The 57,671-nt window shown below is 65.2% G+C and carries 47 protein-coding genes (1 of these 47 running past the window's edge); 25 read left to right on the top strand and 22 right to left on the bottom strand.

From position 1 onward, the window contains the following. Positions 1-53 precede the first annotated feature (53 nt). Complete coding sequence (locus QPK27_RS01705) at positions 54-575, top strand: hypothetical protein (protein ID WP_290416461.1); 522 nt, start codon at positions 54-56, stop codon at positions 573-575. Positions 576-599: 24 nt separating this feature from the next. Here QPK27_RS01705 and QPK27_RS01700 read toward each other — a convergent pair whose 3' ends face one another. After that, positions 600-3,245 (bottom strand): EAL domain-containing protein, encoded by a 2,646-nt coding sequence (locus QPK27_RS01700; RefSeq protein ID WP_290416460.1) that lies wholly within the window; start codon positions 3,243-3,245, stop codon positions 600-602. Positions 3,246-3,483: 238 nt separating this feature from the next. Here QPK27_RS01700 and QPK27_RS01695 point away from each other — a divergent pair, with 238 nt between their 5' ends. After that, entirely contained in the window at positions 3,484-4,569 is a 1,086-nt protein-coding gene (locus tag QPK27_RS01695; RefSeq protein WP_290416459.1) for a M35 family metallo-endopeptidase, read from the top strand. 68 nt (positions 4,570-4,637) lie between these two features. Here the strand turns inward: QPK27_RS01695 and QPK27_RS01690 are convergent, their stop codons facing one another. From QPK27_RS01690 to QPK27_RS01650, 9 genes are all read right to left on the bottom strand, one after another. Then, a complete protein-coding gene (locus QPK27_RS01690) occupies positions 4,638-5,153 on the bottom strand; it encodes a hypothetical protein (RefSeq protein WP_290416458.1) in 516 nt (171 codons plus the stop codon). Positions 5,154-5,234: 81 nt separating this feature from the next. Beyond that, the gene (gene motD / locus QPK27_RS01685) at positions 5,235-5,990 is read right to left on the bottom strand and encodes a flagellar motor protein MotD (RefSeq protein ID WP_290416457.1); all 756 of its coding nucleotides are present in this window, start codon (positions 5,988-5,990) and stop codon (positions 5,235-5,237) included. Positions 5,991-5,998: 8 nt separating this feature from the next. Then, positions 5,999-6,742 carry a flagellar motor protein gene (locus QPK27_RS01680; protein ID WP_290416456.1) on the bottom strand — a complete coding sequence of 248 codons (744 nt, stop codon included), beginning with the start codon at positions 6,740-6,742 and terminating at the stop codon, positions 5,999-6,001. Next, the gene (locus QPK27_RS01675) at positions 6,724-7,452 is read right to left on the bottom strand and encodes an RNA polymerase sigma factor FliA (protein ID WP_290416455.1); all 729 of its coding nucleotides are present in this window, start codon (positions 7,450-7,452) and stop codon (positions 6,724-6,726) included. The genes QPK27_RS01680 and QPK27_RS01675 overlap by 19 nt, the downstream gene beginning before the upstream one ends. Positions 7,453-7,535: 83 nt before the next feature. Continuing rightward, the gene (locus QPK27_RS01670) at positions 7,536-8,357 is read right to left on the bottom strand and encodes an antiactivator of flagellar biosynthesis FleN protein (protein WP_290416454.1); all 822 of its coding nucleotides are present in this window, start codon (positions 8,355-8,357) and stop codon (positions 7,536-7,538) included. Positions 8,358-8,365: 8 nt separating this feature from the next. Continuing rightward, entirely contained in the window at positions 8,366-9,763 is a 1,398-nt protein-coding gene (gene flhF / locus QPK27_RS01665; protein ID WP_290416453.1) for a flagellar biosynthesis protein FlhF, read from the bottom strand. A 268-nt stretch (positions 9,764-10,031) separates the two neighbouring features. Continuing rightward, positions 10,032-12,143 (bottom strand): flagellar biosynthesis protein FlhA, encoded by a 2,112-nt coding sequence (gene flhA, locus QPK27_RS01660; protein WP_290416452.1) that lies wholly within the window; start codon positions 12,141-12,143, stop codon positions 10,032-10,034. A 26-nt stretch (positions 12,144-12,169) separates the two neighbouring features. Further along, positions 12,170-13,348, bottom strand: coding sequence for a flagellar biosynthesis protein FlhB (flhB, locus tag QPK27_RS01655; protein ID WP_290416451.1), 1,179 nt, complete (start codon positions 13,346-13,348; stop codon positions 12,170-12,172). A gap of 182 nt (positions 13,349-13,530) precedes the next feature. Then, the gene (locus QPK27_RS01650; RefSeq protein WP_290416450.1) at positions 13,531-14,844 is read right to left on the bottom strand and encodes a glycosyltransferase; all 1,314 of its coding nucleotides are present in this window, start codon (positions 14,842-14,844) and stop codon (positions 13,531-13,533) included. A gap of 326 nt (positions 14,845-15,170) precedes the next feature. Between QPK27_RS01650 and QPK27_RS01645 the strand changes: the two genes are divergently transcribed. Next, positions 15,171-15,917: a hypothetical protein gene (locus QPK27_RS01645; RefSeq protein ID WP_290416449.1), complete on the top strand. Its 747-nt coding sequence runs from the start codon at positions 15,171-15,173 to the stop codon at positions 15,915-15,917. Positions 15,918-16,310: 393 nt separating this feature from the next. Here the strand turns inward: QPK27_RS01645 and QPK27_RS01640 are convergent, their stop codons facing one another. The 3 genes from QPK27_RS01640 to QPK27_RS01630 form a co-directional block, all read right to left on the bottom strand. Next, positions 16,311-17,318: a fumarylacetoacetate hydrolase family protein gene (locus QPK27_RS01640; protein ID WP_290416448.1), complete on the bottom strand. Its 1,008-nt coding sequence runs from the start codon at positions 17,316-17,318 to the stop codon at positions 16,311-16,313. Positions 17,319-17,360: 42 nt separating this feature from the next. Next, positions 17,361-18,527 (bottom strand): phospholipase A, encoded by a 1,167-nt coding sequence (locus tag QPK27_RS01635; protein ID WP_290416447.1) that lies wholly within the window; start codon positions 18,525-18,527, stop codon positions 17,361-17,363. Positions 18,528-18,700: 173 nt separating this feature from the next. Then, on the bottom strand, positions 18,701-19,417 hold the full coding sequence (locus tag QPK27_RS01630) for a pseudouridine synthase (protein ID WP_290416446.1): 717 nt from the start codon (positions 19,415-19,417) through the stop codon (positions 18,701-18,703). Between the two features lie 249 nt (positions 19,418-19,666). Between QPK27_RS01630 and QPK27_RS01625 the strand changes: the two genes are divergently transcribed. Then, entirely contained in the window at positions 19,667-20,062 is a 396-nt protein-coding gene (locus tag QPK27_RS01625) for a hypothetical protein (RefSeq protein ID WP_290416445.1), read from the top strand. 338 nt (positions 20,063-20,400) lie between these two features. On the opposite strand, the gene QPK27_RS01620 is transcribed toward QPK27_RS01625, so the two are convergent. The 4 genes from QPK27_RS01620 to QPK27_RS01605 form a co-directional block, all read right to left on the bottom strand. Then, positions 20,401-21,414, bottom strand: coding sequence for a S49 family peptidase (locus QPK27_RS01620; RefSeq protein ID WP_290416444.1), 1,014 nt, complete (start codon positions 21,412-21,414; stop codon positions 20,401-20,403). A 32-nt stretch (positions 21,415-21,446) separates the two neighbouring features. After that, positions 21,447-21,824 (bottom strand): Rieske 2Fe-2S domain-containing protein, encoded by a 378-nt coding sequence (locus QPK27_RS01615; protein ID WP_290416443.1) that lies wholly within the window; start codon positions 21,822-21,824, stop codon positions 21,447-21,449. 13 nt (positions 21,825-21,837) lie between these two features. After that, complete coding sequence (locus tag QPK27_RS01610; protein WP_290416442.1) at positions 21,838-22,497, bottom strand: HAD-IIIA family hydrolase; 660 nt, start codon at positions 22,495-22,497, stop codon at positions 21,838-21,840. 105 nt (positions 22,498-22,602) lie between these two features. Next, a complete protein-coding gene (locus QPK27_RS01605) occupies positions 22,603-23,583 on the bottom strand; it encodes an RluA family pseudouridine synthase (protein ID WP_290416441.1) in 981 nt (326 codons plus the stop codon). A 666-nt stretch (positions 23,584-24,249) separates the two neighbouring features. Between QPK27_RS01605 and QPK27_RS01600 the strand changes: the two genes are divergently transcribed. The 4 genes from QPK27_RS01600 to QPK27_RS01585 all read left to right on the top strand — a co-directional run bounded on the left by QPK27_RS01600 (position 24,250) and on the right by QPK27_RS01585 (position 31,218). Next, the gene (locus QPK27_RS01600) at positions 24,250-27,417 is read left to right on the top strand and encodes an Rne/Rng family ribonuclease (protein WP_290416440.1); all 3,168 of its coding nucleotides are present in this window, start codon (positions 24,250-24,252) and stop codon (positions 27,415-27,417) included. Between the two features lie 126 nt (positions 27,418-27,543). Next, entirely contained in the window at positions 27,544-28,653 is a 1,110-nt protein-coding gene (gene moaA, locus QPK27_RS01595; protein WP_290416439.1) for a GTP 3',8-cyclase MoaA, read from the top strand. A gap of 6 nt (positions 28,654-28,659) precedes the next feature. Continuing rightward, positions 28,660-30,552 carry a gephyrin-like molybdotransferase Glp gene (gene glp / locus QPK27_RS01590; protein WP_290416438.1) on the top strand — a complete coding sequence of 631 codons (1,893 nt, stop codon included), beginning with the start codon at positions 28,660-28,662 and terminating at the stop codon, positions 30,550-30,552. Positions 30,553-30,681: 129 nt separating this feature from the next. Continuing rightward, positions 30,682-31,218 carry a transposase gene (locus tag QPK27_RS01585; RefSeq protein WP_290416437.1) on the top strand — a complete coding sequence of 179 codons (537 nt, stop codon included), beginning with the start codon at positions 30,682-30,684 and terminating at the stop codon, positions 31,216-31,218. Positions 31,219-31,245: 27 nt separating this feature from the next. Here QPK27_RS01585 and QPK27_RS01580 read toward each other — a convergent pair whose 3' ends face one another. From QPK27_RS01580 to QPK27_RS01565, 4 genes are all read right to left on the bottom strand, one after another. Then, positions 31,246-32,565: a DNA recombination protein RmuC gene (locus QPK27_RS01580; protein ID WP_290416436.1), complete on the bottom strand. Its 1,320-nt coding sequence runs from the start codon at positions 32,563-32,565 to the stop codon at positions 31,246-31,248. Between the two features lie 3 nt (positions 32,566-32,568). Further along, entirely contained in the window at positions 32,569-33,003 is a 435-nt protein-coding gene (locus tag QPK27_RS01575) for a group II truncated hemoglobin (protein ID WP_290416435.1), read from the bottom strand. 115 nt (positions 33,004-33,118) lie between these two features. Next, positions 33,119-35,650 (bottom strand): ABC transporter permease, encoded by a 2,532-nt coding sequence (locus tag QPK27_RS01570; RefSeq protein WP_290416434.1) that lies wholly within the window; start codon positions 35,648-35,650, stop codon positions 33,119-33,121. A gap of 21 nt (positions 35,651-35,671) precedes the next feature. After that, a complete protein-coding gene (locus tag QPK27_RS01565; RefSeq protein ID WP_290416433.1) occupies positions 35,672-36,679 on the bottom strand; it encodes an adenosine deaminase in 1,008 nt (335 codons plus the stop codon). Positions 36,680-37,344: 665 nt separating this feature from the next. On the opposite strand from QPK27_RS01565, the gene QPK27_RS01560 reads away from it, so the two are divergent. From QPK27_RS01560 to QPK27_RS01490, 15 genes are all read left to right on the top strand, one after another. Further along, a complete protein-coding gene (locus QPK27_RS01560) occupies positions 37,345-39,267 on the top strand; it encodes a PrkA family serine protein kinase (RefSeq protein WP_290416432.1) in 1,923 nt (640 codons plus the stop codon). Positions 39,268-39,525: 258 nt separating this feature from the next. Next, positions 39,526-40,797, top strand: a complete 1,272-nt coding sequence (locus QPK27_RS01555; RefSeq protein WP_290416431.1) for a YeaH/YhbH family protein — start codon at positions 39,526-39,528, stop codon at positions 40,795-40,797. A 56-nt stretch (positions 40,798-40,853) separates the two neighbouring features. Continuing rightward, positions 40,854-42,380 (top strand): SpoVR family protein, encoded by a 1,527-nt coding sequence (locus tag QPK27_RS01550; RefSeq protein WP_290416430.1) that lies wholly within the window; start codon positions 40,854-40,856, stop codon positions 42,378-42,380. Between the two features lie 906 nt (positions 42,381-43,286). Further along, positions 43,287-43,949 (top strand): energy transducer TonB, encoded by a 663-nt coding sequence (locus tag QPK27_RS01545; protein ID WP_290416429.1) that lies wholly within the window; start codon positions 43,287-43,289, stop codon positions 43,947-43,949. An 85-nt stretch (positions 43,950-44,034) separates the two neighbouring features. Further along, positions 44,035-44,976 (top strand): MotA/TolQ/ExbB proton channel family protein, encoded by a 942-nt coding sequence (locus tag QPK27_RS01540; RefSeq protein ID WP_290416428.1) that lies wholly within the window; start codon positions 44,035-44,037, stop codon positions 44,974-44,976. 3 nt (positions 44,977-44,979) lie between these two features. Then, a complete protein-coding gene (locus QPK27_RS01535; protein ID WP_290416427.1) occupies positions 44,980-45,402 on the top strand; it encodes a biopolymer transporter ExbD in 423 nt (140 codons plus the stop codon). Positions 45,403-45,472: 70 nt separating this feature from the next. Further along, a complete protein-coding gene (locus QPK27_RS01530) occupies positions 45,473-45,904 on the top strand; it encodes a biopolymer transporter ExbD (protein ID WP_290416426.1) in 432 nt (143 codons plus the stop codon). A gap of 69 nt (positions 45,905-45,973) precedes the next feature. Continuing rightward, the gene (locus QPK27_RS01525) at positions 45,974-47,203 is read left to right on the top strand and encodes a lipopolysaccharide assembly protein LapB (RefSeq protein WP_290416425.1); all 1,230 of its coding nucleotides are present in this window, start codon (positions 45,974-45,976) and stop codon (positions 47,201-47,203) included. A 182-nt stretch (positions 47,204-47,385) separates the two neighbouring features. Continuing rightward, on the top strand, positions 47,386-48,357 hold the full coding sequence (locus QPK27_RS01520; RefSeq protein WP_290416424.1) for a bifunctional riboflavin kinase/FAD synthetase: 972 nt from the start codon (positions 47,386-47,388) through the stop codon (positions 48,355-48,357). A 102-nt stretch (positions 48,358-48,459) separates the two neighbouring features. Beyond that, positions 48,460-51,345: an isoleucine--tRNA ligase gene (ileS, locus tag QPK27_RS01515; protein ID WP_290416423.1), complete on the top strand. Its 2,886-nt coding sequence runs from the start codon at positions 48,460-48,462 to the stop codon at positions 51,343-51,345. 94 nt (positions 51,346-51,439) lie between these two features. Next, positions 51,440-51,967 (top strand): signal peptidase II, encoded by a 528-nt coding sequence (lspA, locus tag QPK27_RS01510; protein ID WP_290416422.1) that lies wholly within the window; start codon positions 51,440-51,442, stop codon positions 51,965-51,967. Between the two features lie 18 nt (positions 51,968-51,985). Next, positions 51,986-53,206 carry a bifunctional phosphopantothenoylcysteine decarboxylase/phosphopantothenate--cysteine ligase CoaBC gene (gene coaBC / locus QPK27_RS01505; protein WP_290416606.1) on the top strand — a complete coding sequence of 407 codons (1,221 nt, stop codon included), beginning with the start codon at positions 51,986-51,988 and terminating at the stop codon, positions 53,204-53,206. A 25-nt stretch (positions 53,207-53,231) separates the two neighbouring features. Beyond that, on the top strand, positions 53,232-53,681 hold the full coding sequence (gene dut, locus QPK27_RS01500) for a dUTP diphosphatase (RefSeq protein WP_290416421.1): 450 nt from the start codon (positions 53,232-53,234) through the stop codon (positions 53,679-53,681). A 25-nt stretch (positions 53,682-53,706) separates the two neighbouring features. After that, the gene (locus QPK27_RS01495; RefSeq protein WP_290416420.1) at positions 53,707-54,801 is read left to right on the top strand and encodes a M48 family metallopeptidase; all 1,095 of its coding nucleotides are present in this window, start codon (positions 53,707-53,709) and stop codon (positions 54,799-54,801) included. A gap of 196 nt (positions 54,802-54,997) precedes the next feature. Further along, on the top strand, positions 54,998-55,993 hold the full coding sequence (locus tag QPK27_RS01490; protein ID WP_290416419.1) for an XdhC family protein: 996 nt from the start codon (positions 54,998-55,000) through the stop codon (positions 55,991-55,993). A gap of 32 nt (positions 55,994-56,025) precedes the next feature. On the opposite strand, the gene QPK27_RS01485 is transcribed toward QPK27_RS01490, so the two are convergent. Then, on the bottom strand, positions 56,026-56,277 hold the full coding sequence (locus tag QPK27_RS01485; protein ID WP_290416418.1) for a hypothetical protein: 252 nt from the start codon (positions 56,275-56,277) through the stop codon (positions 56,026-56,028). Here QPK27_RS01485 and QPK27_RS01480 point away from each other — a divergent pair. Continuing rightward, positions 56,261-57,169, top strand: coding sequence for a DMT family transporter (locus QPK27_RS01480; protein WP_290416417.1), 909 nt, complete (start codon positions 56,261-56,263; stop codon positions 57,167-57,169). The two genes, QPK27_RS01485 and QPK27_RS01480, sit on opposite strands and share 17 nt — an antisense overlap. 13 nt (positions 57,170-57,182) lie before the next feature. Continuing rightward, positions 57,183-57,671: the start of a DNA-3-methyladenine glycosylase 2 gene (locus QPK27_RS01475; RefSeq protein ID WP_290416416.1), read on the top strand. 504 nt of this gene lie beyond the right edge of the window; the window shows 489 of its 993 coding nt (coding positions 1-489); the start codon lies at positions 57,183-57,185; its stop codon lies off the right edge, out of view.

Genomic DNA, 57,671 nt, shown 5'->3' with positions numbered 1-57,671 from the left:
AGCGGCAAGCACGCCGCACATGATTTCATCGAACACATGCAACGAAGGAGATCATGATGAGCAAGCAGGATTCGAAGGACATCCGCGACGACGACCTTGACGACAAACGCGACGATACGCAAGCCGGCAACCGCCAGGGCGCCGACCAGGAAAGCGGCAACCAGCAGGGCCTGCGCGCCAGCGGTCCTGATTCCCTGTCCGGCTTCGTCGCCGACGACGACGCCGGCGACTCGAGCATCGGTGCCGCCAACGCCGACGGATCGCGCCAGTCCGGCATCCAGAGCAACTTCGCCAAGGCTTCGCCGGAAAGCAATGTCGGCCCGGCCGGCGCCGCGCAGACCAGCCACGGCAACGCCGGCGGCCCGATCACGGGTGGCGTGCTGGGCAAATCCGAAGCGCAGAATAGCCAGTCGGCGATCGGTGGCGCGGCGAATGGCGGCGCGGGCGGCACGAGCGCCGGCGGCGCGAAAGACGGTTACGTCGGCCGCGCCAGCGACGACAAGATCAGCGAGCGACTGGCCGACGGCGCCGAGAGCTCGGGCACGCCGGGCGACGGTCCGCACCGCACTTCCTGAGCGCTTCTTCGCGGCAGGGAAAACTCAGGCCGCTTCGGCCGCCCGCAGCAGCGCCTCGATCCCTTGCGGCGCCACCGGACGGCTGAAGCAATAGCCCTGCATCTGGTCACAGCCGCGCGCCGACAGGAAGACCAGCTGTTCGGTGGTCTCGACGCCTTCGGCGATCACGTTCAGGCGCATCGAGTGCGCCAGCGCGATCACGGCATTCACGATCGCGGCGTCGTCGGCGTCGCGCGTCAGGTCGCTGACGAACGAGCGGTCGATCTTGAGACTGTGGATCGGGAAGCGCTTCAGGCTGGCCAGGCTCGAATAGCCGGTGCCGAAATCGTCGATCGCCAGCTGCACGCCCATCGCCGCCAGCCGCTCCATGGTGGCGGCGGCCGCCACCGGGTTCTGCATCAGCACGCTCTCGGTGATTTCCAGCGTCAGCCAGGCCGGATCGCACCCGCTGGCCTCGATCAGCGCGCCCACCTGGCGCGCCACGTCCTGGCCCAGGAACTGGCGCGCCGACAGGTTGACGCTGATCCGCAGCGGCGGCAAGCCCATGCGGCGCCACGCCACCTGCTGCGCCATCGCGGTGGCCAGCACCCATTCGCCGACCGGCACGATCAGGCCGGTCTCTTCCAGCAGCGGAATGAAGTCGGACGGCGGCACCAAAGCCTGAGGTTGTCCCTGCCCCTGCGGCTGCCAGCGCAGCAGCGCTTCGACCCCGCTCACCGCGCCGCTGGCGATGTCGACCACCGGCTGGTAATGCAGCAAAAATTCCTGGCGCTGCAGGGCGCGCTGTAGCGCCGCTTCCATGCGCAGGTGCTCGCTCGCCTGCTTGCCGAGCGCTGCCGCATAAAAACTGTAGTGGTTTCCGCCCTGCCCTTTTGACTGATACATGGCGCTATCGGCGCTCTTGAGCAGAGTGGCGGCGTCCAGGCCGTCGCGCGGATACATGGCGATGCCGATCGAGCCGGTCGGGAACACTTCCTGGCCGCACAGCAGCAGCGGCTGAAACAGGTTGTCGAGCAGCTTTTGCGCCACGACGCCGGCATCGCCCTCGCCCGCCAGTTCCGGCAGCACCACCACGAATTCGTCGCCGCCCTGGCGTGCCACGGTGTCGCTTTCGCGCAGCGCGCTCGACAGGCGACGCGCGATCTCGACGATCATGCTGTCGCCGGCATCGTGCCCGAGGCTGTCGTTGACGTGCTTGAAGCGGTCCAGGTCGATGAACAGCACCGCCACCTGGGCGCCGCTGCGTCCGGCGTGCACGATGGCCTGGGCCAATCGGTCCTGCAGCAGAAGGCGGTTCGGCAGGCCGGTCAGGGTGTCGTGGCTGGCCAGGCGCGTCAGCGCTTCCTCGGCCAGCTTGCGGCGCGAGATGTCCTCGACCACCGAGATGAAGCGCTCGCTGCCGTTGGCGTCGCGCATCATCGAGACGCTGACGTTGACCCACACCGGACTGCCGTCGCGCCGCACCAGGCGCTTTTCGCGCTGGAAGTCGCCGATCTCGCCCGCCTTCAGGCGCCGCACCAGCAGCAGCTCGTCGGGCAGGTCGTCTTCCAGCGTCAGCTGCTGGAAGAAGCGCTGCAGCAGCTCGACCTCGGTATAGCCCAGGATTTGCGCCATCTTGCGGTTGACCCGCAGCAGCCGTCCGTCCGGTCCCATCAGCACGATGCCGACCGCCGCCTGGTTGAAGGTGAGGCGGAAGAATTCCTCGCTTTCCTGCAGGCGCAGGCGCGCCTTGCGCCGGAACGTCACGTCCTGGCCGATCAGCAACAACATGTGGCCGTCGTCCTGGCGCGTGCGGCGAATATTGAATTCGAGGTGGCGCACGCCGTCGGCTCGGCCGTCCAGCGTCACCAAGACATTGTCTTGCGGCGCGCCGGACTGCAGCGCGGCGTCGATGCGCAGCGCCAGCTCCGGGTCCGGCAGCACGCTCTCGACCGGATGGCCGGCGGCAATTGCTTCATCCGGCATACCCAGCAGGGTCGCCATGCTGCGGTTCATCGAGCGTACCCGGCGCGCAGCATCGATCACCACCAGGCCGGCCGGCATGGCCTCGATCACCTGCTCCAGGTAATTGCGGCTCTGGCGCAGGCAGCGCCCGTCGGCGTGGGCATAGGTGTCCAGCGCCAGGCCCATGTCGAAGCAGACGATCTTGAGCACGGCATCGCAGCCGGCAATGAAGCGCTCCGGTTCGTGCTGCAGCTTGTGCCACAGCATGCCGAACAGTTCGGACAGGTATTTGCGGTAGGCGCCGATGTACCACTTGGGGTCGAGCCCGATGCGCTGGTGGGTGGCGCCCACCCGCAGCCGGTCGCGCACGTAAGCCTCGCCGTACTCGCCGGCGGTGAGGCTGCTGAAATAGCGCGCCTGCGCCTGGCGCAGGCGCGCCATGGCGGCGCTGTCGCCAAGCAGTTCGCGCATGTGCGGAAACGCCAGCAGGTGCTCGTAGAAATGGTCCGAGAAAGTATCGCGCTGCGCGTGCAGCAACCGGTGCACGTCGCGCAATGCGGCGATGTCGCGTTCGTCGAACTGCAGGAAGCGGCGGCGCGCGGCGAGTTCGTCGCCATCCAGGCCAATCTCGCGGGCGATGGCGTCGATCATCTCCGCCGTTTCACGCACCGGCATTGCAGCACTTCCCTGCGCGCGATCCGATGCCTGGTTGATCTGGGAAATCATAAAACCGCCTCTGGCCATCAATAGGACCAAAAATTAATATCTTCGTGGATATGTTAGTTGCATCATAGCAAACAGACATGGTGAGGATCGAGTATTTATGGTCAGTTATTCCATACCTGTTGTTTATTTGTCGCCGTGACTGGAAGGTTGTCCTCGCTATGCAGACCATTGAAGCCGCGCAATACATTTCGCATACGTGGGCAGAAAGTGGTTGATGGACATATTTCCAGGAGAAGCCATGAACCCCTGCCCTGCTTTGCCACAACCCGGCATGGCGCTGACCGCGGCCGCGCTGGTCGCCGCCTGCGTCTACGCCAACCCGGCTTCGGCCACCGTGACTGTCGCGCTGACGCCGCTGCAAACCACTGTCAAGCGCGGCGAAGACGTGCTGGTGCGCGTTACCCTGACCAATACCGCAGCCAGCGCCCAGTACGTGTTGCGCTGGCGCACGCCACTGGACGGTATCGACGACGCCCTGTTCGACGTGCGGCGCGATGGCCAGCCGGTGACCTATCTGGGTCGCCACATCAAGCGCGCCGCGCCGGGCCCGGCCGACTTCTTGCGCCTGGAGCCAGGTGCGTCGCTGACGCAGACGGTCGAGCTATCGAGGCTGTACGAAATGACCGTCACCGGCGCCTACACCGTGCGCTACCGCGCGCCTGCTGTGCCGGCGACCGCCGCCAGCTCCAAGAGCCCGGCCACGCCACAGCCGCTGGCCGGCGAGCTGGTCTCGAATCCGGTCAACCTGTGGATCGACGGCCGCCTGCCGCGCGGCAGCAAGGGCGCCGTGCTGGCCCCGGAAGCCAGCGGCGCCGGCCTCTCATACAGCAGCTGCTCGAACGCCCAGCAAGAACAGCTGGTGACGGCAATGGAGGCTGGCCGTGCGATGGCGGTCGACGGCCACGCCTACCTGGGCGCGGGCAAGGAAGACGGCGCGCGCTACACGGCGTGGTTCGGCGCGCCCGACGCCGCCCGCGGCGCCAGAGTGACCGCCAATTTCACGGCGATCAGGGACGCGTTCGAGACCAAGCCGGTCAAGGTCGATTGCGATTGCGACGAACCGTATTTTGCCTACGTGTACCCGGCGCTGCCGTACACGGTCTGGGTGTGCAAGGCCTTCTGGGCCGCGGCGGTCACCGGCACCGATTCGCGCGGCGGCACGCTGGTGCATGAGTTGAGCCACTTCGACGTGGTGGCGGGCACCGACGACCACGTGTACGGCCAGGCGGGTGCGGCCGAGCTGGCGCGGACGGCGCCCGAGCGCGCGATCAACAACGCGGATTCGCATGAATATTTTGGCGAGAACACCCCGCCGCAGCAGTGATGGCGATAACGCTCAAGGAGCCACGATCATGACAAATCACACGGCCGCGTAACGTCAACTGGCCAACCCTACCGTCCGGTAAACGAAAACTTGACCGGAAGCGCCGGGCTCTGCTTGATGCTGGCCGCATCGAGACTGCCGAGGCTGGTCAGCCACGGCCCTGCATAGCGGATCTCGTAGCTGTGCCTGCCCGGCTTGAACGCATACGCGTCCGTGATGTCGATGGTGTTCAGGTGCGTCGTTTGCGGCTTGACTTCGAGGTAGTCGGCCGGCCCTGGGGCGGCGCGCTTGACCATGCGGCCGGTGTAGGCCACCTCGTCTTCGGGCGTGCGCAGCAGGAAGCGCGGGGCGGTCAGGTCGTCGCCCAGCGCGATCTCGCGCGGGATCCAAACCGGCTTGTCGCCGCGGTTCTCGATCAGCACGCGCACCTTGACGCTATGGGCGCCAGTCTCGACCTCGAGCCGGTGGTTCACGTCCACTTTCGCTTCCACGGCCTTCACCGCTCCCATCAAGCCAACCAGCGCCAGCGCGCAGGCCACCATGGCCTGTTTCATACGCAGGCCCTTGCTACGTTCGACATGCATTTGCGGTCCCCTGGCACTCGGCCATTTGTAGATTGAAAGCAAATATTGCAATGACGATTATGGCATGCCGCGCGGCGATATTTACGGAAGAATGTTACCGCCTGTTTCAGGCAATGCCGCCAGGATCATCACTGCCACCCGCCGGTTGCGCGCCTGGCCCACCGGATCGGTATTCGCCGCCACCGGCCGCGTGGCCGCGAAACCGAGCGCCGACAGGCGCGCCGGCGCCACGCCGCTGTCGATGAACAGCCGCACCACGCTGCTGGCGCGCGCGGCCGACAGTTCCCAGTTCGATGGATACACGGTGCTGGCGATCGGCACGTCGTCGGTATGCCCTTCGACCTCGATCCGGTGCGGATCGTTCCGCAGCAGCCCGCCGACCGCCTGCAGGATTTCGCTGGCTTCCGGCTGCAGCAGCGCCTGGCCCTGGTCGAACAGCACGCTGGCGTTGATCTCGACGCTGACCCCGCGCGCATTCTGGGTCACCCGCACCTGGCCCGATTTCACCAAGGGCAACAGCGTGGCGGTCAGGTCGCGCGCCAGCACGCCCATGCGTTCGTGCTCGCGCCGTGCGGCTTCGTTGCGCTTGCGGTTGACGATGTGCGACAGCGGCAGTACCGGCTCGACGTTGGTGTTGACCTGGGTCGCGGCGCCGCGTCCGCCGAAGGCGTCGCCCAGGGCCTCGGACAGCTGCTGGTACTTGCCTTCGTTGACGATCGAGATCGCGTACATCACCACGAAGAAGGCGAACAGCAGCGTGATGAAGTCGGCGTACGAGATCAGCCAGCGCTCGTGGTGCTCGCTCGGGACGTCATCATCGTAGCGTTTGCGCGCCATGCCTGGTTCTAGTGATGGGTAAGGAGGCTGGCCACGCGCTCGTCCACCACGCGCGAATGGTCGCCGCTGGCCAGGTCGTAGAAGACCTCGGTCAGGATTTCGTACTGCGCCACCTTGTCGCTGACGATGGCTTTCAATTTGTTGCCGACCGGGTAGAAGAACAGGTTGGCCAGGCCGACGCCGTACACGGTCGAGACGAACGCGACCGCGATGCCGGAACCCAGGCGCGCCGGGTCGGACAGGTTTTCCATCACGTGGATCAGGCCCAGCACCGCGCCCAGGATCCCGATCGTGGGCGCATAACCGGCCGCCGATTCCCAGATGCGGGCCGCCTGGCGCTGGGCGAATTCGTAGCCGTTGATCTCGTGCTCGAGCAGGCTGCGCACTTTATCGGGATGGATGCCGTCCACCACCAGCCGCAAGCCCTTCTCGACGAACGGATCGGCTTTGGTCATGTATTGTTCCAGCGACAGCAGCCCGTCGCGCCGCGCCGACAGGCTCCACAGCGCGATCTCGCGCGACAGTTTCTGGCGCTCGCCGCGCGGCGGCACGAACACCCAGCGCAGCATCGCCAGGCCACGGGTAAACGTGCGGCGTTCGCTCTGCAGCAGCACGGCCCCAAAGGTGCCGACCACCACGATCGCGAACGCGGCCGGCTGCACCAGCGAGGCGAAGCGCCCGCCGTCGAGCGAGTGGCCGACCAGGATGCCGGCCACCGCCAGGACCAGTCCGGCTACGCTGGCCCAGTCCACAATTGCTCCCGTAATGCCGTGCGCAGGCGCGCCACGGCTTGCGTGTGCAGCTGCGACACCCGCGATTCGCTCACGCCCATGACGGCGCCGATTTCCTTCAGGTTCAACTCTTCCTCGTAGTACAAGCCCATCAACAATTTCTCACGCGGCGGCAGGTTCTCGATGGCGTCGATTACAGCCTGGCGGAAATCGGTTTCCATCAGGCTGCGCAGCGGGTCGGCGTCGTCCACCGCGAAGCGGTCGAGGAAGTTGCCGTTGTCATCGTCGTCGTGGAAGTCCTCGTAGTACACCAGCTGGTGGCCGCCCGAGTCGGCCAGCATTTCCTGATAGTCTTCGAGCGACAGCTTGAGCGACTTGGCGACTTCGGATTCGCTCGGCGGACGGCCCAGGCGCTGCTGCAATTCGTGCATCGCGGTCTCGACCTTGCGCATGTTCTGGCGCGTGCTGCGCGGCATCCAGTCGCTGCTGCGCAGCTCGTCGAGCATGGCGCCGCGGATGCGCAGCACGGCATAGGTCTCGAACTGGGCGCCGTGGTTGTCTTCGTAGCGGTTGATCGCGTCCAGCAGCCCGATCATGCCGGCTTGCACCAGGTCATCCACTTCCACCGAAGGCGGCAATTTCGCCTTCATGTGGTGGGCAAGACGCTTTACCAACGGCATATGCTCCGTCAGCAAAGAATTCTTGTCCGCTTTCCCCTTGACCGTGTACATGCTCTCTTGATCTTCTCGTTGCTCGTTTTGTCGTGTCTGCGCTACCCCGGCCACTGCCGCTGCCTCGGCGCCCGTTGCCGCCCTCATGCGCCGAAGCGCGCGCCACTGCCCTGGCGTGCGAACTGCGGCATCGCGTGCAGCGCGAACTTGCCGGCCAGCTGGCGGAAGGCGACCGAGGCGCCCGCCAGCGGGAAGGCGTCGACCACCGCCCGGCCCAGGCGTGCGGCGCGGTGCAGGCATTCGTCGGCCGGCACCGAACCCAGCGAGGTGAGCTTGACGGCAAGGTAGCGTGTTGCTGCTGCTGACATATTATCGTATACCACTTGCGCCTCCTCCTCAGTCGCGCCGGTGACCAGGATCCCGAACGGACGCCGGCCCAGCTGCAGCGACAGGCGCTTGATCAGCGCATAGGCATTGGTGATCGAGGCGGCGCTGGTGGAAACCTGCACCACGATTTCGCTGCTGGCCATCAAGGCCACCGGAAACGCGTCGTCCGGGCCCAGTTCGCCGTCGACGATCACGATCCCGGCCTGGCTGGCCAGCACGTCGAAGGTCTTGCCCAGGCGGCGCGCATCGTCGGCGCCTTGCGGGCGGCCCATCGGCACCACCGAGAAGCCTTGCGGTACCGGATGCGTGACCTGGTTCAGCGCCGCTTCCTGGCGCGCCACCTGCAGCAGCGAGGCGCTGCGGTTCAGGCCGAGGCGGCGCGCGACGCCGTATTCCTGCTGGCAGGCGTCGACGATCAGGACTTCGTTGCCGAGCTGGGCCAGCGAGGCGCCCAGGTTGACCAGCATCGCGCCCTTGTCGTCTTCCGGCGTGGCGGACAGGAACGTCACCACGCGCGGACGCGGGCCTTGCAGCATGCGGCGCAGGCCTTCGGCCTGGTCGAAATCAAAACTGGCCACGGCTCACCTCACGCGAAGGATGGGTTGGCACGGGCGGCGGCGCCGGCCATCATGCTCGGCAGGTCGGCGTCGCCCAGTGCGGCAGCGGCGCCGGCGCGGTTGCGGAAGGCGCGGTCGACCAGCATCGCGCGGTCGGCCAGGTGCAGGTCTTCCGGCACGCGCTGGCCGTTCGAGATGTAGTGCAGGTTCAGCTTCTGGCGCACCACCACGTCGAGCACGCCGCCGATCGAGGTCGCTTCGTCCATCTTGGTCATGATCGCGCCGTGCAGACCGCTGCCTTGATAGGCGCGCACCACTTCGTTCAGGGTCTCGCCGGTGGCGGTCGAGTTCAGGCACAGCAGGCGTTTCACGTCGGCGCCCGAGCTCGACAGCATCGCGACCTGCTCGGCCACCATGTGGTCGCGCTGCGACATGCCGATGGTGTCGATCAGCACGGTGTGCTTGTTGCGCAGTTCCTTCAGGGCGATGCGCAGGTCGGCTTCGTCCTTCACCGAGTGCACCATCACGCCCAGGATCTTGCCGTAGATGCGCAGCTGCTCGTGGCCGCCGATACGGTAGGCATCGGTGGTGATCAGGGCCAGCTTGTCCGGGCCGTGGCGCATCACGCAGCGCGCGGCCAGCTTGGCGGTGGTGGTGGTCTTGCCAACGCCGGTCGGGCCGACCAGGGCGAACACGCCGCCGTTCGACAGCAGGTCGTCGTCGTTGCCGATGGTGTTCAGGTTGCGCGCGAGCACGGTCTTGATCCAGCGCATCGCTTGCGCTGCATCTTCCGTGGCCGGCATCTTTTCGACCAGGTATTTGGCCAGGGTGGCCGAGAAGCCGGCGCCCAGCAGTTCGCGCAGCACGGCGGCCTTGTGCGGCTGGCGCTGGGCGGTGGCGTTCCACGACAGTTCGGCCAGCTGGGTTTCCATCAGGCCGCGCATGGCGCGCAGTTCGTTCATCATGCCGTTCATTTCGACGGCGGCCGATTCCTTGGCCTGGGCGATGGCGGCGCTCATCATCGAGGTCATGGCGCTCATGTCGACGCTCGGCTCGGCGGCCGGGGCGCGGCGCTCGGCGTAGGTCTGGACCGGTGCGGCTGCGGTCGGAGCAGCGGCAGGAGTAGCCACAGATGCTTGCGCCAGGTCTTTCTGGCGGCGTGCCGGGACCGGACCGGCGGCGGCGCCGAAGCCCGGCACGAAGGCCGCGGCCGGCTCTTCGACGTGCAGCTGCGGCGCCGGTTGCGCGGCTTCCGAATCGCTCACCGGCGCGGCCAGCGAGGCCACGTCATCGTTATCGAGGGCCAGGATCTCGACCACGCCGTCGACCGGACGGTTCGAGAGGATGACGGCGTCAGGACCCAGCGCTTCGCGCACTTTGCGCAATGCATCTCGGGAAGTAGCTGCCGTAAATTTCTTCACCTTCATCGTATTCTCCGCGCTTCAACTGTTTGCCGGGCACAAACGCCCTTCGATAGGAAGCATTATTGACGATGCCCGGAGGAAACCATCCGAGGATAAAGAAGGGGAAACCCATCTATTTCCACTAAATCGAAAAAACCGGTAATCGTTTGCGGGTGTGGCAACGATGGCGCCCCGGAGAATGGGGGCCGTGTACGTCGGATGGCGCACATTGGGAGGGGAGAAAGCGACGCTGTTGCAAAAAGGGCGGTGCACATGCACCGCCCTTTATTGATCACATCGGCACGCCGACCAGGCTGGTCACGCGGATGGTCTTGGTTTCCGGCACTTCGGCATGCGACAGCACCTTCAGTGTCGGCACTGCGCGGCGCAGGAAGCGCGACAGCAGCACGCGCAGCGGCGCCGGCACCAGCAGCACGGCGCTGTGGCCCATCTGCTCCTGCTGGTGGGCAGCGTGCGCCGCCTGCTGGGCGATGGTGTCGGCCAGGCCCGGTTCGATGCCGGTGCCGTCGCCGCCGGCGCCCATCGCCTGCATCAACAGACGCTCGAGGCGGTTGTCCAGGGTCATCACCGGCAGTTCGTTCTCTCCCGGGAACAGCTGCTGGACGATGGCGCGGCCCAGGGCGACGCGCACCACGGCGGTCAGTTCGCCCGGATCCTGGGTCATGGTCGAGTGCTCCGACAGCGCTTCGATGATCGACCGCATGTCGCGGATGTGCACGCCTTCCGACAGCAGGTTCTGCAGCACTTTCTGCAGGGTCGACAGCGAGACGACTTTCGGCACCAGGTCTTCCACCAGCTTCGGGGTTTCCTTGCCCAGGTGGTCGAGCAGCGCCTGCACTTCCATGCGGCCCAGCAGTTCCGAGGCGTGCTGGGTGATCAGGTGGTTCAGGTGGGTCGCCACCACGGTGCCGGCGTCGACCACGGTGTAGCCCATGCTCTGCGCTTCGTCGCGCAGCGACGCTTCGATCCAGATCGCCGGCAGGCCGAAGGCCGGATCGGTGGTGACCAGGCCCGGCAGCGTGCCGCTGGCCATGCCCGGGTTGATCGCCAGGAACTGGCCGTTCAGCGCTTCGCCGCTGCCCACCTCCACGCCCTTCAGGGTGATGCGGTAGGCCGACGGTTTCAGTTCCAGGTTGTCGCGGATGTGCACCGGTGGCGCCAGGAAGCCGACTTCCTGGGCGAACTTCTTGCGGATGCCCTTGATGCGCTTGAGCAGCTCGCCGCCCTGGTTCTTGTCGACCAGCGGAATCAGGCGGTAGCCCACTTCCAGGCCCAGGGTGTCGACCGGCATCACGTCCTGCCAGGTCGCTTCTTCGTTCTCGGCAGGGGCCTGGGTGGCCGCCTGCGCCGCCGCCTCGGTGGCCGCCGCCGCTTCCTGGGCCGGCTTGTCCTTGGCTTTCTTCGAGATGAAGTAGCCGCCGGCCGCCAGCGAACCGCCCAGCAGCAGGAACACCAGGTTCGGCATGCCCGGGATCAGCCCCAGGCCGCCGATGATGGCGGCGGTGATGTACAGGGCTTCCGGACGCTTGAGCAGCTGGTTGGTCAGCTGCGAGCTGACGTCTTCGTCGTTGGCCACGCGCGACACCACCATACCGGCCGCGATCGAGATGATCAGCGAAGGAATCTGGGCCACCAGGCCGTCACCGATGGCCAGCAGGGTATAGACCTTGGTCGCTTCGCCGAAGGCCAGGTCGTGCATCACCACACCGACGATCAGGCCGCCGATGATGTTGATGATGGTAATCATGATGCCGGCGACGGCGTCGCCCTTCACGTACTTCGAGGCGCCGTCCATCGCGCCATAGAATTCGGCTTCCTGCGCCACTTCCGAGCGGCGCTTGCGCGCTTCCGCTTCGCCGATCAGGCCGGCGTTCAGGTCGGCGTCGATCGCCATCTGCTTGCCCGGCATCGCGTCCAGGGCGAAGCGCGCGCCGACTTCGGCGATACGGCCGGCGCCCTTGGTGACGACGCTGAAGTTGATGATGGTGAGGATGATGAAGACGACGATACCGACGGTATAGTTACCGCCGATCAGGAAGTGGCCGAAGGCCTCGATGACCTTGCCGGCAGCGGCGCCGCCGGTGTGGCCTTCGGTCAGGACGATACGGGTCGACGCCACGTTCAACGCCAGGCGCAGCATGGTCGAGACCAGCAGGATCGCCGGGAACGCCAGGAAGTCGAGCGGCTTGACCGTGTACAGCGCGGTCAGGAGCACGATGATCGACAGCGCGATATTAAAGCTGAAGAACACGTCGAGCACGAACGCCGGCAGCGGCAGGATCATCATCGCGAGCAGCATGATGATCAGGAGCGGCGCCGCCGCGGCGCCGCCGCGGCCTGCAAGTCCACTCATCCAGCCAGGCAGTTTCATGCTATTTGCCATTCAGTTCGCTCCGTCTCTAATCTTCGTCAAGTTTCGTTGGCATCGGGCCGCGGCTTCGGTGCCGAAGCGGCGGGGTTCAGCGGGTCCAGCTCGTCAGGCACTTTCAACTTCTTGGGGCGATCCGGATAGTCGCCCTCGCCTTTCTTGTAGGCGCGTAGCTGGTAGACATAGGCCAGCACTTCCGCCACTGCCGAGTACAGCTTTTCCGGGATTTCCTCGTCGATGTCCACGTGCTGGTACAGCGCACGGGCCAGCGGGGGGGCTTCCAGCATCGCCACCTTGTGCTCCGCGCCCAGTTCGCGGATCTTGGCGGCAATGTCGTCGATACCCTTCGCCACCACCATCGGCGCGCCGCGTTGACCCTCGGCATACTTCAGCGCCACTGCGTAATGGGTCGGGTTGGTCACGATCACATCAGCAGTAGGGACATTTTGCATCATCCGGCCCCGGGCCATTTCGCGCTGCATCTGGCGAATCTTCCCTTTAATCTGAGGATTGCCGTCCGATTCCTTCGATTCCTGGATCATTTCCTGGCGCGTCATTTTCAATTTGTTATTCCAGTGCCAGATCTGATACGGGCCGTCGATCAGGGCGATCACGCCCAGCGCGCCGACGATGAACAGGAAGGATCTGGCGATCATGCCCAGCGCGTGGGCGCTGCTTTCGTTGAGCGGCTCGACCGCCAGCCCCAGCATCGCTTCCTTCTGGCCGCTGATCACGATATATGCCACGATGCCGACCACGATGGTCTTGGCGATCGCCTTCACCAGCTCGACCAGGGCATTCTTGGAAAACATATTGCCGATGCCCTTGAGCGGGTTCAGCTTCATGATGTTCGGCATGAACGCCTTGCTGGAAAACAGCCAGCCGCCGATCAGCAGCGGCGAGACCAGGGCGATCAGCATGATGGCGCCGGCAATCGGCAGGCAGGCCAGCATCACGGCCACGATGTCGTTAAACACGCGCTCGATCAGGATGGCGGGGTTGTAAACCTGCTCACGGTCCAGGCTGAGACCCGATTTCAGGGCACGGCCCAGGGTTTCCACCAGCATCCCGCCGAACGCCCACAGGCAGGCGCCGGCGGTCATCAGGACCGCGAAGGTGGCCAGTTCGCGCGAGCGCGGAACGTCGCCTTCCTCGCGCGCCTTCTCGATTCTTCTGGGACTTGCGTCTTCTGTCTTTTCTGCGTCGCTATCTTCCGACATCGCCGTCCCCCTTCCGTGCACCGTGAAAAGCGCTGTTATACCGCATGGCTACGCCAGGCGACGCATGACCCATGCGAGCGCGAACAGGATTATCGCCGGGATTGCCGTAAAGCTACAAAAAGAACAGGAAGGGGATTGCGGCGCTGTTCGCCGCTCGAGCGCCGGGGCCGGCGCCTGCGGCCTTACATGCGGCGGCGCACGAAGGCGGTGACGGGCGCTTCGCGCTGGATCTCGGCCAGGCCGTTGGCGCCGTTGGCGGCGTTGTGGGATGCGTTGCGAATGGCGACGATGGCGGGGGCGCCCAGCGGAGCGGCCTGCTTGGCCAGCACCGGCGTCGGCATCTGCACCTGCGCCACCGTGGTCGGCACCAGCGGCGCGACGCTGGCGCGTTCCAGCGCCATGGCGGCGGACGGCAGCGCCTGGCGCCGGCGCGCATGCCAGGCCATCGCTACCAGGCCATACACGGCCAGGTACAGCAGGAAGCTGGCCACGGCGCCCTGCACCAGCACGTCCGGCGCGGACGGATGGTTCACGGCCAGCAAGGCCGGCACCAGCGCGATGCTCCACGACACCGGCGACACGCAGGCGTTGCGCAGCGGCGCCGGCAGGCGGCGCAGGTAGCGCGCCGTGATCGCGGTCTTGACCAGGCTGTGCAGGTGCCAGCTGTCCGGCAGGCCCGGATGGCGGCGGCACCACAGGCGGCGCGCGATGGTGAACACGGTCTCGAACACCGGATAGGCGCAGGCCAGCAGCGGCGCCCAGGCCGACACCGACGGATTGCGGTAGACCAGCATCACCGACAGCCAGGCCAGCAGGAAGCCGAGCAGGTAGGCGCCGCCGTCCCCGAGGAACAGCTTGCCGTAAGGGAAATTAACCAGGAAAAAGCCAGCAGTGACGGCGCAGATCGCGAAGCACAGCTGGGCCAGGTGCACGTCGCCCACGTTCTGCGCGATCAGGCCCAGCGCACCGAAGCCGATGATCACGGTGCCGCTGGCCAGGCCGTTGAAACCGTCGATGATGTTGACGGCATTGGCCACGCCGCCCACGGCGAAGGCGGTAAACAAGACGGAGAACGGGAGCCAGGCCAGCAGCGCGTCGAGCGGCGCCAGGCCGGTGTGATCGAGGGTGACGCCGGTCAGGAACCAGCACACCGCCCCGCTGGCCATGGTGGCCAGCAGGCGTGCGCGCACCGAGACGTTGCGGGTCAGGTCTTCGGCCAGGCCGAACACGAAGGCCGGCAAGGCGGCCAGCAGCACCGGCAACAGGAGTTCCTGCTGCGGAGCCGGCATGAAGCACAGGCACAGCCACAGGCCGGTCATGATGGCGGCGCCGCCGATACGCGGCGTCGGGGTGATGTGGAATTTCTGCACGCCGCGGGTGGCGTCGAGCGAGTAGCGGCCGTGCCAGCGCGTGGTGAGCACGAGCAGCAGCGAACAGATCAGCGATGTGGCAAAGCCGATTTCGAGGCCGGCTAATGGCAGGTTAATAATACTCATAGAACCACTTTGTTAACTCGTCAATTCTATCGCATTTCTTTTGAGCCAACGGCCAATCGTGCACCGCACCAAATCCGATTATGGAATTGAAAGAATTTCAATACTGCCTTTCGCAAGCCCTTGATTGTGCAGGAACAATTCGACAATTCTAGAGAGATTGCGATCTCACAATCAATTGTTCAGAAACTTCTCCTACTATTTCTGCACAATTTGTTACATCTTTCTCCAGTGGAATTTGGAGAGATTTCACCTGATTCGGGTAGAAAGAGACGCTGATGCATTTCGTTAAAAGATTGCAGCCGTACATATACAGCATCGCCCTATGCATGAGCGCACTCTATGCCCCGGCGCTGGCCCAGACGGCGCCCTCGCCCGAGCTGCTCGAGGCCAGGGCGCGGCTGCTGGAAGCTGAAACGCGCCAGGCGCTGGCCGAAGCCGAGCGCGCCGAACTGCTGGCGCGGCTGCCGCCGGCGCAAGCCAGGCCGCTCGCCGGCGCCGTCGACACGCGCCAGTTCGGCGCCGCCGGCCTGGCGCGCGCCTTCGACCTGGCGCTGGAACTGGCGAGCGAACTGTGCGCGGTGCTGCCACAGGACCGGCGCGTGGTGCTGTACGACCCGGCCGCGGCGCAAGGAGCCGTGGCGGCGCGCACGGTCGACGCCGCGCTGGGACGCATGAGCGAAGAGCTGGCGCTGCGCAACCGCGAACTGGCGCGCACTATCGAACGCCATACGCCGGCGGCGCGCACCGGCAGCCTGGCGCCGGCGCTGGCCTGGCTTACCGCCCCGACCGTGCTGCTGCGCGCCGGCGCGGATGTCGCCGCCCTGTTCAAGCGCGACGCCACGCTGCCGGCATCGCCTACGGCGACGCTGCGCAGGCCCTGTTCGCCAGCGCCATGGCGCGCAACTGCCCGGGTCGCCTGGCCGGCCTGGGCGACGGCTATATGGGCGAACTCGATCTCGAGCGCCACGCCCGTCTGCTGGAACGGGTGCGCCTGCTGGGCGAACAGCGCGGCGTGCTGGCGGCGCACGTGGCCGCGCTGCAGGCGCTGGCCGATGGCGCCAAGGGCGAGCTGAAAAAGGAACTGGCGGCAGTGGCGAGCGGCGCCAACGCGCAACTGAAGGCGGCCGACGCCTTCCACGAATCGCTGCGCGCCGGCGAAGCGAGCGACAAGAGTCCGCTGTTCACGGCGGCGCGCTACCTCGGCCTGGCCGAACGCAGCGCCGGCGCGCTGGTGCTGGACGTCGACCTGCGCCTGGAAGGCCTGACGCTGGTGCGCGACAACTTGTTCACCGGCGAGCGCCTGCACCTGTCCGGCGTGGCCCTGCTGTGGTACCGGCTGCACGAGCCGGACGGGCGCCTGCTGCGCGCCGACGCCCTGCGCCGCGTCAGCCGCCCGGTCGAGGTCGACCTGCGCGGGCGGCCCGACGGCCAGTTCTGGAGCGATCCGCGCTAAGGCTGAGCCGACTTCAGGCTTCCGGGCGCCTGAACGTCTGCTCGATCGCGCCGAACAGCGATTTGCCGGCTTCGTCCAGCATCTCGATGCGCACCATGTCGCCGAAGCGCATGAACGGCGTGACCGCCGCCCCGCCCTCGATCGTCTCGAGCCAGCGCTGCTCGGCGATGCTGGCGTAGCCCGGCGTCCTGCGCCGTCCGGCGCGGTTGGACACCACGCCCGAGCCGACAATGGTGCCGGCGCCGATGGCGCGGGTGCGGCACAAAGTGGCCAGCAGCTGCGCAAAGCCGAACGCCATGTCCTCCCCCGCTTCCAGCTGACCGACGCCGTTGCCGTTCGAGGTCACGCGCAGCGGCAGGTCGGCCTTGCCGCCGCGCCAGGATGCGCCCAGTTCGTCCGGGGTGACGGCCACCGGAGCGAAGGCGGTGGCCGGCTGTGCCGCCAGCCAGTCCCAGCCACTACCGGTGATCCCGGGCGCCAGGTTGCGCAAGCTAATGTCGTTGCACAGCAACAGCAGGCGGATCTGGCCGTGGGCCGCGTCCGGCGTCGCCCCGGCCGCGATATCGCCGGTGAGCACCGCCACGCCGGGACCGAAATCGACGCCCCACTCCTCGCGCGCCAGCACGATGTCCTGCAGCGGACCGAGAAAACCGTCGGCGGCGCGTTCGCGCAGCGGCGGCTCGTCGCGCCAGGCGGACGGCAGCTCGGCGCCATTGGCGCGCGCTTCCAGCTCGGGATGGTTCAGATAGGTGACGCCCTGCACGTGGCGCGCCGCGCGCGGCAGCGGGGCCAGGCAGCGCGCCGGATCGAAGTCGAACGGCCGGCGCGCCTGGCCCTCGTGCCTGCCTTCGTTGAGCAGGCGGTACAGGGCGTCGAGTTGTGGGGCGATGAAGGCCCAGTCGTCGAGCGCCGCGCGCAGGGTGGGCGCGATGGCGTCGGCCAGGTGGGCGGTTTTCAGGTCACGCGACACCACGGCCAGCTGGCCGTCGCGGGTGCCGTCGTCGAGGGTGGCGAGTTTCATGAGGCGGGTCTAAAAGGATGACCCGCCATTCTACGATCCGGCTCAGTACTTGACCACAATGCCCAGGCCGAGGCTGCGCTGGAAGTAGTTGTAGTCGATCATGCTCTGGCCATATCCGGAGAAAGCGTTCACGTAGCCCTTGACCGGGCCGGCCAGCGGGAACGCCCAGCCGACCTGGACCGCGCCCTTGTCGGTGCTGAAGTTACGGCGCACCAGGGCGTTGATTTCATGGCCGCCAGCCAGGCGGTAATTGCCTTCCAGCTCGAAGCGGCCCATGTAGTCGATGATGTCCGGGTTGTTGTCGTCTTCCAGCGATTCATTGACCCGTTTCCACAACCTGCCGGTCATGGTCAGCGGACCGCGCTCCAGGCCGACCTGGGCGTAGAACCGGTTCCAGCTGCGCGATAGGGTCGACGACTGGCCGTTCGACTGGTGCACGAAGCCCAGGTTCAGGAACTTGACGTTGGTGCCCAGCACGGCGAAATTCAACGGCATGGTCGCCATGATTTCGGGCTGGTAATTGGTTTCGCGGAACGGGCTGGACGCTTCGTGGTTGGCGGCTTGCCAGAAGCTGTTCTGGGTATAGCCGAACCAGACGTCGACCGGCTGCTCGAACAGGGTCTCGATCAGCTTCATCTTGAAGCTGAGCTGGAATTCCAGCTCGGCCTTCGACAGGCCCTCGTTGTCGTCGAAGCCGTCGAAGAATTCGCGGTACGGTGCTTCGTTCGGACGATGGGTGCGGGTGGCGATCAGGTAGCTCGGGCGGTGCGGCCGGAACTTGAACACGCCGCGCTTGTCGCGCGGATCGAGTTCCCAGTGGCTGCTCAGCGTGTATTCGGCGGCGGCCTGCACCGTCGGATCGACCGAGGCGGTATGGTCGATGGCGCTGTTGCGCGGCGCGTCGAAGGCGCTGCCGGCGGACGGATTGGTGGTCGGCACGGCCGGCACCGCGGCCGGAGCGGCGGGCGCAGCGGCCACGACCGCCGAGGCGGCGCCCGGGTCGGTGGCGGCAGCGGTGGTCGCGGCGGTGCCGGCGGCCTGGGCGGCGACGCGGTCGAAGCAGGCCAGGCGCTGGACGTTGTCCAGCAGCGGGGTGCAGTCGGCCAGCGATTGCGGGGCTTGCGGGGCGGTCTGGGCCAGTGCCGGCAGGGCCAGCAGCAGTGGAATCAGGGTCAGGCAGTGCGGGAGTCTCGGGCGATTGAGGTGCATGGTTGTTGTTCTAAAAAGCGTTCATGCGGCGGCCGGTACCCGGCGCCGTCGCCACGGAGTGTCGCGGAAAATTGTTATTGATGGCGCACGTATTGCAAATACGCATGTTGAGCTTGCTCAAACGTGCGCCATTGACTTCATGGATGTTGCAGGCGGACTGCAGAAGACGGATGTCAGCCCGGCACCAGCAGGTCGAGCTGCTCGCGCTCCAGGAAGCACCATTCGCCCTCTTTCAGGCCAAGCGACGCCAGCGTCAGGCCGCCAATCTGGGAACGGTGCAGCGCGCTGCAATGGTTGTCGGCGGCGGCCAGCATGCGCTTGACCTGGTGGTATTTGCCCTGCTCCAGCACGATCTCGAGCTGGTGTTCGCCGCGCTGTAGGCACGAAATCGCCTTCAGGGGCGCCGGTTCGTCGTGCAGCTGCACACCGCTCAGGAGTTTCTGCACCAGCGCCTCGGTCACCGGCTCGGCGGTGGTGGCCTGGTAGACCTTGGGGACGTGGCGCTTGGGCGACGATTGGGCGTGGATGAAGGGGCCGTCGTCCGACATCAAGAGCAGGCCGGTGGTATCGTGGTCGAGGCGGCCGACCGGCTGCACTTCGCGCCAGCTGAACTGCTCGGGCAGCAGGGTCAGTACGCCGGGGTGGTGGCTGGGCTTGCGCGAGCATTCGAAATTGGCCGGCTTGTACAGCGCGATGTACACGTGCTCGCGGTAGCGCCATTCCTCGTCGAACACCGTCAATACCAGGTCGCCGGTGTCGAACGTGGCCTTGTAGTTGTCTTCGATGGCGCCGTTGACGGCGACGTCGCCGTCCTCGATCAGGGCGCGGCAGTATTTGCGGGTGCCGAAACCCTGCGATTGCAGGATACGGTCCAGGGATAATTTACTCATGGGCCGAGACTGTATCAGAAGGGCCGGTTCGGTGAAAGTCGCGGGTTTACCCATCAAAACTGTTGGGATCGCAGCCATGCGCTCGTTTGCGCAGCGTCAAACCTCACTGGTTTCCGATTGATAGACTTCAACACATTAGGAATCCGCCTAACCGAACAGCGAATTCCTTACTAAATAGTAAGACACCGGGTAAGACAGCGAGTAAGACACCGCGTAAGCCATCCGCTTAGCCAGAGAACAGGAAATACCGTGAACGATCATCTCGATACTGCAAATGGAAAGCCCCTCGATCTGGATGCGTTGTGCGCGCGCCAGCGTCTCGCCAAGGACCATGCGGCATTGTTCCCGACCCGGCTGGCGCTGGCGCGCTGGCGCGGCGGCTCAATCCCGTCGGCGCCGGCGCCGCAATGCGAACCGCAGCCGCGACGCAGCGCCTGGTTCGACCGCATCCAGCGCGAGCACCAGATGTGGCTCGAGTGCGGCGGCTTCGCGCAGCACGAAGAACTGCCGCCGCTGCGCCAGCCGACCATGTGGCAGCCGCCGATGGCGGCGCCGGTACCGGACTCGGCGCCGCTGTGCGCGCCTGACGCCCAGCCGCGTCCGGCCGCGGATGGCGACGTCCAGCAGTGCGGCGCCTGCAACTGAGATCACGGCCGGCGTCCGACCGACGCCGCCACGAATGAAAAGGACGCTGCCAAATGAAAACGACGGCCGAGGCCGTCGTTTTCGTTCCCGCTGGAGGGTACCGTCCGGGGAATGCACAACTGTGAGGAATGGAATTCTCTCGAAAGCCGCACCGCGGTGCGGCGGCTAGCGTTTCCCGTCCGGGCCTGCGGGGACTTGCCCCGCGTGGCCGCTGCGGCAGCGGCTACGGTGTTCACTATAGTCTACTGTCTGCATAGTTCAAGACCTGGTTCAAGAAAACCTGGAAAATAATTGCTGGGCAATGTCGCACAGACCAAGCTTACGCCATATAAGCGTCTTCAGCGCAAGGTGGGCACCGCGCCGTGATAGGCCGCCTTGACCGCGCTCTCGCCCACCGCGGCGCCGAATTTCTTCAGCACCCGTTCCGGCAGATTTTCGTGCGCCGTATAGTCGACGATGTCCTCGGCCTTGACGATGTCGCGCGCTACCGTGTCCACGGTGCCGAAGGCGTCGGCCAGGCCCATGTCGACCGCCCTGGCGCCGGTCCAGTACAGGCCGGAGAAGGTTTCCGGAGTTTCCTTCAGGCGCTTGCCGCGGCCGGCGCGCACCACCGCGATGAATTGCTGGTGGATCTCGTTGAGCATCGCCTGGGCGTGCTGCTTGTGCTTGTCGGATTGCGGGCTGAACGGGTCAAGAAAACCCTTGTTCTCGCCGGCCGTCATCAGGCGCCGCTCGATGCCCAGCTTTTCCATGGTGCCGGTGAAGCCGAAGCTGTCCATCAGCACCCCGACCGAGCCGACGATCGAAGCCTTGTTGACGTAGATGCGGTCGGCCGCCGACGCGATGTAGTAGCCGCCCGAGGCGCAGATCTCGTCCACCACCACGTACAGCGGCTTGTCCGGATAGCCGCGCTTGAGGCGCTGGATTTCGTCGACGATGATGCCGGCCTGCACCGGGCTGCCGCCGGGGCTGTCGATGCGCAGCACCACCGCCGCCGAGCCGGGGTCCGAGAACGCCTTGTTCAGCGACGGGATCACGGTATCGGCCGCGCCGCTGCCTTCTGCTTCGATCTCGCCGTTAATTTCGATCAGCGCCGTGTGACGGCCCAGGTTTTCGGAGTCGGTGCTGGCGAAGTTGAAGTCGTAATAGGCCCACAGCGCCAGCAGCGCCACGGTCAGGAAACTGAGTTTGAAGAAAATGCTCCAGCGGCGCGCGGCGCGCCGCTCCTGGACGGTGGCGAACACCAGTTTTTCGAGGGTTTCGCGTTCCCAGTTGCTCACCGTCGGGTTGGACGCGAGGCGGTGCTCGGATGGATGATCGCCAGGATGGTCAATGCCGGTATGGTCACTCATAAAGTCCGTGGATGGTCAAAAGCGACGGACGCTCATTTCCGGCAAATTGGCTGGAACTGTCCGTCAGGCACCCAGTATATCCTGCCCTCGGTTTCGTGCACGGCGATCGGATGCAGGCGCCCGCCGCGGCACGGACCGCCGGTGCAGCGGCCGCTTTCGGGCGCGTAGACGGCGCCATGGGTGGCGCACATCAGGGTCGTGCCGCTGGACTCGAAAAAATGCCCCTCCTTCCAATCGAGCTCGACCGGAACGTGGGCGCAGCGGTTCAGGTAGCCATACGCTTTTCCCTGGTAGCGCACCACGAAGCCGGTCGCGGCCTGGCCGAAGGCGCGCACGGGAAACCGCACGCCCTTGCCGCCATCCTGCAAGTCGCCGCCATCGCACACGAACAGGCCCGCTTCTGCATTCATCGAGGAATACGCATCAGGCGTTTTCGAGCAGCCAGGCATGCAGCTCGGGGATCGAACGGGCCGAAAACAGCGGTCGGCAGGCTTGCAGCTGCGCCACCGGATGCGCGCCGAACTCGACCGCTACGCCATGGGCGCCGGCATTGTTGGCCATCATCAGGTCGTGGGTGGTGTCGCCGATCATGACGGTGCGGCGCAAGTCCTGGCCGAGCTCGCGGGTCAGCTCCTGCAGCATGGCCGGATGGGGCTTGGAGAATGTCTCATCGGCACAACGGGTAGCGTCGAAGGTCGACAGCAGGCCGGTCGCGTTCAGCGCCCGGTTGAGGCCGACCCGGCTCTTGCCGGTGGCCACCGCCAGGAAATAGCCCTCTCCGGCAAGATCGGCCAACATCTCGCGAACGCCGTTGAACAGCACCAGTTCATGATCCTTGGTCAGGAAGTGATAGCGGTAGCGTTCGACCATGCGCGGATACATGCTCGGGGCGATATCGGGCATCACCGCCTGCATCGCTTCCGACAGGCCGAGGCCGATGACGTGCGCCGCCGAGGCGTCGCTCGGCACCGGCAGGCTCAGGTCGCGCGCCGCCGACTGGATGCAGCGCACGATGGCGGCAGTGCTGTCCATTAGCGTGCCGTCCCAGTCGAACACGATCAGGTCAAATTGTTTTCTTGGCATTATCTAACGGCGGTCGTGCCGCCGGTCCCCTATTATTGAATGGTCACGCGAGCATCGCTTACGCGACAAGTGGCCCTACGTCGGGCGCCCCTACGCCGGGCGCCCCTACGCCGGGCGCCCCAAGCTTACCAAGAATCGCTCGCATTCGGCCGGCATCGGCGCCCGCAAGGTCATCCGCTCGCCGCTGTCCGGATGGGTGAACGTGATCTGGTGCGCATGCAGGAACATGCGCTTGAGCGCGCCACGACCCTCGCCCGCCTTCTGCAACTGCTTGTTGAGCGGGAAGTCGCCGTATTTCTCGTCGCCCAGGATCGGGAAGCCGCTGGATGCCAGGTGCACCCGGATCTGGTGTGTGCGGCCGGTCTTCAGCTCGGCTTCGAGCAGGGCGAAGTCTTGCCACTTGCGCAACAAGTTGAAAATGGTGTGCGCTTCCTGGCCGCCGGCCTGCACCACCACCCGCTTTTCGCCATCGGCAGTCGTGTATTTATGCAGCGGCAGTTTCACGTGCTGGCGCTTGTTGTGCCAGTCGCCGTGGACGGCCGCGAAATAGCGCTTGTCGGTGGTGCCGTCGCGCATCTGGTCGTGCAGGTTGGTCAGTGCGCTGCGTTTCTTGCCGATCAGCAGCAGGCCGGACGTCTCGCGGTCGAGCCGGTGCACCAGTTCCAGGAACTTGGCCTGCGGCCGCGCGGCGCGCAGTTGCTCGATTACGCCATACGACACGCCCGAGCCGCCATGCACGGCGACGCCGGCCGGCTTGTTGATGACCAGCAGGTGCGCATCCTCGAACACGACCTCGAATTCGGCACCCGGGGCTGCCTGCTGTGTTGTTTTTTCGGCAATCCGAATCGGCGGGATGCGCACCAGGTCGCCGGCGGCGAGCCGGTACAACTGGTCGATGCGTCCCTTGTTGACGCGCACCTCGCCCGAACGCAGGATGCGGTAGATATGGCTCTTCGGCACACCTTTACATACGCGCAACAGATAATTATCAATGCGCTGGCCGGCTTCTTCTTCGTCAATTGTGACGAACTGCGCCTGCAATGCCTGTGGGGATGAAGGGGGAAGCCCATCATTTTGCTTTGCCATTCTCTCTGTCTTCCCAGAAATTCTCTCTAAGTCCTTCATTTTGAATATATAATCGACAGGCGGCGGTCAAACCTCTGCTGGTGTAAGAATTAAAACGATATTTTACACAGGGGCGCGCTCCATCGGCCCCGCCGGAGTGCAAATTCGATGGAGAAAAACGTGTACGCACATCCTTGCGCGAATCAGGGTTGCACCTGCAGTTGTAATCGGGTTGCGCGCAATGATGCAGGATTGGATTGTTTGGATTCGTAAGGATAAGTACCGGCAAGCATGTTCATAAGACTGCTCGCCGGTTGATGGTGTCGATAACGCTTGTCGGTTTCGTCCGACCTGATGCAGGACCATCCTGAAGACCTGAAGCAAGGCTGTCTGATCGCCTCCAGGTCCTGGATGTTCGCTGGCATCGGCCGGATTAGTTGTTGCACACCCCCTCGCTCCGCTGTGCCAACCCCAACGTGGTGGCAGGCGGCCAGTGCAGGTCGCGGCGTGCATGGCAATGACGTTCGGCCCCATTTGCGCCCCGTGGCGGCAGCGACGCTTTCGCGTCGCCGTGCCGCACGCCCGGGCATACCCCCTCCTTCGCTCCCTTCCCCGCGTACATCCCTGTAGCTGCGCCGCCCGCAAGGGCGGCCATCACACGGCCCACGGGTCGCGGAGTTTATAAAAATGAAACGTATGTTGTTTAACGCTACGCAGCAAGAGGAGCTGCGCGTAGCGATTGTCGACGGCCAGAAACTGATCGACATCGATATCGAGACCGCCGGTCGCGAGCAACGCAAGTCGAATATCTACAAGGGTGTCATCACCCGCATCGAACCCTCCCTCGAAGCCTGCTTCGTCTCCTACGGCGAAGACCGCCACGGATTCCTCCCCTTCAAAGAAGTCGCCCGCTCGTATTTCCGTGACGGCGTCGACGTGCGCAACTGCACCATCAAGGAAGCGCTGCGCGAAGGCCAGGAAATCATGGTCCAGGTCGAGAAAGAGGAACGCGGCAACAAGGGCGCGGCCCTGACCTCGTTCATCTCGCTGGCCGGCCGCTACCTGGTCTTGATGCCGAACAATCCGCGCGGCGGCGGCGTGTCGCGCCGGGTCGAAGGCGAAGAACGCCAGGAACTGCGCGAAACCATGGACAAGCTCGACCTGCCGCAAGGCATGTCGGTGATCGCCCGCACCGCCGGCATCGGCCGTACCGTCGAAGAACTGCAGTGGGACTTGAACTACCTGATGCAGCTGTGGCGCGCGATCGAAGGCGCCGGCAAGTCGGCCGCCGGCGCCTTCCTGATCTACCAGGAATCGTCGCTCGTGATCCGCGCCATCCGCGATTACTTCCAGCCCGACATCGGCGAAGTCCTGATCGACACCGACGAGATCTACGACCAGGCCCAGCAGTTCATGAGCCACGTGATGCCCGACATGGCGCACCGCGTGAAGCGCTACAGCGACGACGTGCCGCTGTTCTCGCGTTTCCAGATCGAACACCAGATCGAAACCGCCTACGCGCGCACCGTGCCGCTGCCATCGGGCGGCGCGATCGTGATCGACCACACCGAAGCGCTGGTGTCGATCGACGTCAACTCGGCGCGCGCCACGCGCGGCTCGGACATCGAGACCACCGCCTTCAACACCAACTGCGAAGCGGCCGACGAAGTGGCCCGCCAACTGCGCCTGCGCGACCTGGGCGGCCTGATCGTGATCGACTTCATCGACATGGAAGTGGCCAAGAACCAGCGCGAAGTCGAGCAGCGCCTGAAGGACGCCCTGCACCATGACCGCGCCCGCGTCCAGATGGGCAAGATTTCCCGCTTCGGCCTGATGGAACTGTCGCGCCAGCGCCTGCGTCCGTCGCTGTCGGAAGGCTCGCACGTGACCTGCCCGCGCTGCTCGGGCACCGGTCACATCCGCGATACCGAATCCTCGGCCCTGCAAGTCCTGCGCATCATCCAGGAAGAGGCGATGAAGGAAAACTCGGCCGCGATCCACGTGCAGGTGCCGGTCGACGTCGCAGCGTTCCTGCTGAATGAAAAGCGCGGCGAAGTGCTCAAGATCGAGAACCGCCACCGCATCACCGTGATCCTGATCCCGAACAAGCATCTGGACACCCCGCACTACAAGCTCGAGCGCATCAAGCACGACGATCCGCGCCTGGAAGACGCCCACGCCAGCTACACCATGGCGGAATCGGCCGACACCGACATGGCGTACGCCAAGCGCCAGAAGGAAGAACAGAAACCGCGCCAGGAAGCCGTGGTCAAGACCATCACCCCGGCCCAGCCGGCCCCGATGGTGGACCGCAGCGAAGCGGCCAAGGCCAAGCCGGTCGAAGCCGTCGCTCCTGCAGCGGCCGCGCCGGCACCGGCCCCGGCGCCGAAGGGCTTCTTCGCCCGCCTGCGCGACTTCTTCATGGGTGCACCGGAAGAAGCGGCGCCGGCTCCGGCACCGGTCGTGACTGAAAAGCCGGCCGCTCCTGCCGCTGCAGAACGCAATGGCCGCGGCCAGCGCAACGGCCGTGGCGGTCAGAATGGCCAGAACGGCCGTGGTCCTAAACAAGGCAACCGCGAAGGCAACCGCGAAGGCGGCCGCGAGCGTGAAGAACGTGAACCCGTCGCCAAGACCGCGCTGACCGAGGACGTCGCCAAGGCGCCGGAAAGCGAAGGCCGTCCGCCGCGCCAGCCGCGTCCGCCACGCCAGCCGCGTGAAGGCCGCGAGCCGCGCGAGCAGGCCGAGGCCGCACCGCGCGTCGAAGGCGGCGAGCGTCCGGAACGTGCCGAACGTGGCGAGCGCAAGGAACGCCAGCCGCGCCAGCCGCGCGAGCGCACCGAACGCCATGAGCGCACCACGCAGGCGATCGAAGCCAAGCTGGACGAAGTCAACGTCACCCAGACGGTGGCCAGCGCCACCGTCGCCGTGACCACCAGCGGTCCGGAAGGCACCCAGGAAGTCGTGCAGCAAGTCGTCAAGTCGGTCACCACGATCGGCCCGAACGGTGAAGAAAGCGAGGCCGAGGGCGACGAGCCGCGCCGCCGCCGCCGCCGCGGCGGCCGCAACCGCAACCGCCGCGACCGCGACGGTGTGGAAGGCGTCGACGCGATCGACGGTAACGAGGAAGCTTCGGCGTTCGCCCCGGCATTTACGCCGGTTGCGGATGAGGAAGCTGCGAAAGTCGCTGCCGCCGCCAAAGCCGGCAAGGCCAAGCCGGCGCGCCACGCCGACGCGAAGGGCGAGCCGGGCCCATGGCCGTTCCCGACCGCGGCGTCGATGGCTGCCGCTGTTCCAGCACCTGCGCCAGCCGCGCCGGCAGCGGACAACGTGTTCCAAGGCATGTTCCCGACTGCTGCGTCGATCGCCGCTGCGCGTGCTGCAGAGCAAGCTGCTGCACCTGCACCTGTTGCTGCACCTGCTGCTGCAGCGGTCGTCGCCGAACCGGCGCCGGTCGCCGCCGCGCCAGTCGAGCAAGCTGCTCCGCTAGCCCAGGCTGCCGAAATCCAGCCGGCTCCGGTTGTCGAAGCTGCACGGGTGGTGGAACCTGTTGCCGCCGTCGCTGTGGAACCGGCTCCGGCAGCAGCGCCAGCCGTGTCGGCTGCGCCAGCACCTGCTCCGGCTCCTGCTCCGGCTCCTGCTCCTGCCCCTGCTCCTGCCGCTGTCGAAGCGCCTGCCGACCTGAGCGACATGCTGTCCAAGGCCGGTCTGCAACTGGCCTCGACCGATCCGGAAAAGCTGGCTGCGGCGCGTGAAGCCGCAGCCCAGGTGGTCACCCCACGCCGCGTCGGCCGTGCCCGCAAGCCGGTCGCAGCGCCGGTGGACGAGCCGCTGATCCAGGTGGATACCCGCCAGTAACAGCAGCGCAGGTCCGCAAATGCGCCCGGCAGCACGCCGGGCGCAAGTTGTCTCCAAAAGGAAGCCGCCGGCTTCCTTTTTTGTTCTTCACCGGCAGCCGAACAGCGCCCGTGCTATCGTAACGAAATGTCCGAAAAAATCATCCCGATCAACGACTTGCGCTCGCCGGCAATGAAAATTCCGGCAACCCTGGCGGCGCCCACCGGCCTGCTCAGCGACGCGCTCGGCCGTCCCTTGCACGACCTGCGCATTTCCGTCACCGACCGCTGCAATTTCCGTTGCGTGTATTGCATGCCGAAGGAAGTGTTCGACAAGGACTACCAATACCTGCCGCACGGCGACCTGCTGTCGTTCGAGGAGATCACGCGCGTGGCGCGCCTGTTCGTGGCGCATGGCGTCGAAAAGCTGCGCCTGACCGGCGGCGAGCCGCTGCTGCGCAAGAACCTGGAGCGCCTGGTCGCCATGCTGCGCGCGCTTCCGACCCCGAGCGGCCGTCCGCTCGACCTCACGCTCACCACCAACGGTTCGATCCTGGCGCGCAAGGCGCGGGCATTGAAAGACGCCGGTCTCGATCGCGTGACGGTGTCGCTCGACGCGCTCGACGACGCCGTGTTCAAGCGCATGAACGACGTCGACTTTGCGGTGTCCGACGTGCTGCACGGGATCGACGCCGCCCACGCCGTCGGCCTGGGGCCGGTGAAGGTGAACATGGTGGTCAAGGGCGGCACCAACGACGACCAGATCCTGCCGATGGCGCGCCACTTCAAGGGCTCGCCGACCATCCTGCGCTTCATCGAATACATGGACGTTGGCGCGTCGAACGGCTGGAACATGGCCGAGGTGGTGCCGTCGGGCGACGTGGTGCGCCGCATCGCGGCCGAATTGCCGCTGGCGCCGCTCAACCCGAACTACAGCGGCGAAACCGCCACCCGCTGGCGCTACCTCGACGGCGACGGCGAAGTCGGCATGATCTCGAGCGTCACCCAGGCCTTCTGCGGCGACTGCTCGCGCCTGCGGCTGTCGACCGAGGGCAAGCTGTACACCTGCCTGTTCGCCACCCGCGGCCACGACCTGCGCGCGCTGCTGCGCGAAGGGCGCGACGACCTCGAGATCGGCAGCGCCATCGCCCAGCTGTGGCGCGGCCGCGCCGACCGTTATTCCGAGACGCGCACGGCAGATATGGCGCCAATGGAGCCCGGCGCGCGCCGGGTCGAAATGTCCTATATTGGCGGATAAAAAAACATGGATACTGGATCGATCAGCGGACTGGTGCTGGCGGGCGGCCGCGGCTCGCGCATGGGCAATGTCGACAAGGGGCTGCAGCCGTTGCGCGGCAAAACGATGGTGGAACACGTGCTGGCGCGTTTGCGCCCGCAGGTCGGGCCGCTGGCGATCAGCGCCAATCGCAACCTCGACACCTACCGCGCCTTTGGCGCCATGGTGCTGCCGGACGAATCGCCGGACGGGGTTCCTGAATACGCGGGGCCGCTGGCCGGCCTCGCCGCCGGGCTGGCCCATTGCGCCACGCCGTTCCTGCTGGCCGTGCCCTGTGACTCGCCCTTCCTGCCGCCCGACCTGGCGCAGCGCCTGCTGGCGGCGCTGCAAGACAACGACGCCGACGTCGCCTATGCCGCGACCCAGGAGCCGGGCATGCGCGTGCAGCCGCACCCGGTGTTCTGCCTGGTGCGCGCCAGCCGCCTGCCGGAACTGGCGGCCTACCTAGAAGGCGGCGGACGCCGCGTCGACGGCTGGCACCGCGAACTGAAATCGGTCGAGGTGCTGTTCGAGGACGGCGACGCCTTCCGCAATATCAATACACCGGAAGAGCTGCAGCAGATGGATGACACCGCGGCCGGCGCGCAAAGCCTGTCCCAGGTCGCCAGCTGCATCAGCGGCTACGATCCCGACGCGCTGAGCGTGCGCGACGCCCAGCGCATCATCGGGCAGTTCGTGCAGCCGGTGCGCGCGGTCGAGATGGTGGCGCTGCGCGCATCGCTGGGCCGGGTGCTGGCGCGCGATATCGTCTCGCCGATCAACGTGCCGGCCCACGACAACTCGGCGATGGACGGCTACGCCCTGCGCGGCGCCGACCTGCCGGCGGACGGCAGCGCCGGCTTCAAGGTGGTCGACACGGTGTATGCCGGCCGCCCGAGCGGCGTCATCGCCGGCCCCGGCGAATGCGTGCGCATCATGACCGGCGGCGTGATGCCGTCCGGCTGCGACACGGTGCTGCCGCAGGAGTTCGCCGACAGCGTCGGCGACGACAGCATCACCCTGCGCGCCGGCGTGATCCGCGCCGGCGACAACCGCCGCCTGGCCGGCGAAGACCTGGCCGCCGGCAGCGCGGCCCTGAAGGCAGGCCGCGTCATCCGTCCCGCCGATCTCGGCCTGGTGGCCTCGCTCGGCTTTGCCGAAGTGCCGGTGCAGCGGCGCCTGCGCGTGGCGTTCTTCTCGACCGGCGACGAGCTGCGCTCGATCGGCGAGCCGCTCGGCGAAGGCTGCGTCTACGACAGCAACCGCTACACCATCTACGGCATGCTGCAGCGCCTGGGCTGCGAGATCATCGACATGGGCATCGTGCGCGACAGCCCGCAAGCACTGGAAGACGCATTACGCACCGCCTGCGAGAACGCCGACGCCATCGTCACCTCGGGCGGCGTCTCGGTCGGCGCCGCCGACTACACCAAGCAGGTGATGGCGCAACTGGGCGACGTCACGTTCTGGAAGATCGGCATGCGCCCGGGCCGTCCGCTGGCGTTCGGACGTATCCATTCCAACGGGCGCAGCGCCTTCCTGTTCGGGCTGCCGGGCAATCCGGTGGCGGTGATGGTCTCGTTCTACTTCTTCGCGCGCGAAGCGCTGCTGCGCATGATGGGCGCCGAGGCGCCGCTGCCGCTGCTGCGCGCGCGCTCCAGCGGCGCGATCCGCAAGAAGGCGGGACGCACCGAGTACCAGCGCGGGATCGTGGCGCGTGGAGCGGATGGGGTGCCGGAAGTGCGCATTACCGGGTCGCAGGGGTCGGGTATCCTGCGCTCGATGTCGGAGGCGAATTGCATGGTTGTCTTGCATGACGAGCAGGGCAACGTCGCGGCGGGCGATATGGTTGATATTTTGCCGTTCGAAGGGCTGTTCTAACGTTCGGTGAACGCGTCGGCGGGGGACCCGCCAACCCTACCGTAGGGTTGGCGGCTATGCCGCCGACGCGTTCAACGCACGTTTGATCTGTCACATCGGTATTGGCAACCGGCTCTCTACGATGCCTGCATGGCCCGCTACCGCCGTGCCCTCGATGGCACCACCTACTTCTTCACTGTCGTCGCCTACCGCCGCCGCCCGATCCTGTGCGACGAGTCGATTCGTATCGCTCTGCGCGCGGCCTTCGAACGCGTACGTGCCCACCTGCCCTTCCGGCTCGATGCCATTGTCTTGTTACCGGATCATCTGCATTGCATCTGGACCCTGCCCGACGGCGACGTCAACTTCGCTACGCGTTGGTCGCAAATCAAACACCACGTGTCGTTTGCGTGCCGGGACTCGCACGGCGACTTCAACCTGACAACTGCCCAGCGTCGTCGGCGCGAGTCGCCCATCTGGCAACGCAAATACTGGGAACACCGGATCCGCGATGAACATGACATGGAAAAGCATGTCGATTACATTCATTACAATCCGGTCAAGCACGGATTGAGCGCCGATGCCGCAGCATGGCCGTATTCGTCATTCAAACGGTATGTGGATGCAGGAATTTATCCGGCGGATTGGGGTGGGACGGATTTGGCGCGGCAAATGATGTTGGAGTAAGGCAGAAGCCCCCGGCCAGCCGCCACATCATTCGTCCCGCTCCAACCCGTCCGGCCCCAGCATCAGCTGCGCCGCCTCGCTCGGCAAGGCTTCCACCGATTTCAGCTTGCGCGCCATCTGGCGGCTGCGCACCTCGGCGCTTTCGATGTTCTTGGCGGCCTTTTCCAGCGTCGCCTTGGTGGTAGCCAGCACGTCGCCGAACTTGGTGAACTCGGTCTTCACCGCGCCCAGCACCTGCCACACCTCGGACGAGCGCTTTTCCAGCGCTAAGGTGCGGAAACCCATCTGCAGGCTGTTGAGCAAGGCGCTCAAGGTCGACGGGCCGGCGATGGTCACGCGCAGCGTGCGCTGCAGCTCGTCGGCCAGGCCGGGGCGGCGCATCACTTCGGCATACAGCCCTTCGGTCGGCAGGAACAGGATCGCGAAGTCGGTGGTCTGCGGCGGCGAGACGTACTTGTCGCAGATGGTGCGCGCTTCATTGCGCACCGCGCGTTCCAGCTCGGCGCCGGCGCGCGCCACGCCGTCGGCGTCGCCCTCGTCGGCCGCCGCCAGCAGGCGCTCGTACTGCTCCTTCGGGAACTTGGCGTCGATCGGCAGCCACAGTGGCGCGCCGCCGTCGACCACCCCCGGCAGCCGGATCGCGAATTCGACGCGCGCATTCGACCCGGCCACGGTCTCCACGTTCTTGGCGTACTGGTCGACCGTGAGCACCTGCTCGAGCAGCATCTCGAGCTGCATTTCGCCCCAGGTGCCGCGGGTCTTGACGTTGGTGAGCACGCGCTTCAGGTCGCCCACGCCGATCGCCAGCTGCTGCATCTCGCCCAGGCCCTGGTGCACTTTTTCCAGCCGCTCGGACACCTGGCGGAACGATTCCGACAGACGCGTCTCGAGCGTGGCGTGCAGCTTTTCGTCGACCGTCTGACGCATCTCTTCCAGACGGCGGGCGTTGTCGCCCTGCAGGTCGCGGATCTTGGTTTCCAGCGTGTTACGCACTTCCAGCATGCGCTGGGCGTTCGATTCGGTCAGGTTCGCCAGCGTCTGCTGCAGCGTGTCGGCGAAGCGCTTCAGTGCGCGCGCCTGTTCTTCGCGTCCGCCGCTCGACTGCAGCTGCATCTGGTGGCGCATGCTGTCGAACTGCTGGACCGACGCCGCGTGGTACTGGGCCAGCGCGCCATTGAGTTCCTGGCGCGTGGACTGGGCGCTGGACTGCAGTTCCTGGCGCAGTTCGCGCTCGAGGCGTTCAACATGGTTGCCGTCCCCGTTGCTGCGCTGGCGCAGCAGGAGCAGGACCAGCAGTGCGATCACGACCGCGAGGCCGAGCAGGATCAGGATTTCGGCGGTCGTCATCGGTCAGTCGGGTTTGTTGCGCATCCAGTCGGCGGTATTGAAGAACGCGTTCATCATGCGCACCCGCAGCGCGTCGTCGTAGCCCAGGTCTTCCATCGCCCACGCCATCGCGCGCAGCCACTGGTCGCGCTCCTTGGTGCCGATCGCGAACGGCAGGTGGCGCGCGCGCAGGCGCGGATGGCCGTAGCGCTCGACGAACAGGTCGGGCCCGCCCATCCAGCCGGACAGGAACATGAACAGCTTCTCGCGCGAGCTGTCGTTGGGGACGGGGTGCATGGCGTGGATGCCGGCGAAATCGGGCTCCAGCTGCATCAGGTCATAGAAGCGGTCGACCAGCTCGCGCAGGCGCTCGGCGCCGCCCATGATCTCGTACAGGGTCTTGGGTTCGGCCTGCGCTGCGTCGGCGCCGGCCGTCGATTCGGTAGTGTGTTCGGACATCCCGCCATGATAGCGTAGGGTTGGCAGCTACGCTGCCGACGCGTTCGAATCACGCATGCAAACCGCGTGGCGGATCGAATGCCGGTTGAACGCGTCGGCGGCCGAGCCGCCAACCCTACGCTTCGCGCAGCGTCTGCAGCGGCGGCTGGCGCAGCACCCCGCGCAGGCCGAACCAGCCGCCGACGATGGCACACAGCGCGCCCGTCACCAGCCCGGCCAGCCACACGCCCGGCTCGAACACCCACGGGAACTTGAACTGGTACGTCGCCAGCGCCCAGCCCAGCGCCGCCGCGCCGCTGGCCGCCAGCAGGCCGGCCAGGCCGCCGACCAGCACGAACTCGATGCGCTGCGCCTGCGCCAGCTGCTGGCGCGTGGCGCCCAGCGCGCGCAGCAGCCCTGCTTCGCGGGTACGCTCGGCCTGCGATCCCATCAGCGCCGCATACAGCACCAGCACGCCCGAGGCGAGCGTGAACAGGAACAGGAACTCGACCGCCGTCACCACCTGGTCCAGCACCTCTTGCAGCTGGCGGATGATGCCCGAGACGTCGATCACGGTCAGGTTCGGATAGGCGCGGCTGAGCGCATTGCCGACGTTCGAACCGCCCTGCGGCAGGTGGAACGCCGTCATGTAGGTGGTCGGCGCATTGGCCATCGCCGCCGGATTGATGATGACGAAGAAGTTGGCGCGCATCGAGCCCCATTCGAGCTTGCGCACGCTGGTGATCTTCGCATCGACGATCAGGCCGGCCATGTCGAAGCGCATGGTGTCGCCCAGCTTCAGGTTCAGGCGCTGCAGGATGCTCTGCTCGACCGAGGCTTCGGCCACGCCCGGCGCATCCTTGAACCAGCTGCCTTCGACGATCTCGTTCGCTTCCGGCAGCGCATTGGTGGTGGACAGGTTGAATTCGCGGTTGGCCAGGCGCCGCGCCTCGTCGTTGTCGTAAGTGTCGCGCGTGACCGGGTTGCCATTCACCGCCGTCAGGCGGCCACGGATCATCGGGAACAGCACGGGCTTGCTCACGCCGGCCGCCACCAGCTGCTGCTCGACCCCGGTCTTCTGCTCGGGCAGCACGTTGATCACGAAGCGGTTCGGCGCGTCCGGCGGCGTGGCCAGGCGCCAGGCCGCCATCAGGTCGCCGCGCACCACGGTCAAGAGCAGCAGCGCCATCAGGCCCAGCGCCAGCGACACCACCTGCACCACGGTGGCGCCGGGACGGCGCTGCAGCGAGGTGACGGCGAAGCGCCAGCCCTGATGCTTGATACTGCCGCGCAGGCGGCGCAAGCCCTGCAAACAGAGCCAGGCCACCAGCGCGAACACCGCGAAGCCGCCGAGGAAGCCGCCGGCGATCATCAAGGCCATCTTCGCGTCCCCCGCTTGCCACAGCAGCAGGAGCAGGAACACGCCCACGCCCAGTCCATAAGTCGCCAGCGCGGCCGGCCGCGGCGCGCCCTGCTCGCGCCGGATCACGCGGTTGTGCGGCACGTTGCGCAGCTGGAGGATCGGCGGCAGGGCAAAGCCAAGCAACAGCAGCATGCCGGTGGCCACGCCCTGCAGCGCCGGCAGGATCGACACCGGCGGCAGCTCGGTACGGATCAGGGAGGCGATCATCTCGAGCAGCACGAAGTGGGCGCCGAAGCCGACCGCGACGCCGATCACGCTGCCCGCCAGGCCGACCAGCGCGAACTCGGTCAGGTACAGCAGGCCAACCTGGTTCTGGGTCAGCCCCAGGCAGCGCAGCATGGCGCAGGCATCCAGGTGGCGGCTCATGAAGCGGCGCGCCGCCATCGCCACCGCGACCGCCGCCAGCATTGCCGACAGCAGGCCGACCAGCGACAGGAACAGGCCGGCGCGATCGAGCGTGGCGCGCATCTCGGGCCGCCCGCTTTCCAGCGTCTCGATGCGCACGCCCTTGACGTTGTTGTCACGGATCTGCGCGCGCAGCCAGGTTTCGTAGTCGCGCACCGCGGCCAGGTCGTTGCGGTCTGTCGACGCCACCTGCAGGCGATAGGTGACGCGCGCGAAGTCGTCGACCAGGCCGGTGGCTTTCAGGTCGCCCAGCGCCAGCATCACGCGCGGCGCGAAGTTGGCGAACGAGGCGCCCTTGTCCGGCTCGGTGGCGATCAGCTGGGCGATGCGGAACTGGCTGTTGCCCAGCACGATCGTGTCGCCGACCTTGGCGCGCAGCGCCGGCAGCAGGTTCGGGTCGACCCACACGGTGCCCGGTTGCGGCACCGCGCGCGTTGCCGCGCCACGCGCACCGGCGGCCGCTTCCGGATCAAGGCTGACCGTCAGCTGGCCGCGCAGCGGATAGCCGGTCGACACCGCCTTGATCGACGACAGCTGGGCCATTGAGTCGTCGCCCTCGCCCGCCTGCGCCATGCTGGGGAAGGTGACGGTATCGGCCAGCAGCAGGCCGCGCCGTTCGGCCTCCTGCCGCCATTCTGCACGCACCGGGTCGTCGGCATTGACCAGGAGGTCGGCGCCGAGCAACTGGTGCGCATCGCGGTCCAGGCCCGCACGCATGCGGTCGATGAAGAAGCTCACGGAAGTGAGCGCCGCCACCGCGACCACCAGCGCCACCAGCAGGAAGCGCAGCTCACCGGCGCGCCAGTCGCGCGCCGTCATGCGAAGAGCCTGGACGAACATGAAGAGTCCTTGTTAAAAAACTTACGCGTTGGCGAAGAAGGCGTCGACTTCGCCCAGGAAGGCGCGCTTGCGTTCGGGGTCGACGAAGGCCGCTTCGAAGCTGTTGCGTGCCAGCTGGCGCGCGTGACCGGCGTCGAGCGGCAGCGCTTCGAAGGTGGCGATGTAGTTGTCGTTGACGTAGCCGCCGAAATAAGCCGGGTCGTCCGAATTGATGGTCACCGCCAGGCCGGCGTCGAGCAGGCGACGCAGGTTGTGGCTGTCCATCTTGTCGAACACGCGCAGCTTGATGTTCGACAGCGGACACACGGTCAGCGCCATGCCTTCGCGCGCCAGGCGCGCCGTCAATTCCTCGCTTTCCAGGCTGCGCACGCCGTGGTCGATGCGCTCGACCTTGAGCACGTCGAGCGCGCTTTCGATATACGCCGGCGGACCTTCTTCGCCCGCATGCGCCACCAGGCGCAGGCCGAGCGCGCGGGCGCGTTCGAACACGCGCGCGAATTTTTCCGGCGGATGGCCGACCTCGGACGAATCGAGGCCGACGCCGATGAATTTATCCCGGTAAGGGAGCGACTCTTCGAGGGTGGCGAGCGCTTCGTCCTCGGACAGGTGGCGCAGGAAGCACATGATCAGGCTGGCGCTGAGTGGCGCATCCTGGCAGGCGCGCCAGATGCCGTTGATCACGGTCGCGAACGGTACGCCGCGCGCGGTATGGGTCTGCGGATCGAAGAAGATCTCGGCATGGCGCACGTTGTCGGCATGGGCGCGCGCCAGATAGGCGGCGGTCATGTCGTAGAAGTCCTGTTCGGTCAGCAGGACGCTGGCGCCGGCATAGTAAATGTCGAGGAAGGATTGCAGATCGGTGAAAGCGTAGGCCTGGCGCAACGCTTCGACCGAGGGGTAGGCCAGCTCTACGCCGTTTCTTTGTGCGAGCGCAAAGATCAGTTCGGGCTCGAGCGAGCCCTCGATATGGATGTGCAATTCCGCCTTTGGCATGTTCTGCAGCAGGGTGCGCAGCCGTTCGTCGAGCATGGTTTTCTCCAACAAGATACAAATAAAAATACGGGTGATTCGATACGACCGACAAGTGTAACCCAAGCGCGCAAAGGGCTCGTGCCAGAGCGAAAACCGGCGCTTCAGCGCCGCGTTCGCTTGCAGGATAGCGGTGCACGATGCACGATTCGCGTGCGCCGCGTGTTGAACAGTTCGTGCACTATCGACTGGCGATGAGGTCAAACACAGGCGGTCACGAGCGGCCTGCCGGCCCCATCCGAGACGGCCCGGACGCCGCGTTCCGCCGCCCCTTCGCGGCGCCGCCGCGGCACCTGCAGAACGCGACTTTCTATCGTTGAATCAAGCACTTGCTACTGCTGCACCAGCCTGTACCAGATCGCTCGACACTGCTTTGACTTCGGAAACTATTAGGCACATAATAAATTTCAGTAACGCAAAAGACGCTCTCCCATTGCGAGAGGCCTGGTTACCCACCGGGACCACGACAAGCACATATGCATCGCACGCCAATCCAGGCCGGACAACCCGAACCCGGACACGTGACGACCAGACAAGGAACAGCTAAAAAGAACAGATAGCGGAACGCGTGCAGTCGCGTGGACAACCGGTCCATGGCTGCTGTGACAGTAATCGTCGTGGACACATGTTGTTGGCACGTTGTTGGCACATTAAAGGACAGTTCAATGAGCATCTTTGAAAACTACGCAGCCCGCTATGAGCGCACCAAGGAAGAGGAATACTCGATGTCCGAGTTCCTGGCCCTGTGCAAGAAAGATCCGCTGACCTATGCCAGCGCGCCGGAACGCATGCTGGCCGCGATCGGCGAACCGACCCTGGTCGACACCCGCCTCGACCCGCGCCTGTCGCGCATCTTCGCCAACAAGGTCATCAAGATTTATCCGGCATTTCGTGAGTTCTATGGCATGGAGGAAGTGATCGAACAGGTCGTTTCCTACTTCCGCCACGCGGCGCAAGGCCTGGAAGAGCGCAAGCAGATTCTGTATCTGCTGGGGCCGGTCGGCGGCGGCAAGTCGTCGATCGCCGAAAAGCTGAAAAGCCTGATGGAACTGGTGCCCTTTTATGCGATCAAGGGGTCGCCCGTCAACGAATCCCCACTCGGCCTGTTCAACGAAGCCGAAGACGGCACCATCCTCGAAGAAGATTACGGCATCCCGCGCCGCTACCTGCGCACCGTGCCCAGCCCGTGGGCCGTGAAGCGCCTGCACGAGTTCGGCGGCGACATCAACAAGTTCCGGGTCGTCAAGCGCTACCCCTCGATCCTGAAGCAGATCGCGGTGGCCAAGACCGAACCGGGCGACGAAAACAACCAGGACATTTCCTCGCTGGTCGGCAAGGTCGATATCCGCAAGCTGGAAGACTTCGCCCAGGACGATCCGGACGCCTACAGCTATTCCGGCGGCCTGTGCCTGGCGAACCAGGGCCTGATGGAATTCGTCGAGATGTTCAAGGCGCCGATCAAGGTGCTGCACCCGCTGCTCACGGCCACCCAGGAAGGCAATTACAAGGGCACCGAAGGCTTCGGCGCGATCCCGTTCGAAGGCATCGTGCTGGCGCACTCGAACGAATCCGAATGGAAGACCTTCCGCAACAACCGCAACAACGAGGCTTTCCTCGACCGGATCTATATCGTCAAGGTGCCCTACTGCCTGCGCGTCTCGGACGAGGTCAAGATCTACGACAAGCTGCTGCGCAATTCCTCGCTGGATAAATCACCGTGCGCGCCCGGCACCCTGCGCATGATGGCGCAGTTCGCCGTGCTGTCGCGCCTGAAGGATCCCGAGAATTCCAGCGTGTTCTCCAAGATGCTGGTCTACGATGGCGAGAACCTGAAGGACACCGATCCCAAGGCCAAGTCCCTGCACGAATACGTCGACTATGCCGGGGTGGACGAAGGCATGAACGGTTTATCGACCCGCTTCGCGTTCAAGATCCTGTCCAAGGTGTTTAACTTCGACAATACTGAAGTGGCGGCCAATCCGGTGCACCTGCTGTACGTGCTCGAACAGCAGATCGAACGCGAGCAGTTCCAGCCCGAGACCGAGCAGCGCTACCTGTCGTATATCAAGGAGCACCTGGCACAGCGCTACGTCGACTTCATCGGCAAGGAGATCCAGACCGCGTATCTCGAAAGCTATTCCGAGTACGGTCAGAACATCTTCGACCGCTATGTCACGTTTGCCGACTTCTGGATCCAGGACCAGGAATTCCGCGATCCGGATACCGGCGAGAGTTTCGACCGCGAATCGCTGAACGCCGAACTGGAAAAGATCGAAAAGCCGGCCGGCATCTCGAATCCGAAGGATTTCCGCAACGAGATCGTCAACTTCAGCTTGCGGGCGCGCGCTACCAATGCCGGCAAGAACCCGGCCTGGACCAGCTACGAGAAGTTCCGCAGCGTCATCGAAAAGAAGATGTTCTCGAATACCGAGGAGCTGTTGCCGGTGATTTCGTTCAACGCCAAGGCCAGCGCCGAGGATGCCAACAAGCACGCCGACTTCGTGGCGCGCATGGTGGAAAAAGGCTATACGCCGAAGCAGGTGCGTCTGTTGTGCGAATGGTACTTGCGCGTGCGTAAATCGTCGTGACGCGTGCCGGCGCCCCGCGCTGGCCGTAGTCGGCGGGCGACTGGCGACGGCAATGGGCGACGGCGACGAGACGGAGGCAGGCGCGCCACGCTGCGCGTGTGCACCGCACGCTCGTTCGCGCAGCGTATTAAGATAGGGGTGCTGCCGCTCGCGGCGGCACCCAAGCGCAGGATCGACGAACTCGTCAGCATGCGGGCGTCGACCTCAGGGCGCCGAACAGAACGCCGGACCGCGCTTTTCAATAGCAGGAGGCCTGTTTTGACTTACCTCATCGACCGTCGCTTGCAGGGCAAGAACAAGTCAGCGGTCAACCGCGAACGATTCCTGCGCCGCTACAAGTCGCAGATCAAGGACGCGGTCGGCCGCGCGATCAAGGGCCGCTCCATCACCGACATCGAGAATGGCGAAAAAGTCACGATTCCGGTGAAGGACGTGAACGAGCCCCATTTCGGCCATGCCCATGGCGGCGTCTGGGAAACCGTCAATCCGGGCAATACCGAGTACCAGAAAGGCGACCAGTTCAACCGCCCGCGCGGCGGGGCTGGCGGCGCCGGGCGCGGACACGCCGGCAACAGCGACCAGACGGTCGAAGACGATTTCATCTTCGAGCTGTCGCGCGAAGAATTCATGAATTACTTCTTTGAAGACCTCGAGCTGCCGAACATGGTCAAGACGCAGCTGACCCAGACCATCGAATACAAGAACCAGCGCGCCGGCTACAACGTGTCGGGCACGCCCTCGAACATCCACGTGCTGCGCTCGCTGCGCGGCGCGCTCGGGCGCCGCATCGCGGTCGGCGGCCCGGCGCGGCGCCAGCTGGCCGAAGCCCAGGCAGCGCTCGAAGCGCTGTTCGACGAAGGCGCGCCGCAGGATGATGAACAGGTGATCGAGCTCAAGGACCGCATCCACCACCTGCACATCCGGCTGAACGCGATTCCCTTCATCGACCCGTTCGACCTGCGCTACTCGAACCGCATCAAGGTGCCGAAACCCAGCACCCAGGCCGTGATGTTCTGCATCATGGACGTCTCCGGCTCGATGGACGAGACGCGCAAGGACACCGCCAAGCGCTTCTTCATCCTGCTGTACCTGTTCCTGAAGCGGGTCTACGAAAAGATCGACGTGGTGTTCATCCGCCACCATACCGCCGCGGCCGAGGTCGATGAAAACGAGTTCTTCCACTCGCGCGAATCGGGCGGCACCGTGGTGTCGTCGGCGCTGCACCTGCTGCAGAAGGTGATCACCGAGCGCTACGGCAGCGCCGACTGGAACGCCTACGTGGCGCAGGCGTCGGACGGCGACAACTGGGACAACGACTCGGTGCTGTGCAAGCAAATCCTGAACAGCGCAATCATGCCCCGGGTCCAGTACTATACCTACGTCGAGATCACCGACGGTCCGCCCCAGAACCTGTGGGAACAATATGGCGAAGTGGCGGCCCAGCACCGCAACTTCGCGATGCAGAAGATCGTGACCCCGGCCGACATCTATCCGGTGTTCCGCGAACTGTTCAAGAAGCAGGCCAAATAAGTTGGCCAAACAGCGTCCGGCAGCCAACCGGCGCCACAGACCATAGCGAGGCAGCCATGCCAAGAGACCCGAACAATCCGCGCGCCCTGCCCGAACAGTCCGAATGGACGTTCGACCTGATCGAGCAGGCGCACGACGAAATCAGGCGGGTGGCCAAACGCTACGGCCTGGACACCTATCCGAACCAGCTCGAAATCATCACCGCCGAGCAGATGATGGACGCCTATACCTCGGTCGGGATGCCGGTGTCCTACAATCACTGGTCGTTCGGCAAGCATTTCCTGTCGACCGAGAAGAGCTACCGCCGTGGCCAGATGGGCCTGGCCTATGAGATCGTCATCAATTCGAATCCCTGCATCGCCTATCTGATGGAGGAGAACAGCCTGACCATGCAGGCGCTGGTGATCGCCCACGCCGCCTACGGCCACAATTCCTTCTTCAAGGGCAATTACTTGTTCCGCACCTGGACCGATGCCGACGCCATCGTCGACTATATGGTGTTTGCCAAGAACTATATTGCCGAATGCGAGCAGCGCTACGGCATCGACGCGGTGGAAGAGCTGCTCGACTCCTGCCACGCGCTGCAGAATTACGGCGTCGACCGCTACAAGCGGCCAGCCAAGCTGTCTGTGGCGCAAGAAAAGGCGCGTCAAAAAGAACGCGAAGAGTACGCCCAGTCGCAGGTAAACGCCCTGTGGCGCACGCTGCCGCAGCGCGAGGAACAGATCGCGGCCGCCGCGGCGCCCGTGCGCTTCCCGCCCGAGCCCGAGGAAAACCTGCTGTATTTCATCGAGAAGTACGCGCCGCTGCTGGAACCCTGGCAGCGCGAGCTGGTGCGCATCACGCGCAAGATCTCCCAGTATTTCTATCCGCAGCGCCAGACCCAGGTGATGAACGAAGGCTGGGCCACCTTCTGGCACTACACCATCCTGCAGGACTTATATAAAGAGGGCATCGTCGGCGACGGCTTCATGCTCGAATTCCTGCAGAGCCACACGAATGTGGTCTACCAGCCGCCGGCCACCAGTCCCTATTACAGCGGGATTAATCCGTATGCGCTGGGATTCGCGATGATGACCGACATTCGGCGCATCTGCGAAAACCCGACCGAGGAAGACCGCGCCTGGTTCCCGGACATCGCCGGCAGCGACTGGCTCAAGACGCTCGACTTCGCGATGCGCAACTTCAAGGACGAGAGCTTCATCGCCCAGTACCTGTCGCCCAAGCTGATCCGCGAATTCCATTTCTTTGCCGTGCTGGACGACGACCGTAGCGACAAGCTGACCATCTCGGCCATCCACGACGAGGCCGGCTACCGCTACGTGCGCCACAAGCTGGCCGAGCAATACAACCTGGGCAGCCGCGAACCGAACATCCAGGTGTGGCAGGTCAATACGCGCGACGACCGCGCCCTGACCTTGCGCCACACGCAGTACAACCGGCGTCCGCTGAACCAGCAGGCGCAGGAAGTGCTGAAACACGTGGCGCGCCTGTGGGGCTTCGACGTGCGGCTGGAAACGGTCGATCCGGCTGGGCACGTCGTCAGCTTCATCGAGTGCCGGCGCGAAAAACGCGGCCGCTGAACCAACGCACTATCGTGGTGCATGACAGGGATCCAGAGCCCATCGTGCACCATCCTTGCCCCCCATTCTTCTTCTCTTGACACAGTCTGCCGGGCACCGCCCTGCTGATGCGGCGCGGCCTGCGTCCTCCCTGCCGACGTTTTCCGGCCGATCCGCGGCGCCGGAACAGCCTCGCAATGCCACCCGGCACGCTTCCTGCATCTACCGACACCGGTAGGTCGCTCCTATGCAGGTTAGATAGCATTGTTCAGTATCGCCAACAGTTGGATTTCATGGTATGTTGCCGACATCACATGTTAGCGCTGTCACAACTACACCATGGCAATTTCGGGGTGATGAACCTAGCAATGTTATGTAATATTATCTGCAGCGGGAGGTTCAGCAGTGCGCATCTTTCATTCCCGTCAAGATGAAGTACATGGTTGGCACACGGTTGAGTGATCGCAAGTACAAAATAGGCTTTCACTTTTATCTATACCGTGTGGACGCATGAGGCAGGGTCCGGAAGCTTCAGCAGGAAACGCTCGACAGTAGAAGCTAGCTATAGTTTGCAGAAAGACCACTGTTGAGATAAATGAAATTTGCCATGCTGGCGATTTAGCATCAGAAATTTGGTAAACAAGGCATGTACACAGATCTTCCACAGAATGAGGAGTGTCGATACATAAAACTACATATTTTCAGGCCTTCCAGACCCCGCGCGACACCCCTTCCGGGCTTGTATAGATGAGCTTGTTTGCCTGCATTTACAGGCAGTTAGCACCTCTTTCGATGCTGTAAAAATGTATGTGCAAAAAAGAATTCGTAGGTATAATTCTTCGATGTCCCGGATGCGGCTCCTAGCTTTGCGTCGTGTTTAGTGGGTTTGGTAGCAACAAAAAAGAGTTGGTATTGGAGAAATATGGCATGAATTTTTCGAATGAGAAGCAACCCGGGAAAAATTACACAGGTTTCATCATTGTCCTTTTGCTGCACGTTCTGATGGCATGGGCAATCGTGAGCGGCCTGGGTACCCGGATCGTCACCAAGGTGACGGAATCGGTGGAAACCAAGCTGATCGAAGAGGTAGCACCTCCACCGCCGCCGGAAACCCCGCCGCCGCCGCCGCCGCCAGAAATGAAAGCGCCGCCGCCGCCGTTCATCCCGCCGGTCGAAGTGCAAGTGCAGCAACCGCCGCCACCGCAGAACACGATCGCCGCCGCGACCAATACGCCGCCGCCGACCACCCAGCTGGCTCCTCCAGCCCCGCCTGCTCCTCCGGCGCCGCCGGCCCCGCCGGCACGTGGTCCGAGCCGCTCCGAGGCAGTCGCTGACTTCAACACCTGCGCACGCCCTGAATATCCGCGTTCGTCGCAGCGCAACGAAGAAACGGGTACCACGACCCTCCAGTTCCTGATTGGTGTCGATGGTCGCGTGATGGAAGCTAAATTGCAGAAGTCGAGTGGCTTCCGTGATTTGGACCGGGCCGCTCAATCGGCTCTGAGCAAATGCCGATTCAAGCCCGCCATGGTTGATGGCAAGCCGGAACAGGCGTGGACAGCGGTGCAGTACGTCTGGACGCTGGAATAAAACCGAGACAGGTCACCGTCTCACTCTATGATTTTCGTTGTCACATAAGTTCAGCGAACTGTCTATTTAATATTTTGGAGGAAGCATGTTTAAGAATACCCGTTTGTCCGCTTTCCTGGCGGCTGTCCTGTTCTCGGTGTCGGCGGCATCGGCCCTGGTGACCGCACCGGCCTTCGCTCAAGACCAGCAGCCGGCAGCAACGGACGCGGCCGCTCCGGCAACCACCGACGCAGCTGCACCGGCTGCCGACGCAGCTGCTCCGGCCGCTGACGCTGCCGCAGCTCCAGCTGGCGACGCAGCACCGGCCGCCGGCGGCGAAGCCACCGAAGAAGTCCACAACCCGTACGGCATCGGCGCCATGTGGGAAGAAGGCGACTTCGTCAACAAGGGCACCATCATCATCCTGTCGCTGATGTCGATCGGTTCGTGGTACATCATCATCACCAAGCTGATCGACCAGCAGAAGATCATGAAGCAGTCGAAAGACATGCAAGCCAAGTTCTGGAAAGCACCGTCGATCGCAGCTGGTTCGGCTCAGCTGAAAGAAGGCTCGCCATTCCGCTTCATCGCTGAAACCGGCACCAAGGCAACCCAGCACCACGACGGCGCCCTGCTCGAGCAGATCGACCTGTCGACCTGGGTCACCATGCAGATCCAGCGCGCAGTGGACCGCGTCCAGTCGCGTCTGCAAGACGGCCTGTCGTTCCTGGCAACCGTCGGTTCGACCTCGCCGTTCATCGGTCTGTTCGGTACCGTCTGGGGCATCTACAACGCACTGACCGCCATCGGCATGTCGGGTAACGCATCGATCGACAAGGTTGCAGGTCCGGTCGGTGAAGCACTGATCATGACCGCCTTCGGTCTGTTCGTCGCGGTTCCTGCGGTTCTGGGTTACAACTGGCTGGTGCGTCGTAACAAGTCGGTCATGGAAGATGTCCGTTCGTTCTCGGCCGACGTTCACTCGGTCCTGATCTCGGGCGCCATGTCGACCTCGAGCGCAGCTGCCCAAGCTAAAAAGATTGGATAATCTATGTCGATGAGTGTCGGTTCCGATACCGGAGGCGAAGATGCACTGAATTCAGAGATCAACACGACGCCGCTCGTCGACATCATGTTGGTTCTTCTGATCATCTTCCTGATCACGAGCCCGGTGGTTCTGAATCTGCAGAAAGTCAACCTGCCTGCAGAGACGAACCAGGTCACCAAGACCCAGCCGGAAGACGTGAATATCACCGTCAACAAAGACGGTGAGATGTACTACAACCAGACGCGCATCGCGAATACGGACGAGCTGTTCAAGTTCCTCGCGGAGCAGTCGGTGAAGGTGCCGCAACCGGCGGTGAAAGTTCGTGGCGACCAGGAAACCCGCTACGAATCGATCGGTCGGGTCATCTACACGGCACAACGTGCTGGGGTGCAGAAGGTTGGCTTCGTTATCGAGCCACCGGGCTAATAGCTAGATCGTGACGCCGGTTTGGGCCGGCGTCACGCCCGTCTCCCCAACATTTGACAAAGGAAACATCATGAGTATGAACGTAGGTTCGGGCTCCTCGCAGGGAGCTGATCCGGAACCGATGATGGAAATGAACATGACGCCGCTGATCGACGTCCTGCTCGTTCTCATCATCATGATGATTATCACGATTCCGAAACAGAACCACTCGGTCAATCTGAACATGCCAATCGGCAATCCGCCTCCGATGACGGAAAAGCCAGTCGTGGTCACGATCGACGTGGACTTCGACGGCACCATCATCTGGGACGGCGAAACCATCGCGGATCGCGCCACCCTGGAAGCCAAGATGAACAGCATCGCTGCTCAGGCAAACCAGCCGGAAGTGCACTTGCGTCCGAACAAGCTGGTAGAGTACAAGGTAGTTGCCGGCGTTATGGCAACCGCCCAGCGTCTCGGCGTCACCAAGATCGGCATGGTTGGTAACGAGCAGTTCCAGTAATCGTTCCATGTTTGACCTACACGGCAGGGCTATCCCTGCCGTGTCCATTTTGAAATAAGGATTTTTCAGATGATCAAGTTCCGTCTCGCACACCTCAGCATCGCACTGGCCGCCCTCGGTTTCACGGCAGCCACGCCGATGATCGGTCTGTCCTCCGCCGTCGCTGCCGAAGCGCTGCGTCCGGAAATCGGCAAGCCACTGCAGCAAGCCCAGACTCAAATGAAACAGGGCAATCACAAAGGTGCACTGGCAACCCTGCGCGATGCGGACAAGGTGGGCAACAAGACCGCCAACGAAAGCTACCTGATCGAGCGCGTGCGCGCCTCGGCAGCCTCGTCGGCCGGCGACTACGCCACCGCGGCAAAATCGTTCGAAGCCCTGCTCGCTTCGGGCAAGCTGAGCGCCGCAGAACGCTCCAACTTCGCTGAAGGCCTGGTCGGCATCTACATGCGCGCCGGCGACCTCAACAAGGCGAACGAAACCATCCAGCGCCTGCTGAAGGACAAGGACGATCCGAAGCTGCGCGCCTACCTGCTGCAGAACTACTACAAGCAAGGCAACGTCGCCGCGCTCGAGCAGGAACTGCGCAATGCCGAGAAGTCGGGTCGCATGACCGAAGACCAGCTCGGCATGCTGGCCAACATCCAGCTCAAGAAGAACGACAAGGTCGGCTACGTCAACACCATCGAAAAACTGGCCACCAGCTATCCGAAGGCCCAGTACTGGACCGACCTGCTGAACCGCGTGCAGGGCAAGCCTGGCTTCTCGAGCCGCCTGCGCGTCGACGTCTATCGCCTGCAGCTGGCCAACGGCCTGCTGAAGAAGCCGAGCGAGTTCATGGAAATGGCCCAGCTGGTGCTGCAAGCCAAGGCCCCGGCCGAAGCGCTGAAGATCATCGACCGCGGCTACAAGGCCGGCGCCCTCGGCACCGGTACCGACGCCCCGCGTCACCAGCGCCTGAAGGACCTGGCCGAGAAGAACCTGGCCGAGCAGAACAAGAACTTCGCCGCGCTGGAAGCCGAATACACCGCCGCCAAGGACAACGACCAGCTGGTCGGCCTGGGCTACGCGCTGGTGCAGGCAGGCCAGGCCGACAAGGGCCTGAAGATGATGGAAGCGGCGATCAAGGCCGGCGGCCTGAAGTATGCCGACGAAGCCAAGCTGCGCCTGGGCGAAGCCTATGCCGTGGCCGGCAAGAAGCAGCAAGCCATCTCGACGCTCAAGACCGTGGGCGGCAAGGAAGGCACCGCCGACCTGGCCCGCTACTGGATCATGGCGATCAACAAGCCGCTGGCATAAGCCGGGCGCGTTTGATCTCGCAACGCCGCCTTCGGGCGGCGTTTTTATTTGGCGGGTGCCTTGCGCCCCATGATGACGGTAGCGGCCGGCGGCCATCGCCGCTGTGCAACATCGGAGTTACCGTATAATCAGGGTTTTGGCGCTGCCCCGTTGCTGCGCGGCGCTCAACCGGAACACAATTGATGAAGGTATTTCGCGGACTTCCCAACGACCGGGCGCGTGCTCCCTGCGCACTCACGATCGGCAACTTCGACGGTGTCCACCGCGGCCACCAGGCGCTGCTGGAGCAGGTGCGTGGCGCGGCCGCGCGGCTCGGCATCGAAGCGGCCGTGATGACGTTCGAGCCGCATCCGCGCGAATACTTTGCCCTCAAGGCGGGCGACCCATCGAAGGCTCCGGCGCGCATCGCCAACCTGCGCGACAAGCTGCAAGACCTTGACAATGCCGGCATCGACCGCGTGATCGTCGAGCACTTCAACGAGCACTTTGCCGCCATGTCGCCCGGCGACTTTATCAAGCGCGTGCTGGTCGACGGCCTGCACGTCAAGTGGCTGATGGTCGGCGACGATTTCCGCTTCGGCGCGCGGCGCGCGGGCGATATCGCGATGCTGGTCGAGGCCGGCCGCGAGCATGGCTTCGAGGTCCACACCCTGAGCGCCGTGATGCACGGCGACCAGCGCATCTCTTCGTCCGCGGTGCGCGCCGCGCTGGCGCAAGGCGACTTCGATGCCACCGGCGAACTGCTGGGCCACCCGTACGCCATGTCCGGCCACGTGATCCACGGCCAGAAGCTGGGCCGCACGCTGGGCTTTCCGACCCTGAACCTGCGCGTCGCCCACCGCCCTGCCGTGCACGGCATCTTCGTGGTCCAGGTGCACGGCCTGGAAGACCATCCGTTGCCGGCAGTGGCCAGCCTGGGCGTGCGTCCGACAGTCGAAGACGCCGGCCGCACCTTGTTGGAAGTTCATATTTTCGACTATGCCCGCCAATGCTATGGCGAGCTGGTGCGCGTGGAATTCCTGGCCAAGCTGCGCGACGAAGAGAAATACGTCGATTTGCCGACCCTGACCGCGGCGATCGACAACGATGCGGCCCAGGCGCGCGCCTTCTTTGCCCATCGCAACGGCGCGCTGACCGCCACCGACCGAATTTGAGGCGGCGCGGGCGCCGTCCCGCGCGCATCCGACACCTGCATCGGGTTGGCGGCCCCATCCGGCGCCGCGCACCCCACCACGAACACCCACCAGAAGAAGCTTATGTCCGACACTAAACAAAACAACGCGCCCAAGGGTGCGAAAAAGCCTGAAAGCAAATACCCGGTCAACATGACCGACACCGCCTTCCCGATGCGCGGCGACCTCGCCAAGCGTGAGCCGGGCTGGGTCAAGCAGTGGCAAGACAAAAAGATCTACGAGCGTGTGCGTAAGGCAGCCGCCGGCCGTCCAAAATTCATCCTGCACGACGGTCCGCCGTACGCCAACGGCGACATCCACCTGGGCCACGCCGTCAACAAGATCCTGAAGGACATGGTGGTCAAGTCGCGCACCATCGCCGGCTTCGACGCGCCGTACGTCCCTGGCTGGGATTGCCACGGCATGCCGATCGAGATCCAGATCGAAAAACTGTACGGCAAGAACCTGCCGACCGCCGAAGTGCTGCAAAAAGCGCGCGCCTACGCGCTGGAACAGATCGACCGCCAGCGCGCCGGCTTCATCCGCCTGGGCGTGCTGGGCGAATGGGACAACCCGTACATGACCATGGCCTACGACAATGAGGCCGACGAGCTGCGCGCCCTCGGCACCCTGCTGGAAAAAGGCTATGTGTACCGCGGCCTGAAGCCGGTCAACTGGTGCTTCGATTGCGGCTCGGCACTGGCTGAAGCCGAAGTCGAATACCAGGACAAGCGCGACCCGGCGATCGATGTCGGCTTCCCGTTCGCGGAGCCGGAAAAGGTCGCGGCCGCCTTTGGCCTGCAGCAACTTCCGCAAGGCGATGGCTTCATCGTCATCTGGACCACGACGCCATGGACCATTCCGTCCAACCAGGCCCTGAACGTAGGCCCGGAAGTGAGCTACTCGCTGGTGCAGACCGAGCGCGAGGGCAAGCCACTGCTGCTGATCCTCGGTTCGGAACTGGTCGAATCGTGCCTGCAGCGCTACAAGCTGGAAGGCACCGTCATCGCCACCACCGTCGGCGCCAAGCTCGACGGCCTGCGCTTCAAGCACCCGCTGCACGCGCAAGACCCGTTCTACGACCGCACCTCGCCGGTCTACCTGGCCGAGTACGTGACTGTCGACAGCGGTACCGGCGTGGTCCACTCGGCCCCGGCCTACGGCCTGGAAGACTTCCAGTCGTGCAAGGAACACGGCATGAAGGACGACGACATCCTCAAGCCGGTGATGGGCGACGGCCGTTACGTGTCGACCCTGCCGCTGTTCGGCGGCCTGACCATCTGGGAAGCATCGAAGCCGATCTGCGCGGCGCTGACCGAAGCCGGCGCCCTGTTCGAACTCAAGATGTTCGACCACAGCTACATGCACTGCTGGCGTCATAAAACCCCGATCGTCTACCGCGCCACCAGCCAGTGGTTCGCCGGCATGGACGTCACGCCAAAGGATGGCGGCCCTACCCTGCGCCAGACCGCACTGTCCGGCATCGAAAAGACCCGGTTCTTCCCGGACTGGGGCCAGGCGCGCCTGCACGGCATGATCGAGAACCGTCCCGACTGGACCCTGTCGCGCCAGCGCCAGTGGGGCGTACCGATGGCCTTCTTCATCCACAAGGAAACCGGCGAGCTGCACCCGCGCACCCCGGAACTGGTGGAGCAGGTCGCCAAGCTGATCGAGGCGGAAGGCATCGACGCCTGGCACAAGCTCGACCCGGCCACGCTGCTGGGCGAGGACGCCGTCGTCTATGAAAAGAACAAGGACACGCTGGACGTCTGGTTCGACTCCGGCGCCACCCACCAGACCGTGCTGCGCGGCTCGCACAAGGAGCAATCGAGCTTCCCGGCCGACCTGTACCTGGAAGGATCGGACCAGCACCGCGGCTGGTTCCACTCGTCGCTGCTGACTTCCTCGATGCTCAACGGCGCCCCGCCGTACAAGGCCCTGCTGACCCACGGCTTCACGGTCGACGAGAACGGCAAGAAGATGTCCAAGTCGCTCGGTAACACGATGGCGCCGCAAAAGATCTCGGACACCCTGGGCGCCGACATCCTGCGCCTGTGGGTGGCCTCGACCGACTACACGGGCGAGCTGTCGATCGGCGAAGAGATCCTCAAGCGCGTGACGGAAAGCTATCGCCGCATCCGCAACACGCTGCGCTTCCTGCTGGCCAACACCTCGGACTTCGACCCGGCCAAGGACGCCGTGCCGATGGCCGAGCTGCTCGAGATCGACCGCTACGCGATCGCCTCGATGCAGCAGTTGCAGGGCGACGTGGCGGCGCACTTCGAGCGCTATGAATTCCACCCGGTGGTGTCGCGCCTGCAGAACTACTGCTCGGAAGACCTGGGCGGCTTCTACCTCGACATCCTGAAGGACCGCCTGTACACCACCGGCGTCACCTCGCATGCGCGCCGCTCGGCCCAGACCGCGCTGTGGCACATCGCGCACGCGCTGCTGCGCGTGATGGCGCCGATCCTGTCGTTCACCGCCGAGGAAGCCTGGGCCGTGTTCGCAGGCGAGCAAGCGTTCAAGGACAGCGACGAGACCATCTTCACCCGGACCCTGTGGACCTTCCCTGCGCTGGAAGACAGCGAGGCGCTGTTGGCCAAGTACGCCCTGCTTCGCGCGGTGCGTCTGGACGTGACCAAGCAGCTGGAAGAAGTGCGCACGTCAGGCGCGATCGGCTCGTCGCTGCAGGCCGAGCTGACCATCAAGGCCTCGGGCGACAAGTACCGCGCGCTGGCGAGCCTGGATGACGACATGAAGTTCGTGTTCATCACCTCACAGGCCGGCGTGGTCGAAGTCGCGAGCGAGGCCGAGGAAGCGGTGGAAGTCACGCCGTCGCAAGCCGAGAAGTGCGAGCGCTGCTGGCACTATCGCCGCGACGTCGGCCACGATTCAGCGCATCCTGGCCTGTGCGGCCGCTGCACCAGCAACCTGTTCGGCGCCGGCGAACCACGCCGCTACGCCTGATGTACCGAGCCCCGCGGCCCTGATCTGACCGGGGCCGCGGGTTCCTGCGCCATGCCGCCCTCCGGCGGCGATGGCGTGCCTCCTACCTTCAATCATGGCAACCAAAAAGAAAACCGGCCCTTCCGGCCTGAAACTCGTCAACAAGAGCACGCCCGGCATGCTGCCGTGGCTCGGCCTGGCCCTGATCATCGTCCTGCTCGACCAGGTTACCAAGATCACCGTCGAACGCAGCTTCGCTTATGGCGAGACGCTGCCGATCACCGGCTTCTTCAACCTGATCAAGGTCTATAACCCGGGCGCGGCGTTCAGCTTCCTGGGCGACGCCGGCGGCTGGCAGCGCTACCTGTTTTCGGCCATCGCGCTCGGCGCGGTCGGTTTTTGCCTGTACATGATGAAGAAGAACGCCGGCCAGCGCCTGTTCTGCTTTGCGCTCAGCCTGATCATGGCCGGCGCCATCGGCAACCTGATCGACCGCCTGGCCTACGGCCACGTGATCGACTTCCTCGATTTCTACTGGAAAGGCGTGGGCCACTTCCCGGCCTTTAACATCGCCGACATCGGCATCTCGGTCGGCGCCATCCTGTTCGTCCTGGACGAACTGCTCAGGGTGAACAAGTCGTAAGGAGCTAAGCGTATGAGCATGGACCTGAAAGACAAGCGCATCGTCCTCGGTCTCTCGGGCGGGGTGGCCTGCTACAAGGCGGCGGAACTGTGCCGCGCCCTGGTCAAGCAGGGCGCCAGCGTGCAGGTGGTGATGACTGACGCCGCTACGCATTTCATCGGCGCGGTGACCATGCAGGCCTTGTCCGGCAAGCCGGTCTACCTCGACCAGTGGGATGCGCGCATGGCCAACAACATGGCCCACATCGACCTGACACGCGACGCCGACGCGATCCTGATCGCGCCCTGCTCGGCCGACATGATCCGTAAACTCGCGCACGGCGCCTGCGACGACCTGCTGTCGCTGCTGTGCGTGGCGCGGCCGCGCCACGTGCCGCTGCTGGTGGCGCCGGCCATGAACGTCGAGATGTGGGAAAACCCGGCAACCGGGCGCAACGTGGCGCAGCTGCGCGAGGACGGCATCAAGCTGTTCGGCCCGGCCAGCGGTTCGCAGGCCTGCGGCGAGACCGGCCTCGGACGCATGCTCGAGCCGGAAGAACTGGTGGAAGAACTGGTCGCCGCCTTCCAGCACAAGGTGCTGGCCGGACGCCGCGTGTTGATCACGGCCGGCCCGACGTTCGAGCCGATCGACCCGGTGCGCGGCATCACCAACCTCTCGTCGGGCAAGATGGGCTACGCCATCGCGCGCGCCGCGCGCGAAGCCGGCGCCGAGGTGACGCTGGTCTCGGGACCGGTGTCGCTACCCACGCCGCATGGCGTGCGCCGCATCGACGTGCTCACCGCGCAGCAGATGCACGACGCCGTGATGGCGGGCGTGGAAGGCCAGCACGTGTTCATCGGCGTGGCCGCGGTGGCCGACTGGCGCGTGGCCAACGCCAGCAACCAGAAACTCAAGAAGACCGAGGGTGGCGCCCCGCCCCAGCTCGAATTCGCGCAGAACGCCGACATCCTGGCTTCGGTGGCGGCCACCGTGTCGCTGTCCGGCTGGCCGTACTGCGTCGGCTTCGCGGCCGAATCCGAGAACCTGGAACAGTACGGCGCCGCCAAGCGCGAACGCAAGGGCATCCCTCTGTTGGTGGGCAATATCGGCCACCAGACCTTCGGTCAGGATGACAATACCGTGATCCTGTTCGACGAGGGCGGCCAGACGGTGCTCGAGCGCGCCGACAAGCTGACGCTGGCGCGCCAGCTGGTGTCCGAGATCGCCAAGCGCCTCGAACAACGTTCGCTGCTCACCTGAACCACGCAACAATGAAAGCAAAGAAGTGAAGAACATCGACCTCAAGATCCTCGACCCGCGCATGAAAGACCTGCTGCCGGCCTACGGCACCCCGGGCAGCGCCGGCCTGGACCTGCGCGCCTGCCTCGACGCGCCACTCACCATCGAGCCGGGCCAGACCGTGCTGGTGCCGACCGGCCTGGCGATCCACCTGAAGGACCCGGGGTATGCGGCCATGATCCTGCCGCGCAGTGGGCTCGGCCATAAGAACGGCATCGTTCTCGGCAATCTGGTAGGCTTGATCGACTCCGATTACCAGGGCCAGCTGATGGTCTCGACCTGGAATCGCAGCCAGGCCACGTTCGTGCTGCAGCCGATGGACCGGCTGGCGCAACTGGTCGTGGTGCCGGTACTGCAGGTTGGTTTCAACGTGGTGGAGGAGTTCGCATCGAGCGACCGTGGCGCCGGAGGATTCGGCAGCACCGGCAAACAATAACAACGCCTCAGGAACAAGGAGCACCATGATCCGCATCCAACGCCCGCTTCGTCTGAACACCGTCCTCGTGGCCGCCACCGCGGCCCTGCTGGCGGCGTGCACCACGCCGGGCCCCATGCAAACGTCCGGCATCCCGGGCGTGATCCCGCAAGCCGGCGCGCCGGCGCCGGCCGAAGTCACGCCGCAGGTGGCCGCCGCCGCCGAAGTCCTGACCCGCATGGCGGCCCAGCAGGACCGCCTGTACCGGGTCGCGGCCCCGCTCCTGATCGACAATGCGGAACTGTGCACCAAGCACGCGCGCAACCTGCTCGGCTTCACCGCCAAGAACCGCTACACCTATCCGGGCCAGTACAACGAAGCCGCGCACCTGGTGCTGGGCATGGGCGAACGGCTGCAGGTGACCAACGTGCTGGTCGGCAGCGGCGCCGCGCGCGCCGGCCTGCGCCAGGGCGACCGCCTGGTGGCGGCCGGCGCCACCCCGTTGCCGGAAGGCCCGAACGCCCTGAGCGGCGCCGGCGCCGTGTTCGGCCCGATCGTCTCCAAACAGGCCACGCTGCCGCTGTCGATCGAGCGCGACGGCAAGCCGCGCGACCTGAGCATCCCGGTCACGCGCGCCTGCGCCTTCGCGATCGAACTGGGCAACGCCGACAACGTCAACGCCTACGCCGACGGCAGCCGCGTGATGGTCACGCGCGGCATGATCGGCTTTACCCAGAACGACGACGAACTGGCCTACGTGGTGGCGCGCACCATGGCGCACAACATGCTCGGCCACGCCGGCACCCAGCGCAACGCGGCCACCATCGGCAGCATCATCGACAACCTCACCCTGATCAATCCCGACACCTCGATGCTGATCGGCAGCGGCGGCATCCGCGCCATGCCGGGCGACGCCGATGCGGCGGCCGACCGCCTGGCGATCTACCTGCTGGCGCGCGCCGACTACCGCATCGAAGGCGCGCCGGCGTTCTGGAAGCGTCTGGCAACCGTGCATCCGGCCAAGGTGCTCAATGCGTACACGGCCAACCACCCGGCCATCGCGGCGCGCGCCGCGGCGGTGGACAGGGCGGTGGCGGAGGTGAAGGCCAAGAAGAGTGGGAAGAAGCCGCTGGTGCCTTGAGTACGCGGTGAATCCGATGCGCAAACACTGTGCATCGAACTTGGGTCCCCGCCTTCGCTGGAACCCAAGTCCGTCGCACAAACGTATCGCCCCCTCCCACCGCACTTCCAGCGCACACCCCAGCCGACGCTCTCCCCGCTTTTTTTGTATGATTGTCCATCTTGCACCAACCGCCGCCTGACGCGGCCCCCCTGCCATGGACAGCATCGACCTCGACGTTCTCAAAACCTGCGCCGCCTGGCTCGCAGCCGGTCGCCGCTGCCAGCTGGTCACGGTGATCAAGACCTGGGGCTCGAGCCCGCGCCCGATCGGCGCCACCCTCGGCGTGTGCGAGGACGGCAGCGTGGTCGGCTCGGTCTCGGGTGGCTGCATCGAGGACGACCTGATCGCCAGGGTGCGCGACAACGGCATCCAGATCACCCGTCCCGAAATCCTCAGCTACGGCATCAGCGCCGACGAGGCGCACCGCTTCGGCCTGCCCTGCGGCGGCACCATCGAGCTGGCCATCGAACCGCTCACGCCGGACTCCGGCATCGGCGAACTGCTGGCGCGCCTGGAGGGCGGCGAACTGGTCGAGCGGCGCGTGCGCCTGGACAGCGGCGCCGCCAGCCTGCACGCCGCGCAGCCCAGCGCCATCCAGCGCATCGAGGACGGCGTGCTGCACACCCTGCACGGCCCGCGCTGGCGCCTGTACATCATCGGCGCCGGCCCGCTGTCGCGCTTCCTGGCGCAGGTGGCGGCCGGCATGGACTACCGCGTCACCGTGTGCGACCCGCGCGAGGAGTACCGCAGCGGTTTCAACCTTCCCGGCGTGACGCTGGTGCACGCCATGCCCGACGACCTGGTGCTGGAAGCCAAGCTGGACGCCCGCAGCGCCGTGGTGGCGCTGACGCACGACCCCAAGCTGGACGACCTGGCGCTGATGGAGGCGCTCAAGTCGGACGCCTTCTACGTCGGCGCAATCGGCTCGCGCCAGAACAACATGAAGCGGCGCGAGCGCCTGAAACTGTTCGACCTGAGCGAAGCCCAGCTGGCGCGCCTGCACGGTCCGATCGGCCTGTACATCGGCAGCAAGACGCCGTCCGAGATCGCGATCTCGATCATGGCCGAAATGACGGCCGTGAAGAACGCGGTGCCGCAGGCGATGCTGGTGCCGCACGCTGCCGCGCCGACGTTGGCCAGCGCGGCCTGACACTTGTGGCGTGGACGGTGGAGCCGTCCACCCTACCCGCAACGCAAACGTAGGGTTGGCGGCTTGCCGCCGACGCGGTGATCGTTACCGGCTCCGATGTCGTGCCGGGTGATCTTGCTGCCAACTATCACCGCGTCGGCGGCCGAGCGCGGGGCCGCCCAGGCCAACCCTACGCTGTCCAATTCAATCGCAAGAAGCGGCTGGCGCGAACAGCGCCGCGCTGCCACAATGGACTGTTTCCTGGCAGACCATATTTTCAGCTCAACAATGAATACCGTGAACATGCTGCGCCTGGTGGCGCTGGCCGCCATCTGGGGCGGGTCCTTCCTCTTCATGCGCATCGCCGCGCCGGTGCTGGGCCCGGCGGTGCTGATCGAATACCGGGTCGGCTTCGCGGCGCTGTTCCTGGCGGGCGTGGCCTGGGTGCTGCGCGTGCGCGGCAAGGGGGCGCCGCTGGCGCTGCGCCAGCACTGGAAGCACTACCTGATCCTGGGCCTGTTCAATTCGGCCCTGCCCTTCCTGCTGTTCGCGTTCGCGGCGCGCACGCTGTCGGCCTCGGTGCTGTCGGTGCTCAACGCCACCGCGCCGATGTGGGGCGCGCTGGTCGGCGCCGTGTGGGCGCGCCAGCCGGTGGCGGGACGCACCGCGCTCGGCCTGCTGCTCGGCACCGGCGGCGTGGCGCTGCTGGTCGGCTTCGACCATGCGGCCGAACGCCCGGGCGCGGCGCTGGCGGTGGCGGCGGCGCTGGTCGCCGCCTTCAGCTACAGCATCGCCAGCCAGTACGCCAAGACCGCCAGGGCGGTGGCGCCGTTCGCCAACGCGCACGGCTCGATGTGGGCCGCCGCCATCCTGGTGCTGCCGCTGGTCGCCTTCTTCCCGGCGCCGGGCGAACCGACGATGGGCATCATGGCCGCCGTGCTCGCGCTCGGCGTGCTGTGCAGCGGCATCGCCTACATCATTTATTTCAAGCTGATCGAGGAAGTCGGCACCACCTCGGCCCTGACCGTGACGTTCCTGAATCCCCTGTTCGGCATTCTGTGGGGCGCCTTGTTCCTGCACGAGGCGATCGGCTGGCACACGGTGCTGGGTTCGGCCATCGTCCTGCTGGGCACGGCACTGGTGACCGGCTTCCTGCCGTCCCGCCTGCGCGCGCCGGCCGCCGCAGGCAGCAAATAAGCAAAATACGCAGATGGATCACACCATCGTCATCGACCTGCCGCCCGGCTACCGCATCGCGGACGTGCTCACCTTCCACGGCCGCGACGCCGAAGGCGTGGCCGAGCAGGTCGACGCGCACGGCCTGCGCAAGGGCGTGCTGCTGGACGGCGTGCCGACGCTGCTCGAGATCGCTTTCGACGGCGACAGCGCCCATTGCCGCATCGTGTTCGACGCGCCCCTCGCCCAGGCAGACACGCCGGGCGCAGACAGCCGCTCCGCACAGCCCGTGCAGTCACGGCAGCCGCTGCAGCCGCCCCACATGCCGGCTCCTCACAGCGCGGCGCGCCTGCAAGCGCTCGCCAACGACGCCCTGCTGAACGTCCTGGGCCTGCGCATCGACCCGGCCGCGTTCGCCGCCTTCGCCCGCGGCGACGCCATGCTCGGCCCGGTCCTGGCACGCCAGCCCGGCCTGCGCATCATCCAGTCCGCCACCGTGTTCGAAGCCCTGACCTGGGCCATC

The sequence above is a fragment of the Massilia sp. YIM B02443 genome (assembly GCF_030411955.1).
Classification (GTDB): Bacteria; Pseudomonadota; Gammaproteobacteria; order Burkholderiales; family Burkholderiaceae_D; genus Telluria.
The sequence above is the reverse complement of the archived record's forward strand: the minus strand, read 5'-3'. Positions and strand labels throughout refer to the sequence as shown.

Bases quoted from the DNA above. Each gene is read 5' to 3' on its own strand.
- QPK27_RS01705 (WP_290416461.1), top strand. From the start codon at position 54: ATGATGAGCAAGCAGGATTCGAAGGACATCCGCGACGACGACCTTGAC.
- QPK27_RS01700 (WP_290416460.1), bottom strand. From the start codon at position 3,245: ATGATTTCCCAGATCAACCAGGCATCGGATCGCGCGCAGGGAAGTGCT.
- QPK27_RS01695 (WP_290416459.1), top strand. From the start codon at position 3,484: ATGAACCCCTGCCCTGCTTTGCCACAACCCGGCATGGCGCTGACCGCG.
- QPK27_RS01690 (WP_290416458.1), bottom strand. From the start codon at position 5,153: ATGCATGTCGAACGTAGCAAGGGCCTGCGTATGAAACAGGCCATGGTG.
- motD (WP_290416457.1), bottom strand. From the start codon at position 5,990: ATGGCGCGCAAACGCTACGATGATGACGTCCCGAGCGAGCACCACGAG.
- QPK27_RS01675 (WP_290416455.1), bottom strand. From the start codon at position 7,452: ATGTACACGGTCAAGGGGAAAGCGGACAAGAATTCTTTGCTGACGGAG.
- flhF (WP_290416453.1), bottom strand. From the start codon at position 9,763: ATGAAGGTGAAGAAATTTACGGCAGCTACTTCCCGAGATGCATTGCGC.
- flhA (WP_290416452.1), bottom strand. From the start codon at position 12,143: ATGGCAAATAGCATGAAACTGCCTGGCTGGATGAGTGGACTTGCAGGC.
- flhB (WP_290416451.1), bottom strand. From the start codon at position 13,348: ATGTCGGAAGATAGCGACGCAGAAAAGACAGAAGACGCAAGTCCCAGA.
- QPK27_RS01650 (WP_290416450.1), bottom strand. From the start codon at position 14,844: ATGAGTATTATTAACCTGCCATTAGCCGGCCTCGAAATCGGCTTTGCC.
- QPK27_RS01645 (WP_290416449.1), top strand. From the start codon at position 15,171: ATGAGCGCACTCTATGCCCCGGCGCTGGCCCAGACGGCGCCCTCGCCC.
- QPK27_RS01640 (WP_290416448.1), bottom strand. From the start codon at position 17,318: ATGAAACTCGCCACCCTCGACGACGGCACCCGCGACGGCCAGCTGGCC.
- QPK27_RS01635 (WP_290416447.1), bottom strand. From the start codon at position 18,527: ATGCACCTCAATCGCCCGAGACTCCCGCACTGCCTGACCCTGATTCCA.
- QPK27_RS01630 (WP_290416446.1), bottom strand. From the start codon at position 19,417: ATGAGTAAATTATCCCTGGACCGTATCCTGCAATCGCAGGGTTTCGGC.
- QPK27_RS01620 (WP_290416444.1), bottom strand. From the start codon at position 21,414: ATGAGTGACCATACCGGCATTGACCATCCTGGCGATCATCCATCCGAG.
- QPK27_RS01615 (WP_290416443.1), bottom strand. From the start codon at position 21,824: ATGAATGCAGAAGCGGGCCTGTTCGTGTGCGATGGCGGCGACTTGCAG.
- QPK27_RS01610 (WP_290416442.1), bottom strand. From the start codon at position 22,497: ATGCCAAGAAAACAATTTGACCTGATCGTGTTCGACTGGGACGGCACG.
- QPK27_RS01605 (WP_290416441.1), bottom strand. From the start codon at position 23,583: ATGGCAAAGCAAAATGATGGGCTTCCCCCTTCATCCCCACAGGCATTG.
- QPK27_RS01600 (WP_290416440.1), top strand. From the start codon at position 24,250: ATGAAACGTATGTTGTTTAACGCTACGCAGCAAGAGGAGCTGCGCGTA.
- moaA (WP_290416439.1), top strand. From the start codon at position 27,544: ATGTCCGAAAAAATCATCCCGATCAACGACTTGCGCTCGCCGGCAATG.
- glp (WP_290416438.1), top strand. From the start codon at position 28,660: ATGGATACTGGATCGATCAGCGGACTGGTGCTGGCGGGCGGCCGCGGC.
- QPK27_RS01585 (WP_290416437.1), top strand. From the start codon at position 30,682: ATGGCCCGCTACCGCCGTGCCCTCGATGGCACCACCTACTTCTTCACT.
- QPK27_RS01580 (WP_290416436.1), bottom strand. From the start codon at position 32,565: ATGACGACCGCCGAAATCCTGATCCTGCTCGGCCTCGCGGTCGTGATC.
- QPK27_RS01575 (WP_290416435.1), bottom strand. From the start codon at position 33,003: ATGTCCGAACACACTACCGAATCGACGGCCGGCGCCGACGCAGCGCAG.
- QPK27_RS01570 (WP_290416434.1), bottom strand. From the start codon at position 35,650: ATGTTCGTCCAGGCTCTTCGCATGACGGCGCGCGACTGGCGCGCCGGT.
- QPK27_RS01565 (WP_290416433.1), bottom strand. From the start codon at position 36,679: ATGCTCGACGAACGGCTGCGCACCCTGCTGCAGAACATGCCAAAGGCG.
- QPK27_RS01560 (WP_290416432.1), top strand. From the start codon at position 37,345: ATGAGCATCTTTGAAAACTACGCAGCCCGCTATGAGCGCACCAAGGAA.
- QPK27_RS01550 (WP_290416430.1), top strand. From the start codon at position 40,854: ATGCCAAGAGACCCGAACAATCCGCGCGCCCTGCCCGAACAGTCCGAA.
- QPK27_RS01545 (WP_290416429.1), top strand. From the start codon at position 43,287: ATGAATTTTTCGAATGAGAAGCAACCCGGGAAAAATTACACAGGTTTC.
- QPK27_RS01540 (WP_290416428.1), top strand. From the start codon at position 44,035: ATGTTTAAGAATACCCGTTTGTCCGCTTTCCTGGCGGCTGTCCTGTTC.
- QPK27_RS01535 (WP_290416427.1), top strand. From the start codon at position 44,980: ATGTCGATGAGTGTCGGTTCCGATACCGGAGGCGAAGATGCACTGAAT.
- QPK27_RS01530 (WP_290416426.1), top strand. From the start codon at position 45,473: ATGAGTATGAACGTAGGTTCGGGCTCCTCGCAGGGAGCTGATCCGGAA.
- QPK27_RS01525 (WP_290416425.1), top strand. From the start codon at position 45,974: ATGATCAAGTTCCGTCTCGCACACCTCAGCATCGCACTGGCCGCCCTC.
- QPK27_RS01520 (WP_290416424.1), top strand. From the start codon at position 47,386: ATGAAGGTATTTCGCGGACTTCCCAACGACCGGGCGCGTGCTCCCTGC.
- ileS (WP_290416423.1), top strand. From the start codon at position 48,460: ATGTCCGACACTAAACAAAACAACGCGCCCAAGGGTGCGAAAAAGCCT.
- lspA (WP_290416422.1), top strand. From the start codon at position 51,440: ATGGCAACCAAAAAGAAAACCGGCCCTTCCGGCCTGAAACTCGTCAAC.
- coaBC (WP_290416606.1), top strand. From the start codon at position 51,986: ATGGACCTGAAAGACAAGCGCATCGTCCTCGGTCTCTCGGGCGGGGTG.
- QPK27_RS01495 (WP_290416420.1), top strand. From the start codon at position 53,707: ATGATCCGCATCCAACGCCCGCTTCGTCTGAACACCGTCCTCGTGGCC.
- QPK27_RS01490 (WP_290416419.1), top strand. From the start codon at position 54,998: ATGGACAGCATCGACCTCGACGTTCTCAAAACCTGCGCCGCCTGGCTC.
- QPK27_RS01480 (WP_290416417.1), top strand. From the start codon at position 56,261: ATGAATACCGTGAACATGCTGCGCCTGGTGGCGCTGGCCGCCATCTGG.
- QPK27_RS01485 (WP_290416418.1), bottom strand. From the start codon at position 56,277: ATGTTCACGGTATTCATTGTTGAGCTGAAAATATGGTCTGCCAGGAAA.